Source organism: Phenylobacterium sp., assembly GCF_030646615.1.
Taxonomy (GTDB): domain Bacteria; phylum Pseudomonadota; class Alphaproteobacteria; order Caulobacterales; family Caulobacteraceae; genus Phenylobacterium.
This window is the reverse complement of sequence record NZ_JAUSLG010000096.1, coordinates 1-55,991: the sequence shown is the minus strand read 5'-3', so window position 1 is coordinate 55,991 and position 55,991 is coordinate 1. Positions and strand designations below refer to the sequence as shown.

51 protein-coding genes and 1 tRNA gene (1 of these 52 running past the window's edge) are annotated in these 55,991 nt (G+C 68.4%); 21 read left to right on the top strand and 31 right to left on the bottom strand.

Annotation, left to right across the window (positions count from 1 at the left end; genetic code table 11):
• Positions 1 to 1,368 carry the 5' portion of a tetratricopeptide repeat protein gene (locus tag Q7S93_RS17440; protein ID WP_304715846.1) on the bottom strand. Its footprint begins 177 nt before the window's first position, so only the first 1,368 of its 1,545 coding nucleotides appear in the window; it begins with the start codon at positions 1,366 to 1,368; its stop codon lies beyond the left edge, outside the window.
• Between the two features lie 143 nt (positions 1,369 to 1,511).
• Between Q7S93_RS17440 and Q7S93_RS17435 the strand changes: the two genes are divergently transcribed.
• On the top strand, positions 1,512 to 3,590 hold the full coding sequence (locus tag Q7S93_RS17435) for an ATP-binding protein (RefSeq protein ID WP_304715841.1): 2,079 nt from the start codon (positions 1,512 to 1,514) through the stop codon (positions 3,588 to 3,590).
• Positions 3,591 to 3,610: 20 nt separating this feature from the next.
• Here Q7S93_RS17435 and Q7S93_RS17430 read toward each other — a convergent pair whose 3' ends face one another.
• From Q7S93_RS17430 to Q7S93_RS17420, 3 genes are all read right to left on the bottom strand, one after another.
• Positions 3,611 to 4,321: a superoxide dismutase gene (locus Q7S93_RS17430; protein ID WP_304715838.1), complete on the bottom strand. Its 711-nt coding sequence runs from the start codon at positions 4,319 to 4,321 to the stop codon at positions 3,611 to 3,613.
• A gap of 211 nt (positions 4,322 to 4,532) precedes the next feature.
• Positions 4,533 to 6,116, bottom strand: coding sequence for an MBL fold metallo-hydrolase RNA specificity domain-containing protein (locus Q7S93_RS17425; protein WP_304715835.1), 1,584 nt, complete (start codon positions 6,114 to 6,116; stop codon positions 4,533 to 4,535).
• A 108-nt stretch (positions 6,117 to 6,224) separates the two neighbouring features.
• Positions 6,225 to 6,824 carry an NAD(P)H-dependent oxidoreductase gene (locus Q7S93_RS17420; protein ID WP_304715831.1) on the bottom strand — a complete coding sequence of 200 codons (600 nt, stop codon included), beginning with the start codon at positions 6,822 to 6,824 and terminating at the stop codon, positions 6,225 to 6,227.
• Positions 6,825 to 6,993: 169 nt separating this feature from the next.
• Between Q7S93_RS17420 and Q7S93_RS17415 the strand changes: the two genes are divergently transcribed.
• Positions 6,994 to 7,827: a universal stress protein gene (locus tag Q7S93_RS17415; protein ID WP_304715829.1), complete on the top strand. Its 834-nt coding sequence runs from the start codon at positions 6,994 to 6,996 to the stop codon at positions 7,825 to 7,827.
• 127 nt (positions 7,828 to 7,954) lie between these two features.
• Here Q7S93_RS17415 and Q7S93_RS17410 read toward each other — a convergent pair whose 3' ends face one another.
• Positions 7,955 to 8,722 (bottom strand): SDR family NAD(P)-dependent oxidoreductase, encoded by a 768-nt coding sequence (locus Q7S93_RS17410; RefSeq protein WP_304715828.1) that lies wholly within the window; start codon positions 8,720 to 8,722, stop codon positions 7,955 to 7,957.
• A gap of 190 nt (positions 8,723 to 8,912) precedes the next feature.
• Positions 8,913 to 8,988, bottom strand: a tRNA-Lys gene (locus Q7S93_RS17405).
• Positions 8,989 to 9,075: 87 nt separating this feature from the next.
• Between Q7S93_RS17405 and Q7S93_RS17400 the strand changes: the two genes are divergently transcribed.
• Positions 9,076 to 9,432: an Hpt domain-containing protein gene (locus tag Q7S93_RS17400; RefSeq protein ID WP_304715826.1), complete on the top strand. Its 357-nt coding sequence runs from the start codon at positions 9,076 to 9,078 to the stop codon at positions 9,430 to 9,432.
• 3 nt (positions 9,433 to 9,435) lie between these two features.
• Here the strand turns inward: Q7S93_RS17400 and Q7S93_RS17395 are convergent, their stop codons facing one another.
• A complete protein-coding gene (locus Q7S93_RS17395) occupies positions 9,436 to 9,777 on the bottom strand; it encodes a chorismate mutase (RefSeq protein ID WP_304715823.1) in 342 nt (113 codons plus the stop codon).
• 51 nt (positions 9,778 to 9,828) lie between these two features.
• Positions 9,829 to 10,797 (bottom strand): transcriptional regulator GcvA, encoded by a 969-nt coding sequence (gcvA, locus tag Q7S93_RS17390; RefSeq protein ID WP_304715820.1) that lies wholly within the window; start codon positions 10,795 to 10,797, stop codon positions 9,829 to 9,831.
• 173 nt (positions 10,798 to 10,970) lie between these two features.
• Between gcvA and cobA the strand changes: the two genes are divergently transcribed.
• The 6 genes from cobA (at position 10,971) to Q7S93_RS17360 (ending at position 15,979) form a co-directional block, all read left to right on the top strand.
• On the top strand, positions 10,971 to 11,831 hold the full coding sequence (cobA, locus tag Q7S93_RS17385) for a uroporphyrinogen-III C-methyltransferase (RefSeq protein ID WP_304715817.1): 861 nt from the start codon (positions 10,971 to 10,973) through the stop codon (positions 11,829 to 11,831).
• 1 nt (position 11,832) lies between these two features.
• Positions 11,833 to 12,192 (top strand): DUF2849 domain-containing protein, encoded by a 360-nt coding sequence (locus Q7S93_RS17380; RefSeq protein ID WP_304715814.1) that lies wholly within the window; start codon positions 11,833 to 11,835, stop codon positions 12,190 to 12,192.
• Between the two features lie 11 nt (positions 12,193 to 12,203).
• Entirely contained in the window at positions 12,204 to 13,859 is a 1,656-nt protein-coding gene (locus Q7S93_RS17375; RefSeq protein ID WP_304715806.1) for a nitrite/sulfite reductase, read from the top strand.
• Positions 13,843 to 14,346, top strand: a complete 504-nt coding sequence (locus tag Q7S93_RS17370; protein ID WP_304715788.1) for a DUF934 domain-containing protein — start codon at positions 13,843 to 13,845, stop codon at positions 14,344 to 14,346. Before Q7S93_RS17375 ends, Q7S93_RS17370 begins: the two co-directional genes overlap by 17 nt.
• Before the next feature lie 2 nt (positions 14,347 to 14,348).
• On the top strand, positions 14,349 to 15,104 hold the full coding sequence (locus Q7S93_RS17365; protein WP_304715772.1) for a phosphoadenylyl-sulfate reductase: 756 nt from the start codon (positions 14,349 to 14,351) through the stop codon (positions 15,102 to 15,104).
• Positions 15,105 to 15,166: 62 nt separating this feature from the next.
• Entirely contained in the window at positions 15,167 to 15,979 is an 813-nt protein-coding gene (locus Q7S93_RS17360; protein WP_304715766.1) for a ferredoxin--NADP reductase, read from the top strand.
• Positions 15,980 to 15,998: 19 nt separating this feature from the next.
• Here Q7S93_RS17360 and Q7S93_RS17355 read toward each other — a convergent pair whose 3' ends face one another.
• A complete protein-coding gene (locus Q7S93_RS17355) occupies positions 15,999 to 16,481 on the bottom strand; it encodes a 3D domain-containing protein (protein WP_304715761.1) in 483 nt (160 codons plus the stop codon).
• Positions 16,482 to 16,649: 168 nt separating this feature from the next.
• Between Q7S93_RS17355 and Q7S93_RS17350 the strand changes: the two genes are divergently transcribed.
• The 4 genes from Q7S93_RS17350 to folD all read left to right on the top strand — a co-directional run bounded on the left by Q7S93_RS17350 (position 16,650) and on the right by folD (position 19,693).
• Positions 16,650 to 17,240 (top strand): glutathione S-transferase family protein, encoded by a 591-nt coding sequence (locus Q7S93_RS17350; protein ID WP_304715755.1) that lies wholly within the window; start codon positions 16,650 to 16,652, stop codon positions 17,238 to 17,240.
• Between the two features lie 12 nt (positions 17,241 to 17,252).
• Entirely contained in the window at positions 17,253 to 18,266 is a 1,014-nt protein-coding gene (locus Q7S93_RS17345; protein ID WP_304715753.1) for a S1/P1 Nuclease, read from the top strand.
• Positions 18,266 to 18,718, top strand: coding sequence for an NUDIX domain-containing protein (locus tag Q7S93_RS17340; protein WP_304715750.1), 453 nt, complete (start codon positions 18,266 to 18,268; stop codon positions 18,716 to 18,718). Before Q7S93_RS17345 ends, Q7S93_RS17340 begins: the two co-directional genes overlap by 1 nt.
• 78 nt (positions 18,719 to 18,796) lie before the next feature.
• Positions 18,797 to 19,693 carry a bifunctional methylenetetrahydrofolate dehydrogenase/methenyltetrahydrofolate cyclohydrolase FolD gene (folD, locus tag Q7S93_RS17335; RefSeq protein WP_304715749.1) on the top strand — a complete coding sequence of 299 codons (897 nt, stop codon included), beginning with the start codon at positions 18,797 to 18,799 and terminating at the stop codon, positions 19,691 to 19,693.
• A 32-nt stretch (positions 19,694 to 19,725) separates the two neighbouring features.
• Here the strand turns inward: folD and Q7S93_RS17330 are convergent, their stop codons facing one another.
• The 8 genes from Q7S93_RS17330 to Q7S93_RS17295 form a co-directional block, all read right to left on the bottom strand.
• Complete coding sequence (locus Q7S93_RS17330; protein WP_304715746.1) at positions 19,726 to 20,802, bottom strand: acetamidase/formamidase family protein; 1,077 nt, start codon at positions 20,800 to 20,802, stop codon at positions 19,726 to 19,728.
• 36 nt (positions 20,803 to 20,838) lie between these two features.
• The gene (locus tag Q7S93_RS17325; RefSeq protein WP_304715743.1) at positions 20,839 to 23,985 is read right to left on the bottom strand and encodes a TonB-dependent receptor; all 3,147 of its coding nucleotides are present in this window, start codon (positions 23,983 to 23,985) and stop codon (positions 20,839 to 20,841) included.
• A gap of 145 nt (positions 23,986 to 24,130) precedes the next feature.
• The gene (locus tag Q7S93_RS17320; protein ID WP_304715741.1) at positions 24,131 to 24,952 is read right to left on the bottom strand and encodes a FecR family protein; all 822 of its coding nucleotides are present in this window, start codon (positions 24,950 to 24,952) and stop codon (positions 24,131 to 24,133) included.
• A 100-nt stretch (positions 24,953 to 25,052) separates the two neighbouring features.
• Positions 25,053 to 25,637, bottom strand: a complete 585-nt coding sequence (locus Q7S93_RS17315; protein ID WP_304715740.1) for an RNA polymerase sigma factor — start codon at positions 25,635 to 25,637, stop codon at positions 25,053 to 25,055.
• 249 nt (positions 25,638 to 25,886) lie between these two features.
• On the bottom strand, positions 25,887 to 26,513 hold the full coding sequence (locus tag Q7S93_RS17310; protein WP_304715738.1) for an ABC-type transport auxiliary lipoprotein family protein: 627 nt from the start codon (positions 26,511 to 26,513) through the stop codon (positions 25,887 to 25,889).
• A complete protein-coding gene (locus Q7S93_RS17305; protein WP_304715737.1) occupies positions 26,510 to 27,448 on the bottom strand; it encodes an MlaD family protein in 939 nt (312 codons plus the stop codon). The genes Q7S93_RS17310 and Q7S93_RS17305 overlap by 4 nt, the downstream gene beginning before the upstream one ends.
• A gap of 2 nt (positions 27,449 to 27,450) precedes the next feature.
• Positions 27,451 to 28,278, bottom strand: a complete 828-nt coding sequence (locus Q7S93_RS17300; RefSeq protein WP_370652202.1) for an ABC transporter ATP-binding protein — start codon at positions 28,276 to 28,278, stop codon at positions 27,451 to 27,453.
• A 5-nt stretch (positions 28,279 to 28,283) separates the two neighbouring features.
• Positions 28,284 to 29,420 (bottom strand): ABC transporter permease, encoded by a 1,137-nt coding sequence (locus tag Q7S93_RS17295; protein WP_370652201.1) that lies wholly within the window; start codon positions 29,418 to 29,420, stop codon positions 28,284 to 28,286.
• Between the two features lie 239 nt (positions 29,421 to 29,659).
• Here Q7S93_RS17295 and Q7S93_RS17290 point away from each other — a divergent pair, with 239 nt between their 5' ends.
• Positions 29,660 to 30,025, top strand: coding sequence for a hypothetical protein (locus Q7S93_RS17290; RefSeq protein WP_304715733.1), 366 nt, complete (start codon positions 29,660 to 29,662; stop codon positions 30,023 to 30,025).
• Positions 30,026 to 30,065: 40 nt separating this feature from the next.
• Positions 30,066 to 30,605 carry a YdcF family protein gene (locus Q7S93_RS17285; RefSeq protein ID WP_304715732.1) on the top strand — a complete coding sequence of 180 codons (540 nt, stop codon included), beginning with the start codon at positions 30,066 to 30,068 and terminating at the stop codon, positions 30,603 to 30,605.
• Here Q7S93_RS17285 and Q7S93_RS17280 read toward each other — a convergent pair.
• Together Q7S93_RS17280 and Q7S93_RS17275 are read right to left on the bottom strand one after the other, a co-directional pair.
• Entirely contained in the window at positions 30,579 to 30,785 is a 207-nt protein-coding gene (locus tag Q7S93_RS17280) for a hypothetical protein (RefSeq protein ID WP_304715729.1), read from the bottom strand. The two genes, Q7S93_RS17285 and Q7S93_RS17280, sit on opposite strands and share 27 nt — an antisense overlap.
• A gap of 57 nt (positions 30,786 to 30,842) precedes the next feature.
• Positions 30,843 to 31,820 (bottom strand): alpha/beta hydrolase fold domain-containing protein, encoded by a 978-nt coding sequence (locus tag Q7S93_RS17275; protein WP_304715724.1) that lies wholly within the window; start codon positions 31,818 to 31,820, stop codon positions 30,843 to 30,845.
• 140 nt (positions 31,821 to 31,960) lie between these two features.
• Here Q7S93_RS17275 and Q7S93_RS17270 point away from each other — a divergent pair, with 140 nt between their 5' ends.
• The gene (locus tag Q7S93_RS17270) at positions 31,961 to 32,767 is read left to right on the top strand and encodes a helix-turn-helix domain-containing protein (RefSeq protein WP_304715719.1); all 807 of its coding nucleotides are present in this window, start codon (positions 31,961 to 31,963) and stop codon (positions 32,765 to 32,767) included.
• On the opposite strand, the gene Q7S93_RS17265 is transcribed toward Q7S93_RS17270, so the two are convergent.
• From Q7S93_RS17265 to Q7S93_RS17250, 4 genes are all read right to left on the bottom strand, one after another.
• Entirely contained in the window at positions 32,746 to 33,369 is a 624-nt protein-coding gene (locus Q7S93_RS17265) for an FMN-binding negative transcriptional regulator (RefSeq protein ID WP_304715708.1), read from the bottom strand. The two genes, Q7S93_RS17270 and Q7S93_RS17265, sit on opposite strands and share 22 nt — an antisense overlap.
• On the bottom strand, positions 33,353 to 34,777 hold the full coding sequence (locus Q7S93_RS17260; protein WP_304715704.1) for an amidase: 1,425 nt from the start codon (positions 34,775 to 34,777) through the stop codon (positions 33,353 to 33,355). Before Q7S93_RS17260 ends, Q7S93_RS17265 begins: the two co-directional genes overlap by 17 nt.
• Positions 34,765 to 36,924 (bottom strand): S9 family peptidase, encoded by a 2,160-nt coding sequence (locus Q7S93_RS17255; RefSeq protein WP_304715701.1) that lies wholly within the window; start codon positions 36,922 to 36,924, stop codon positions 34,765 to 34,767. The genes Q7S93_RS17260 and Q7S93_RS17255 overlap by 13 nt, the downstream gene beginning before the upstream one ends.
• Positions 36,925 to 37,052: 128 nt before the next feature.
• On the bottom strand, positions 37,053 to 39,269 hold the full coding sequence (locus Q7S93_RS17250; protein ID WP_304715696.1) for a TonB-dependent receptor: 2,217 nt from the start codon (positions 39,267 to 39,269) through the stop codon (positions 37,053 to 37,055).
• Between the two features lie 338 nt (positions 39,270 to 39,607).
• Between Q7S93_RS17250 and Q7S93_RS17245 the strand changes: the two genes are divergently transcribed.
• Complete coding sequence (locus Q7S93_RS17245) at positions 39,608 to 40,183, top strand: hypothetical protein (RefSeq protein ID WP_304715690.1); 576 nt, start codon at positions 39,608 to 39,610, stop codon at positions 40,181 to 40,183.
• Here the strand turns inward: Q7S93_RS17245 and Q7S93_RS17240 are convergent.
• The 4 genes from Q7S93_RS17240 to Q7S93_RS17225 all read right to left on the bottom strand — a co-directional run bounded on the left by Q7S93_RS17240 (position 40,180) and on the right by Q7S93_RS17225 (position 45,541).
• Positions 40,180 to 40,998, bottom strand: a complete 819-nt coding sequence (locus tag Q7S93_RS17240) for an acyl-CoA thioesterase (protein ID WP_304715689.1) — start codon at positions 40,996 to 40,998, stop codon at positions 40,180 to 40,182. The genes Q7S93_RS17245 and Q7S93_RS17240 overlap by 4 nt on opposite strands.
• A 243-nt stretch (positions 40,999 to 41,241) precedes the next feature.
• The gene (locus Q7S93_RS17235) at positions 41,242 to 42,741 is read right to left on the bottom strand and encodes a PepSY-associated TM helix domain-containing protein (RefSeq protein WP_304715686.1); all 1,500 of its coding nucleotides are present in this window, start codon (positions 42,739 to 42,741) and stop codon (positions 41,242 to 41,244) included.
• The gene (locus Q7S93_RS17230; protein WP_304715682.1) at positions 42,738 to 43,313 is read right to left on the bottom strand and encodes a hypothetical protein; all 576 of its coding nucleotides are present in this window, start codon (positions 43,311 to 43,313) and stop codon (positions 42,738 to 42,740) included. The genes Q7S93_RS17235 and Q7S93_RS17230 overlap by 4 nt, the downstream gene beginning before the upstream one ends.
• Positions 43,310 to 45,541, bottom strand: coding sequence for a TonB-dependent receptor (locus Q7S93_RS17225; RefSeq protein ID WP_304715674.1), 2,232 nt, complete (start codon positions 45,539 to 45,541; stop codon positions 43,310 to 43,312). Before Q7S93_RS17225 ends, Q7S93_RS17230 begins: the two co-directional genes overlap by 4 nt.
• 154 nt (positions 45,542 to 45,695) lie before the next feature.
• Between Q7S93_RS17225 and Q7S93_RS17220 the strand changes: the two genes are divergently transcribed.
• A complete protein-coding gene (locus Q7S93_RS17220; protein WP_304715664.1) occupies positions 45,696 to 46,235 on the top strand; it encodes an NTP transferase domain-containing protein in 540 nt (179 codons plus the stop codon).
• 40 nt (positions 46,236 to 46,275) lie between these two features.
• On the opposite strand, the gene Q7S93_RS17215 is transcribed toward Q7S93_RS17220, so the two are convergent.
• A complete protein-coding gene (locus tag Q7S93_RS17215; protein WP_304715658.1) occupies positions 46,276 to 46,758 on the bottom strand; it encodes an Lrp/AsnC family transcriptional regulator in 483 nt (160 codons plus the stop codon).
• 213 nt (positions 46,759 to 46,971) lie between these two features.
• Here Q7S93_RS17215 and Q7S93_RS17210 point away from each other — a divergent pair, with 213 nt between their 5' ends.
• Positions 46,972 to 47,799 carry a TIGR02587 family membrane protein gene (locus Q7S93_RS17210; RefSeq protein WP_304715655.1) on the top strand — a complete coding sequence of 276 codons (828 nt, stop codon included), beginning with the start codon at positions 46,972 to 46,974 and terminating at the stop codon, positions 47,797 to 47,799.
• Positions 47,796 to 48,215, top strand: coding sequence for a hypothetical protein (locus tag Q7S93_RS17205; RefSeq protein ID WP_304715651.1), 420 nt, complete (start codon positions 47,796 to 47,798; stop codon positions 48,213 to 48,215). Before Q7S93_RS17210 ends, Q7S93_RS17205 begins: the two co-directional genes overlap by 4 nt.
• Here Q7S93_RS17205 and Q7S93_RS17200 read toward each other — a convergent pair.
• Together Q7S93_RS17200 and Q7S93_RS17195 are read right to left on the bottom strand one after the other, a co-directional pair.
• Positions 48,200 to 53,056, bottom strand: coding sequence for a DUF3320 domain-containing protein (locus Q7S93_RS17200; protein WP_304715646.1), 4,857 nt, complete (start codon positions 53,054 to 53,056; stop codon positions 48,200 to 48,202). The two genes, Q7S93_RS17205 and Q7S93_RS17200, sit on opposite strands and share 16 nt — an antisense overlap.
• 80 nt (positions 53,057 to 53,136) lie before the next feature.
• A complete protein-coding gene (locus Q7S93_RS17195; RefSeq protein ID WP_304715644.1) occupies positions 53,137 to 53,373 on the bottom strand; it encodes a DUF5961 family protein in 237 nt (78 codons plus the stop codon).
• Between the two features lie 148 nt (positions 53,374 to 53,521).
• Between Q7S93_RS17195 and Q7S93_RS17190 the strand changes: the two genes are divergently transcribed.
• Complete coding sequence (locus tag Q7S93_RS17190) at positions 53,522 to 54,118, top strand: DUF4142 domain-containing protein (RefSeq protein WP_304715641.1); 597 nt, start codon at positions 53,522 to 53,524, stop codon at positions 54,116 to 54,118.
• Positions 54,119 to 54,709: 591 nt separating this feature from the next.
• Here the strand turns inward: Q7S93_RS17190 and Q7S93_RS17185 are convergent.
• Positions 54,710 to 55,300: a recombinase family protein gene (locus tag Q7S93_RS17185; RefSeq protein ID WP_304715640.1), complete on the bottom strand. Its 591-nt coding sequence runs from the start codon at positions 55,298 to 55,300 to the stop codon at positions 54,710 to 54,712.
• Positions 55,301 to 55,991: the final 691 nt, after the last annotated feature.

Below are 55,991 nucleotides of genomic sequence, written 5' to 3'. Positions count from 1 at the left end.
GCCGGCCAGCTGTCCGGTGGCGTTGGAGACGCTGACCACCAGGTCGAGGGCTGTGCAGAGGGCGGCCAGGTCGTCGATGTGGTTCTTCAGGTCCAGGCCCGGAGGCTTGAGCAGGGCGCGCCCGCCCAGAGCCCCCAGAGCGTCCAGCTCATCGGCCTGGACATCATACTGCAGGTTCACCAGCCGGGTTTCGCTCGCCTCGAGCACCGGCTTCCATGAGGCCATCGGCGGATACTGCCGCCGCCGGTCGCCGAGCAGATTGCCGCTGCGCCAGGTCAGCCCCACGCTCGGCGGACCCTCGCCCAGCCAGCGGCGCCAATGGGCCACGCGCTGCGGATCGGGGACGAGAAAGCCCGGGCGCGCCGGAAAGTCGGTGATGGCGCGCCGGAACCGGCGGGGCAGGGAGGCCAGGGGCGCCCAGAGGTCGATGGCCCTGGGGTCGGCCAGACCGCCGGCGCTGCGGCGGACCCGGCCGCCGACCGGCTCGGTCTCGTGGGGCAGGACCTCCGCCTGGGGAAAGCTGCGCGCCACGAGGGCCACCAGGCGCGGCTCCACCGCCAGGGTCAGATGGCCCTCAGGGCCCAGGGCCTCGATCACCTCCGGCAGCAGGCTGGCGAAGAGGATCTCGTCGCCCAGCCCCTGCTCGGCGAAGACCAGCAGGCGCTGGCCGGCCAGGGGCAGGTTCAGCGTCCAGCGCCGGCCCGGCGCCGCGAACGCCACCGGTCTTGGCCGGTGCGGCGATAGCCTGGCCTCATAGCCCTCCCAGCCGGCCTCAAGGTCGCCCCGCGCCAGGGCCAGGGTGGCGGCGGCGAAGGTGATCATGGCGGCGTCCGCCGGTTTGCGGGCCAGCTTGCTGGCCATGGCGAAGTCGGCTTGCGCGGCGTCCAGGGCGCCGAGATCGAACCGGGCGCAGGCGCGGTTATAGGCCGCCGTGGCCAGCCGCGGGTCCAGCCGCAGGGCCTCGTCATAGAAGGTCAGCGCGGTCTCCGTCTGACCCTGCTGGCTGAGCGTCACGCCGACGCTGTTCCAAAGCCGGGCCTCGGTGGGATCGGCCTCGATCGCGGCCTGCAGCACGGCGATGGCCTCGTCATACCGTCCAAGCTCGCGCAGGGACCGGGCGCGGCCATCCTGGGCCTGCAGATTGTCAGGGGCCAGGGCGCAGGCCTGGCGCCACAACCCCTCGGCCAGGGCCATCAGGCCCAGGCGCTCGGCGATGAGGGCCAGGGCCGCCAGCAGATCCACATCGTGGGGGGCGGCCGCCAGGGCGGCTTCATAGGTGGCCAAGGCGCCGGCCAGGTCGCCCTCGCGCTCCAGGCGCGCAGCCCGCGCGCGGAGGGCTGATGGGGGAGGGCGCGGCGGCGAAGGCATGGCCCATCCTGCCGCGATTCTGAGCCGCGGCCCCCGCCCTGGTCGACGCATTCGACGGGGCGCGCACCCGTTAGGCTTAAGCTTTGATTGACAGCCTGAGGCATAGGGTCGCGCCCTACCGACCATTCAGAAGGGGGGCGGCCTTGTCAGGCATCTCGCGACAAAAGCGCCTGCTCGTCATCGCCGCGACGCTTTGCGTCCTCTACGTCGGCAATCTGTGGCTGACCAATGTGTTGCGCGAGCTGGCCGGCGTCGGGACGATCTGGACGGCCAACGCCTTTGTGATCGCCGCCCTGTTGCTGCTGCCGGCGCGCTGGACCTGGGCCTGTCTCGGGACAGGCTTTGCGCTCCAGGTCGCGGTCATTCTTGGCTTTGGCCATCCCCTCTACGCCGCCGTCGGATATGGTTTGCTGAACGTGGTCGAGGCCGCCGCCGTCGCCCATCTGGCCCGCCGGTTCAACGCGGTGCGGCTGACCACGCCTGGCCGCTTCGCCCGCCTGATCTTCATGGCGCTGGCCCCTGTCCTGCTGATGGCGACCGTTCTGCTGGGCGTCGGCGCCCAGTTGATCGAGGGCCAGGTGTCCCACGGCATGCTGGTCAACCGGTTCGCCGCCAAGCTCCTGGGCATGGCCATGGTGCTGCCGGCCATCCTCCTCGTCTGTCAGAAGCGCCGCGGGTCAAACCCGCCCGATCTGGAGGGGTTGGTCGGGGCTATGGTCGCCGGCGGCCTGATGACCCTGGTGTTCACGCCCCTGGCCCCGATCGCCCTGCTGGTCATGTTTCCCATCGTCACGGTGATCGGCCTGCGGGCCGGGCCGCAGGCGGTGAGCTTCGCCGTCATGATGGCGGCCGCCATCCTGATGACCGGCGGCCTGATCGGCGGCCGCGCGGCGGTCCTGGCCGAGGTCCGCAGCCTTGAGGAGCAGGTGTCCCTGTTCCAGGTCTATTTCGGCCTGGTGTTCACCACCGGCATCCTCACCGCCCTCATGGCCAATCACCAGCAGCGCCTGCGCGAGCTGATCCTGCGCCGCTCGGTCAGCCACCAGCGCGCCCGCGAGCGGGCGGAAGCCGCCTCCCACGCCAAGACCGACTTCCTGGCGACCATGAGCCACGAGATCCGCACGCCGCTGAATTCGATCATCGGTTTCGCCGAGATTCTCGAACGGGACGAGGGCGTGACCGACCGGTCGCGGCACCACGTCAACCTGATCCGCCGGTCGGGCATCGCCCTGCTGACCGTGGTCAACGACATTCTGGACTTCTCCAAGGTCGAGGCCGGACGCATCGCGCTGGATCCCAAGCCGGCCGACCTGCGGGTGGTGTGCGAGGACGCCCTGGCGATCGTCGCCGACGCGGCGCGAAGCAAGGGGCTCGCCCTTGCCATGCGGGTGGAGGGCGACCTGTCAGGCGCCCATGTCTGCGATGATCACCGCCTGTGCCAGGTGCTGCTCAACTATCTGAACAATGCGGTGAAGTTCACCGACGCCGGGGCGGTCACCCTCACCCTGTCGGTCGCGCCGCAGGGCGGCCATGACCAGGTTCGCATCAGCGTCCAGGACACCGGCGTAGGGATCGCAGCCGATGCGGCGACCGCCCTCTTCCAGCGCTTCAGCCAGGTGGATTCCTCGGTGAGCCGGAACCATGGAGGCTCGGGCCTCGGCCTGGCGATCTGCAAGGGCCTTATCGAAACCATGGGGGGCCAGGTCGGCGCCTCATCGGAGCTGGGCGCAGGCTCGACCTTCTGGCTGGAGCTGACGCTTGAGCGCGCCCGGGCGGTCCAGGCGCCGGCTGAGCGGGAAGAGGCTGATGTCCCAATGTCGGCACGCATCCTGCTGGTGGACGACCATCCGATGAACCGCGAGCTGGGCGTGCTGATGCTCAATCTGCTCGGCTGCAGCGTCGAACTCGCCTCTGACGGCCGCGAAGCGATCGAGGCGGCCCGCCGAGAAACCTATGACGCCATCCTGATGGACGTGCATATGCCCGGCGTCGATGGCCTGGCCGCCACCCGCGCCATCCGCGCCCTGGACGGACCATCGAGCCGCACCCCCATCATCGCCATGAGCGCCGACGTCCTGCCCGAGCAGGTCGCCCGCACCCGCGAGGCGGGCATGGTCGATAGCGTCGGCAAGCCCATCGACCTGGAATCCCTGCGAACCTGTCTCGCCCGCTGGGTTGGCGGGGCGACGATAGCCCAGGCGACCGCCGAAGAGGCCGCCTGAGATCGTCATCGGATCAGGCTCTACCGGGTCGCCTCGGCGAACAGTCGGTTGGCCTCGTTCCAATTGAGCACGCTCCACCAGCCCGACAGATAGGCGCCGCGGTTGTTCTGGTGCTTCAGATAGTAGGCGTGTTCCCAGACATCATTGGCGATGATCGGGGCGCCCTTCTGGGCGGCGTCGTCCATCAGGGGATTGTCCTGATTGGGCGTGCTGGCCACCGCCAGCTTGTCGCCGGTCCAGACCAGCCAGGCCCAGCCTGAGCCGAAACGCTGGGCGCCGGCGGCCTGGAAGGCCTCCTTGAAGGCGTCGAGGGACCCAAAGTCCTTTTCGATCTGGGCCGACAGGGCGTCGGACGGCTCGCCGCCGGCGCCCTGGGGCGCCATCAGCCGCCAGAACAGGGTGTGATTATAGTGCCCGCCGGCGTTATTGCGAACCGCCGCCGGGTGGGCCGACACCTCGCCCAGGATAGCCTCCAGCGACTTGCCCTGCAGCGCCGGGGTCTCGCTGACGGCCTTGTTCAGATTGGTCACATAGCCCTGATGGTGCCGGCCGTAATGGATGTTCATCGTCTCGGCGTCGATGACCGGCTCCAGGGCGTCGGCGGCGTAGGGCAGGGGGGCGAGTTCGAACGCCGCCGCGGACTGGGCGCTGGCGGTGGGCGCGGCGGCCAGCACGAAGGCGGGGCCGCCAAGGGCGAGGGCGCTCGCGAAGGCGATCGTCAGGCTTCTCATCTGGGGAGCTCCTATTCTGCGGACATGGGGCGGGCCTATGGCGAGGTGGCCCATCGACAAAGCTGCGAGAGCTTCGCAAGTCTCTTCAATCATGGACCGGCCAAGCCGATCCACCCCCAAACGCGCCAAAGCGCCGCCCGGCGCCGGGGACCGGGTCTTTTTCGGTCTTTCCCCATGCGGGCCTCATGCGGGCGCGCCGTGGCCCCCGGCCTCAGATCGTAAGCCGGCCTTGCAGGTCTTCGAGCAGCTTCTCCCGCGCCTCGTCGGAGGCGGCGGCCTGGAGGGTCTCGTTGAGCTGCACGAGGAAGGCGGCGCGGGCATTGTGCCAGTCCTCTCGGGCGGCGCGCCCGGGGGCGATCCGCGCCGACCCCGCGTTCTGCTCAAGGACGGTGTCCCGCGTCAGAGCGAACCCCTGGTCCACGACGGGAATTCGGATGTGGTCGCGCGCGAAGCCCGCCGCCGCCAGGCGTTCCTGCAGGGCCGACAGGGCTTCCGGCTCCCCATGGTTGAGGAAGACCTGACCCGCGACCGGCCGCCGCTCCGCCGCCCAGGCCGCAAGTCCTTCTGCGTCCGCATGGCCCGAATACACATCGAGGGTGCGGATGCGCGCATTCACCCGCACGGCGGCCCCCTGGATGCGCACCTCGCTTGCGCCATCCTGCAGCAGCCGGCCCAGCGTCCCCTTCGCCTGGTAGCCAGCAAGCAGCACCGTCGTCTGGCGCCGCCAGAGAAGACGCTTCAGGTGACGACGGATCCGACCTGCGTCGCACATGCCGCTGCCGGCCAGAATGATGTGCCAGTCGCCGAGCTTTTCAAGGCGATCGCTTTCGTCAGGCCGAAGCAGAAACCTGAGGTGGTCGGCATGGCGAAGGGGCAGGTAGGGATTCTCGCCCGTATCGCTGTTCCAGCCCCGTTGCAGGAAAACGTCGGTCGCCTCGATGGCGAGGGGCGAGTCGAGAAAGATCTCGCCGGCCGGAGCCGACCCTTCGGCCATGACCGCCAGGAGGTCGAGCAGCACCTCCTGGGCGCGGCCCACCGCGAAGACCGGCACGAGCAGCGGCCCGCCGGCGGCGTGGGCGGCCTCCAACTCCTCGGCCAGGCGCCGCCGGCGCTCTGAGGTCGTCGGGGTGGGGCGCACGCGGTCGCCATAGGTCGATTCCAGGATCAGATGGTCCACGCCCGCGGGCCCCTTCGGCGCGGCGAGATAGTCCTCGTCGGCGGGACCGAGATCGCCGGAGAACAACAGCCGCACCGGGTCGCCGTCGCCCGCCGCCAGCACCTCGATCGAGGCCGCGCCCAGCATGTGGCCGGCGCTCCACCAGCGCGCCTGCAGGCCTGGGGCGATCTCGACGAGCTCCTCCAGCTTGATCCGCTGAAACAGCTCCATGGTCTGTGCCGCGTCGCCGGTCGTGTAGATGGGCTCGACCAGGTCCAGCCCCCGCTGGGCGTTGCGACGATTGAGCTGGCGCACCTCATGCTCCTGGATGTCGCCGGCGTCGGCCAGCATCACCCGGCAGAGGTCGCGGGCCGGGGCGGTGGCGAAGATCCGCCCGCGAAAGCCGGCCTTCCACAGCTTGGGCAGCAGGCCCGAGTGGTCGATATGGGCGTGGGTGAGCAGGACGGCGTCGATGCCGGCGGCGTCGAAGGGGAAGGGATCGTAGTTCAGCGCCTTCAGGGTCTTGGGACCCTGGAACATGCCGCAGTCGATCAGCACATCGAAGCCCGCCCCGCGCAGGCGCATGCAGGAGCCGGTCACGCATTCGGCGGCGCCGTGAAAGCTGAGGTGAAGGGGCATCGGCGATATCCGGTCGGCTTCGGGGACCCCTTCTCGCCCGGCGGGTCCGCGGACGGCCATGCGCTGGATCAAGGGGTGCGGCCGGTGGCGTCCGTCCCACGCGGGGGCCTAGATCGAGACTCCCGCGAACCGCCGCGTCACGGTTTGTCTGACCCTGGCCAGCACCTCCTCGCCCGCCTCGCGGGTGATGCCCGGCGTGATCCCGCCGGCATGGACATGATCCACGACCTCAAGGCCGCAGACGGCGGCCAGATGGCTGTCGAACAGGCTCATCAGGGCAGGGAGCACGCCGGTCTCGCTGATCCAATGATCGGGCGCGCCGGACAGGGTGAAGCTGATCAGCTTGGCGCCGGTCAGGGCCGGCTTGGCGCCGCCGAAGACCGGCGTGTAGCCGAACCCCATGCTGAAGACCCGGTCCACATAGCCCTTCAATATGGCCGGCGGACCGTTGAACCAGAGCGGATAGTGAAAGGCGAACACGTCCACGTCCGCAAGCTGCGCCCGCTCGGCGAGCACGTCGGCGCCGAAGACCAGCCCCTCGGCCGTGGGCGTCTCCGAGGCCTTCAGGCAGGGATCGAAGCCCATGCGGTAGAGGTCGCGGAGGATGACCTCGTGGCCGAGTTCGCGGGCCGCCTGCAGGTAGGCCGCGCCGCACGCCGCGGTCAGGCTGTCGGGGCTGGGGTGGGCGATGATGACGGCGTGCTTCATGACGGGCTTCCTCTGGCCCGGCGACTGAGCGCAGGCCTGGCCGAAATCTGCGTCCCGCCCGCCGCGGCGTCCTTGTGCTCGATCAAACCGCGGGGTGGCGGTTGACCAGGATCAAGGCCCCGTTCCGATCGGCCAGCCAAGGTGGCGTCATGTTTGGCGGAGGCCGGAAATGACCTATCGTGACGTACTGGCGCACATCGATGAGAAGCCCGGAGGCCGTTCCCGGGCCACGTTTGCGGCCGAGCTCGCCCGTCGCTTCAGCGCTGATCTTACGGGCGTGTTCCTGGAGTCCAGCCTGCTCGACAACTATGCCAGCGTCGAGAGCTTCGCCTACATGCCGCCGGAGCAGATCGACCGGCTGGTCAAGGAGCATGCCGACGCGGTCTTGCAGGCGTCTGAAGAGGCCCGCCTCGCCTTCGAGGCGACGGCCGCCGCCGCAGCCCTGAACTCTGAATGGCTGACCCTCCCAGGCGAGCGCTCAGAGCCGATGATCAAACTGGCGCGCCATTTTGATCTGACCATCTTTCCGGCCAGCGCGACGCCGGCCTATGGGATCCACCGCCTCAGCGCGGCGGCCCTGGCGCTGGCCAGCTGCGGTCCCGTGCTGGTTCCGCGGGAAGACGTGAAAGCCACCGTCGGCCGGCGAGTCCTGGTGGCGTGGAAGGGCACGCGGGAGTCGGCGCGCGCCCTCAGGGACGCTTGGCCGTTGATCGCCGCGGCCGAGGATGTTCGCGTGCTGAAGGTCTCCCCGCACGGGGACGACGGGCCCGAGCACCTCCTTCAGCGGCACTTCGAACGGCACGGCCGCCCAGTCGAAGTGATCGTCGATCGCAGCGACGACCTGGCGGCGTCCGACGTCATCCGGCGGCACGTGGCGGCCCTCGACGCCGACCTCCTGGTGATGGGGATCTATGGGCGGCCTCGATTGCAGGAATTCATCCTGGGCGGCGTGAGCGAGGAGATCCTGAGCGATCCCCCGACCTCCCTGCTTCTCGCCCACTAGATCAGGCCCGGCGCCCCGCGGGATGCCGGATCGCCTCAGCCCGGCCGGGCTGAGGCGTCATGTTCTAGATCCGGGAGTTCGAGCGCGTTCGACGGCAAGGTCGGGGTTTCACGTCTAGGGGAGCGCCTTAGCGCGCCGTATAGCCGCCATCGACCACCAGTTCGGAGCCGGTGACGAACTTCGCCTCGTCCGACGCCAGGTAGACGCAGGCCCAGGCGATGTCGTCGGGCTCGCCCACATGGCCCAGGGGATGCAGGGCGTCGAGCGCCTTGCGGGCTTCGATCTGATCCGGCGCGTCCTGAAGATAGCCCTCGACCATCGGCGTCCAGATGAATCCCGGATGCACCGAATTCACCCGGATATTCTCCGCCGCATAGAGGAGGGCGTCGGTCTTGGACATCAGCCGGACGGCGCCCTTGGAGGCGTGGTAGGCCGGAACATCAGCGCCGCCCACCAGCCCATAGATCGAACTCAGATTGATGATGCTGCCGCCCTGCGCCCGTCGCAGGTGGGGGATGGCGTGCTTGGTGGCGAAAAACACGCCCTTGACGTTGACCGCCTGAACGAAGTCCCACTCGGCTTCGGTGAGCTGGTCGGTGGGCTTGCTCGCCCCGGCCACGCCGGCGTTATTGACCAGGATGTCGAGCCTGCCGAAGCGCTCGACGACCTCGGCCAGGACGCGCTGCACCTCGGCTTCGCGGGTGACGTCCAGCGGCCATGCGCCAGCGATGAGCCCCCGCTCGGTCAGCTCGTTCGCGAACCGGGCGGCTTCGGCGGCGCGCACGTCGGTTACGGCCACCGACGCGCCTTCTTCGGCCATGCGGAGCGCAATGGCGTGGCCCAGACCCACCGCCGCCCCCGTGACGACCGCCACCTTTCCCTTCAACCGCTGCATGACCACCTCCTCAAACGTCCTGAGAAAAGGCTAGGCTTCCGGCGCAAACGCGCCTTGCGCCCGATCAAGTTCGTCGTTCAGGGACGGCCCAAGGCCAGGCGGATCGCGCCGGTCGCCGTTTCACCGGCGGGGCTACGAGGGGGCGCTTGCGAAGCGCCGCCCCTGGATCACCAAAACTCAAAGAAAGATATGGTGGGTGCAGTAGGATTCGAACCTACGACCCGCTGATTAAGAGTCAGCTGCTCTACCAACTGAGCTATGCACCCGTCGCGACGGCCCGTATCTGGGGTCTCGGCGAGGGCGCGGAACATAGCCAGATTTTGGGCCTTGGCAAGCGGGCGACGGAGAGAAAGATGGCGCGGCGTGATCTGACCGGGGCGGTGGACTTCGCCTATCTGGAATCCTACGCCGCCGGCGACCTTGTCGTGGTCCACGAGGTGCTGGAGTTGTTCCGTCAGCAGGCGGGGCTCTGGGCGCCTCTGTTGACCCCCGGGGCCGACGGCTGGCGCGACGCCGTCCACACCATCAAGGGGACCGCCCGGGGCATTGGCGCGCAGGATCTGGCCCAGGCCTGCGAGGCGGCCGAAGCCGCGGGGGAGGGGCGTCTGCCGGCCGTGCGCGACGCCCTGGACGCCGCCCTGGCCGATGTGGCGGCCTATGTCCACGAACTGATGCTGCAGTCCCTGAAGACGCCGACCGCCCGGCGTTGAGCCTCAGGCCAGCGGGTCGCCGTCGGGTGTGCGGTTCCTGTCCCAGGAGCCGAACTCATAGGCGATGCAGCGGTCCACCAGGGTGCGCCAGACGGGCTCGGCGATGGCTTCGGAAAGGCCGGCCTCTCGGGCGGCGGCGCGCACCTTGGCCACCACGTCCTCGATTCGGGCCTCGTCGCGCACCACCCCGCGGTGGGGCTTGATGCGGGCCGCGGCGTCCATGAAGCCCTGACGCTCGGCCAGCAGCTTGACCAGGGCGCGGTCCAGGGCGTCGACCCCCTGACGGACCTCGGTCATGGTGGTGCAGTCGGCGGGCGCCTTGTGGTCGTCGATCTCAACTAGCATTCAAAACTCGGCAGCATTCGGGACTGTAGTCGCAGGGCGCCGGCGCCATCGCTAGATGCCGGCCCCGTTGTCTATGGCGCGCAGGGCGGCCTCGTGGGCCTCGGCCTCGGCGGTGATCCAGGCGACGAACGCCTTGACCTGCGGTAGCCGGCCCTTGGCCTTGGGATGGACGAGGTAATAGGCGAAGTCCACCGCCGTGGCGATCTGTAATGGCGCCACCAAGCGGCCCGCCTCCAGGTCGGCCTGGGCCAGGGTGCGCTTGGCGAGCGCCACGCCGCGGCCGTTGACGGCGGCCTCGATCACCAGGCTCGACTGGTTGAACCGCGGGCCGCGGGAGCCGTCCACGGTCTTCAGGCCCCGGGCCGCCAGCCACATGGCCCAGTCGGGGCAGGAGGCGTCCAGCTCGGCCGAGCCGTCATGCAGCAGAATGTGGTTGAGCAGGTCCGACGGATCGTTCAGCGGCGTGCGGGCCAGAAGGTCCGGGCTGGCCACGGCCAATACCGTCTCGCTCATCAATGAGGTGACCTCCAGGCCCGGATAGCGGCCCGAGCCATAGCGGATCGCCAGGTCCACCTCGCCGGCGCTGAGATCCACCAGCTCCATGCCGGCCGACAGCCAGACATCGACCTGGGGATGGGCCTCCTCGAACTTGCCCAGCCGGGGCACCAGCCACTTGGCGGCGAAGGAGGGGGCGGCGGTGATGGTCAGGCGACGGCCATCGACCGGGGCGGTCAGCAGGGAGGCGGCCTCGGCCAGGCGGTCGAAGGCCTCGCGCAGGGCGGGCAGGGCGGTCTGGGCCGCATCGGTCAGCAGCAGGCCCTTGTGGGTCCGCTTGAAGAGCGCGGCGCCCACATAGTCCTCAAGGTTCTGAATCTGCTGGCTCACGGCGCCCGGCGTCACCGAAAGTTCTTCGGCGGCGCGGCTGAAGTTCAGATGGCGCGCCGCGGCCTCGAAGGCGCGCAGGGCGTTCAGCGGCGGCAGGCGGCGGCGATCACCGGCGCGGTCGGCCTGTCGTTCCATGAGTTTTCCTGAACCCCCGGGCAGAACTCCTTGGGTTGCGAAGTGGGGCGTATTTCCCCAGTTTGCAAGCATCCGGCGATGTATCGGCCCTTTCGTCGGCGGATGGAAGCGGGGCGGGCCAAGGTCCGCCCCGCCGCCATTCCAGGGCAATGCGTATTAGAGAAGCTAAACCCATGGCTCCTGGCGAGCGACAATCGAAGCGGAACGGCCGCCTGGTGGTGCTGGATGGCGCGGCCACGCGCCCGGCCGGCCAGGTCTGGCTGGTGGGCGCCGGCCCCGGCGACCCCGAGCTCTTGACCCTCAAGGCGCTGAAGGCGCTGCAGGGCGCCGATGTGGTGGTCCATGACGGCCTGGTCTCCGACGAGATCCTCGACCTGGCGCCGGCCGCCGCCCAGAAGATCAGCGTGGCCAAGCGCAAGTCGCGCCACTCCTACGCCCAGGACGAGATCAACAGGATGCTGGTGGCCTTCGCCCTGCAGGGGCTGAAGGTGGTGCGGCTGAAGGGCGGCGATCCCTTTATCTTCGGCCGTGGGGGCGAAGAGCTCGAGGCCTGCCGCGAGGCGGGCGTGGAATGCCTGGTCGTGCCCGGTGTCACGGCGGCCCTGGCGGCGGGCGCCGGCGCGGGCGCGCCCTTGACCCATCGGGGCCTGGCCCAGGCCGTGACCTTCGTCACCGGCCACGCGGCCAAGGGCGAGGAGCCGGATCTGGACTGGGAGAGCCTGGCCAAGCCGAACCAGACGGTGGTCATCTATATGGGCGTGTCCACCGCCGCAGGCATCGCCCGCAGGTTGACACAGGCCGGCCGTAACCCGGCCACGCCGGCGCTTATAGTCGAGAACGCCAGCCGGGCCGATGAGCGCCGAATCGTCACCAGCCTCTCCGGCCTGGCCGACGCCGCGGCGGATCTGAAAGGCCCGGCGCTTCTGATCGTCGGCGAATCGATGGCTCTGGCCATGGCAGGTGAGGCTGGGGCCGGCGAACCCGGCCAGATGACTCAGATTGAGGCTCGCGCCGTCGAGCTGGGAGGCAAGTGAGATGAAGGCCCTGACCGCCAACCGCCTGATCGACGGCGATGTCGTCTTCTGGAAGGCCGGCAAGTGGGTCGAGCGTTTCGCCGACGCCGACCTGTTTGACGACGCCGCCGCCGCCGAGCTCGCCGAGGGCCAGGCCAAGTCGCAACCCACTGTCGTGATCGACCCCTATCTGATCGACCTGATGGAATCGGACGGCCTCTGGGCGCCGCTCAGCTATCGCGAGCGCATCCGGGCACTGGGTCCCACCAACCATCCGACCCATGGCAAGCAGGCCGAGGGCGGCGAGATGATCGAGGCGCTGATGCACGCCGACGGCGCCGCCCGCTCCAGCGGTCGCGTCAACCTGATCAAGCGTAAGTAAGGAGGCGCGGGATGTACCAGTACGACACCCTCGACAAAGAGATCGTCGCCGACCGCTCGCGCGAATTCCGCGAACAGGTGGGCCGCCGCCTGGCCGGCGAGCTGAGCGAGGATCAGTTCAAGCCCCTGCGCCTGATGAACGGCCTCTATCTGCAGCTGCACGCCTACATGCTGCGGATCGCCGTGCCCTATGGCTCGCTGAATTCCCGCCAGATGCGCAAGCTGGCCTATATCGGCCGCACCTATGACCGCGGCTATGGCCACTTCACCACCCGCCAGAACCTGCAGTTCCACTGGATCAAGCTGCGGGACACCCCCGACATCCTCGACCACCTGGCCGAGGTGGACATGCACGCCATCCAGACCAGCGGCAACTGCATCCGCAATGTGACCTCCGACCCCTATGCCGGCGCCACGGTCGAGGAGCTGGACGATCCCCGGGTCTGGTCCGAGGCGATCCGTCAGTGGTCGAGCCTGCACCCGGAATTCTCGTTCCTGCCGCGCAAGTTCAAGATCGCCATCACCGCGGCGCCCAAGGACCGGACGGCGGCCAAGGTCCACGATATCGGCCTGATGATCCGCCGCGGCCGCGACGGCCAGCTGGGCTTCGAGGTGATCGTCGGCGGCGGCCTGGGCCGCACCCCCTATGTGGGCCCGACCATTACCGAGTTCCTGCCGGCCAACCGGCTGTTCTCGTACCTGGAGGCGATCCTGCGGGTCTATAACCGCCACGGCCGCCGGGACAATCTCTACAAGGCCCGGATCAAGATCCTGGTGGCCGCCCTCGGCGCCGAGGAGTTCGCCCGCCAGGTGGCCGAGGAATGGGCCAAGATCGGTCCCGAGGGCGACCTGCCCGACACCGAGCTGGCCCGTATCCGCGGCGCCTTCGCCAAGACCGCGTTCGAAGCCCTGCCGGCGGTGTCGGAGACCTTCGAGGCGGCCAAGGCCGCCGATCCGGCCCTGGCCCGCTTCGCCCGCAACAATCTGCGGACCCACAAGAAGGCGGGTTACGCCATTGTCGAGATCTCGCTGAAGACCGTGGGCGAGACCCCGGGCGATGCGACCTCCGACCAGATGGACGTGGTCGCCGACCTGGCCGAGCGTTTCGGCCAGGACGACATCCGTGTGACCCACGAGCAGAACCTCGTCCTGCCGCACATCCGGCTGGACGACATGCCCGAGGTGTTCGCCCGGCTGCAGGCCGTGGGTCTGGCCAGCGCCAATGTGAACCTGATCTCCGACATCATCGCCTGCCCGGGGCTGGACTATTGCGCGCTCGCCAACGCCCGGGCCATTCCGGTCGCCCAGCAGATCGCCCAGACCTTCGCCGACCAGGAGAAGGCCGAGGCCATCGGTGAGCTGAAGATCAAGATCAGCGGCTGCATCAACGCCTGCGGCCACCACCATGTGGGCCACATCGGCATCCTGGGCGTCGATAAGAAGGGCGAGGAGTTCTACCAGCTCACCCTGGGGGGCTCCGGCGCCGAGGACGCCTCGGTGGGCAAGATGCTCGGCCCGGCCCTGCCTTACGACAAGGTGGCCGCGGCCATCGACACCCTGGTCGAGGTCTATCTGCGCGAACGCCGGGACGGCGAACGCTTCCTGGACACCTATCGCCGCACCGGCGTCGAACCCTTCAAGGAGGCCGTCTATGCCGACGCTCATTAAGCTCGACGCCGGCCGGTTCGTCCTGGCCAACGACCCCTTCACCGCCGTCGCCGACGACGAAGGGCTGCCGCTCGGCGACGTGATCATCTCGTTCACCCGCTTCCAGGCCGAGGGCGAACGCCTGCTGGCCGAGGGCCGCGCCGTAGGCGTGCGCCTGGAGCCGGACGAGGAGGTCGAGGCCCTCGCCTATGACCTGCCGCGGATCTCCGTGGTGGCCGTCGCCTTCCCCAAGTTCCGCGACGGCCGGGGCTTCACCTCGGCGCGGCTGTTGCGCGAACGGCTGGACTATGCCGGCGAGGTCCGCGCCGTGGGCGATGTCTTCCGGGAGCAGGCGGGCTTCATGGTCCGCTGCGGCTTCAACGCCTTCGAGCCGTCGGACGGCTCGACCCCGGACATCTGGGCCCAGGCCGTGAGCCGGCATCGCCACGTTTATCAGCGCGCCGCCGACGCCCGTGCGCCGGCCTTTCTGGAGCGCGAAGGAGGGTGACCATGGCCTATGATCAGACTGATCGGCCATCGATCGCAGACCGGCTCGACGCCGAACTGCGCCACGCCGAGCCGACCGAAATCATCGCCGCGGCGCATCGCGAGTTTGGCGACAAGCTGGCCATGGTCTCGTCGTTCGGGGCGGAGTCGGCTGTGCTGCTGCACCTGGCCGCCCAGGTCAGCAAGGACATCCCGATCCTGTTCCTGGACACCGGCATGCTCTTTGGCCAGACCCTGGACTATCGCCGCAACCTGGCCGCTCAGCTAGGCCTGACCGACGTGCGCGACCTGCGTCCGCACTATCAGGACCTGGCTGTGGCCGACCCTGACGCCAAGCTGTGGAAGACCGACGTGGACGGCTGCTGCCATATCCGCAAGGTCCTGCCGCTGGACCGGGCGCTCGGCGAATTCGACGCCTGGATCACTGGCCGCAAGCGCTTCCACGGGGGCGACCGCCTGTCCCTGCGGGTGGTCGAGGAGGCCGATCCGCATGTGAAGTTCAATCCCTTGGCCAACTGGGGCAAGGAAGACCTGGACGCCTACGTCCTGGCCCACGACCTGCCGGCCCATCCCCTGGTGGCGCAAGGGTTTCCCTCGATCGGCTGCTGGCCGTGCACCTCGCCGGTCGAAGACGGACAGGATGTCCGCGCCGGCCGCTGGCAGGGTTCGCAAAAGAGCGAATGCGGCATACATGTCGCCCGCGCGCCGGGGATCACCACGACCGCCGGCGGGTCGACCAATGTCGGCGGCGACATCTGACTTTCGCCAGAGCCCTTTCCGACCTGGCTGGCTCAGCCGGATCGAAACAGAGAGACGACCTGATGACTGACGTGACCGTGGCCGCGCCGGCCCCGAAGAAGGCCGGGGCCTTCAACCTGGAAACCGTGACCTGGGTCCAGCACTGGACCGACAGCCTGTTCTCGTTCCGCACCACCCGCGACCCCTCCCTGCGGTTCTCCAGCGGCCAGTTCGTGATGGTCGGCCTGGAAGTGGACGGCAAGCCGCTGCTGCGCGCCTATTCCATCGCCAGCCCCGCCTGGCACGAGGAGCTGGAATTCTATTCCATCAAGGTGCCCGACGGCCCGCTGACCTCGCGCCTGCAGAAGATCAAGGTGGGCGACCAGGTGCTGATCGGCCGCAAACCCACCGGCACCCTGGTGCTGGACGGCCTGAAGCCCGGCAAGCGCCTCTATATGCTCGGCACCGGCACCGGCCTGGCCCCGTGGCTGTCGCTGGCCCGCGACCCCGAGGTCTATGAGCGGTTCGAGGAGGCGATCGTCACCCACACGGTGCGCAATGTGGCCGACCTGAACTATCGCGAGCTGTTCGAGGAAGACCTGGCCAAGGACGAGATCCTGTCCGAGGTTATCGGCGACAAGCTGCGCTACTACCCCACCGTCACGCGGGAGCCGTTCAAGACCCAGGGGCGGATCACCGATCTGATCGCCTCGGGCAAGCTGTTCGAAGACCTGGGCGTCCCGCCGCTGGATCCGGCCGTGGACCGCCTGATGCTCTGCGGGGGGCCGGGCGTGCTCGCCGACCTAAAGACCATGCTCATCGAGCGCGGCTTCGAGGAGGGCTCCATCGCCAAACCCGGCGACTTCGTCCTGGAAAAGGCCTTCGTCGAGACCTGAGGTCCGAGCGCCCCTTGGCCTATTTGGCCGGGGGGCAGCCCTTGAACTCGCCAACCTTGGTGACGGTCAGCTCCGACAGGTTCAGGGGCATCATCGGCTTCATGGAGGACCGTCCATGGCCGGTAAAGAGGTCGATCTTTTCGCCCTTGATCGAGCCGCCGACGTCAGAGGCGTACCAGTAGCCGTCGTGGACGCCGCCATCGGGCATCGGCAGGCCGACGGTCTCCTTGATGAACAGCACGGTGCGGCGGGGGATGAGGCTCTTGTCGATGGCGGCGGTGCGCATGGCGACCACCTTGCAGCCCAGGGAGTCCAGGGCGCCGACGCCCGCGGCGCCGGCATGGTAAAGCGAGGCGCGCATTCGGTAGGCTGGCGTGCCGGGGAGTCCCCCGGTCATCGCGCCCACGATCAGATCGCCGATCGGGTCGCTGGTCGCGGCCTGGGTGCTGGAGGCCAGGGCCAGGAAGGGTAGAGCCGCCAGGGCGGCGAGGCGGCGTCGCATGGCGGCGTCATCCTGCGTCGTGAAGCTGGTGGCCAGTGGGTAGCTGGCAAAGCCCGGGCTCGCAACCCGTTCAATTGAGATCTTCCCGTGGCGCAGGGAGTCAAACAGGCTTGGCGCCTGCAACAGGTCAGATATCACCAGTCTTGCGAGCAGTCAGGGAGACGGGCCGTGGGCCTTAGAATCTATGGGGATTCCATCTCGGACAATTGCCTGAAGGTGAAGTGGACCTCGGAGCGGCTGGGTCTCGACTATGAGTGGGTCGAGATCGACCTGCTGAAGGGCGAGACCCGCACCCCGCAGTTCCTGGCGATCAATCCGGCCGGCCAGGTTCCGGTGGTGATTCTGCCGGACGGCCGGCCCCTGGCCCAGTCCAACGCCATCCTCCTGCACCTGGCCGAAGGCTCGGACCTGATCCCGGCCGACGCCTATGCCCGCGCCCGGATGCTGGAGTGGATGTTCTGGGAGCAGTACAGCCACGAGCCCTATGTGGCGGTCGCCCGTTTCCGGGTCCGCTATGAGGGCAGGTCTGTCGAGAGCCTCGAGCCGCGGCTGGTGGAGCGGGGCGCTGCGGCCCTGCAGCGGCTGGAAGACGCCCTGGCGGCGGGGACTTTTCTGGTTGGCGAACAGCTCAGTCTCGCCGATGTCGCCCTGGTCGCCTATACCCGGCTGGCCGGCGAGGGCGGTTTCGACCTTTCGCGCTATCCCAGGGTGCAGGCCTGGATCGCGCGGGTGGAGGCGGCCCTGCCGATCAAAGACTAGGAGTTTTTCCAGATGCGGATCGCGACGCTTCCTCTGGTGCTGGCGGCCCTGGCCGTCATGGCCCCCGCCCACGCCCTGGCCTGGGGCGGCCATGGGCACCGCATCATCGGCGTGGCGGCCATGGAGGCTCTGCCGGACGAGGTTCCCGCCTTCCTGCGCGATCCCACGGGGATCAGCGAGATTGGCGAGCTCAGCCGCGAGCCCGACCGCTCCAAGGGCGCGGGCAAGATCCACGACTCCAACCGCGACCCGGCCCACTTCGTCGATATCGATGACGCCGGCCTGGTGATGGGCGGGCCGAAATTCGAAACGCCGCTGCCGCCGACCCGCGCCGACTACGAGAAACAGCTCCAGGCCGCCGGAACCGACAGCTGGAAGGCCGGCTATCTGCAATATTCCATCGTCGACCAGTACCAGCAACTGACCCTCGACTTCGCCTATTGGCGGGTGCTGGTCGCCGCCGAGGCGCGGGAGACCGATCCGGGGCGCCGCGCCTGGTACGCCGCCGACCGCGCCCTGCGGGAGGGCCTGCTGAAGACCACCATCGGCGCGCTGTCGCACTATGTGGCCGACGGCGCCCAGCCCCTGCACACCACCGTCCACTACAATGGCTGGGGGGACTATCCGAACCCCAAGGGCTACACCACCGAGCGGATCCACGGCGTGTTTGAAGGCGAGTTCACCCGCGCCCATGTCAGCCTGGCCGACCTCAAGGGCGCCATGGCGCCGCTTCGCCTTTGCGATTGTGCGGTCGAGGATCGGACCGTCGACTACATCCTGGCGGGCTTCGCCGAGGTGGAGCCATTCTACGCGCTGGAAAAGGCCGGCGGATTTGCGCCCGCCGATCCCCGGGGGGTGGCCTTCGTGCTGACCCAGACCGCCGCCGGGGCTTCGGAACTGCGGGATCTCGTCGTCGAGGCGTGGCGCGACAGCGTCGACTCGCAGGTGGGCTGGCGTCCGGTGAAGGTGGCCGATGTGGTGGCCGGCCGCGTCGATCCCTTCGACGCGCTCTACTCGATCGATTGATGGCCAAGGTTCCACAGTTTGGCGTTCCCGAACCCGGCCGCGCCTATCCCGACCGGCCCGTGGCCTTCGGGGTGGGCGTGCGGGACGGGCTGGTGGCCCTGGTCCGGGTCGAGCCGGCCGACGGCCCCGTACGCATCGACCTGCCCGGTGGCGGGATCGATCCGGGGGAGGCCGCCGAGGTCGCCGTGGCGCGGGAGTTCGTCGAGGAGACGGGGCTGGAGGTCGCGGCCAAGGGGCGCCTGACCCTGGCCGACCACTTCTTCGTCAATGGCGCGTCCGAGGCCTACAACACCCGCGGCGTCTTCTTCGCCGTCGACATCCTCGCCGCGCGCCCGGAGCGGAAGATCGAGGCCGACCATACGCTGTTCTGGCGTGCCCCGGCCGAGGCCCTGACTATGCTCAGCCGCGACAGCCACGCCTGGGCGCTGGCCTGCTGGCTGCGCCGCGGCTGAAGGGCGCAAGCCCACTGCGTTGCGCCGCGCGCCGCCAGGGTCTAGGTGGCGGGCCACAGCCTCACCTCAGGAGTCGTCATGCCCCAGGCCCAAATCATCGACGGCAAGATCTATTCCGAACGCGTCCGCGCCGAGGTGGCCGAGGAGGTCGCGCGCCTGCGCCGGGACCATGAGATTCAGCCGGGCCTGGCGGTGATCGTGGTGGGCGACGACCCGGCCAGCCAGGTCTATGTGAAGTCCAAGGGCGAGCAGTCCCTGGCGGCAGGCATGCATTCGATCACCCACCGCCTGCCGGCCGATACCCATATCGACGAACTGCTGCTGCTGATCGCCGGGCTCAATGAAGATTCCCGCATCCACGGCATCCTGCTGCAACTCCCCCTGCCGGGACATCTGGACCAGCGCGCGGCCCTGGCGGCCATCAGCCCGGACAAGGATGTGGACGGCCTGCACGTGGTCAATGCCGGCCGCCTGGCCAATGGGGAGCCGGCGCTCACCCCCTGCACGCCGCTCGGCTGCATGATCATGCTGCGCGAGACCCTGGGCGATCTGACGGGGAAGTCGGCGGTCGTCGTCGGCCGCTCTGTCCTGGTCGGCCGGCCAGTGGCGCAGCTGCTGCTGCAGGCCGACTGCACGGTGACCATCGCCCATTCCCGCACCAGGGACCTGGCCGCGGTCTGCCGTCAGGCCGACATCATCGTGGCCGCCGTCGGCCGGCCGCAGATGATCCGCGGCGACTGGATCAAGCCGGGCGCGGCCGTCATCGATGTGGGTATCAACCGCGTGCCCTTCGACAATCCGGAAAAGGCCGCCGCCGGCAAGACCAAGCTGGTGGGCGATGTGGCCTTCAAGGAGGCCCGCGAGGTGGCCGGCTGGATCACGCCTGTGCCCGGCGGCGTCGGCCTGATGACCGTCGCCTGCCTGCTGCAGAACACCGTCACCGCCGCCAAGCGGCAGAGCGGCTTGGAAGGGTAGGGACGACGCTGGGGAGCGCCGCCCCTGTCATTCTAATCGGCCCAGTAGGGCACGGTTTTCAGGAACAGCTTCTTCGGCACCGTCCCATAGATGATCTCTACGCCGTCCACCGCCTCGGCGACGGCAAAGTCGACGGCGATGCTGGAGATAGAATAGGCGTCGGCCTTGGGGATGCCGGCGTGTGATTGCAGGAAGGCTACGGTGTTCTCCACCGACTTCCGCATGGCGTTGTCGAGGTCTTCGTCCAGACCCATGACATAGTAGTTTTCCGCATCCTCCGCGAAGGGCGCCGGCATTTCAGCGCCCTTGCCTTTGTGGACGATGAACTGGAGCGTGCCGGTCAGCGAGGCTTCAATGGCGTTGCCGGAGACCTCCCCGTCGCCCTGGGCGGCGTGAGCGTCGCCAGTGTAGAACAGGGCTCCGGGATTCAGGACTGGCAGATAGAGGGTGGAGCCGACGGTCAGCCGCTTGAGGTCCATGTTTCCGCCGAAAATCCCCGGCGCTCGGGAGCCCACAGTGCCGATGGCGGGGTCGGGCGCCACAGCCATGATCCCTAGAAACGGGCCGAGCGGCACTTCGATTTCAGGAGAGAAGAGGGCGACTTTCCGCTCGAGATCGAATTTCAGGATCTTCTGGACCTGTTCGGTCAAGAGGCCGGGCGCTACGCCGCCGGTTCCGGGGCTGTTGACCCCGTAAGGCACGCGGTGCTCCAGATCGATGATCCGGATCTCAAGCATGTCTCCAGGCTCGGCGCCCTCGACATAGATCGGTCCGGTCAGGACGTGGCCCCGCCAACCTTCGCCGCTGCTCACCGCAGCAATGTCCTTCACGTCTTGGAGAACCTCATCGGCCGAAATGCCGGCCTGGGCGAAGTAGGCGACCGGATCATCCGTCAGACCGCCATGGGAGACGGTGTCAATGCGGACAGTCTGGCCTGACGTGATCCTCAGGACTGGCGGCCGGGTCGCGGAGATCGAGCCCCTGAGCACGGTTTCCGGCGTCGAACGGAGGTGAACATCGGGGGTAGCCCGCAGGGGCGTGGGCCCCTGGGCCAGGGCAGGCCCTGCCAGGGCAGCGACGGCGGCCGCGAGGATGGCGTGTCTGATCACGATGCAGAGTCCTTGGTTGGGGAAGGGGGGCGACATCTAGAAGCTCATCCGCACACCGGCCTTGAAGGCGCGGCCGACCAGGTCATAGGGAGAGCCGCCAAGGCTGATCGCCACGATCGGCGGGTCCTTGTCGAACAGGTTGTCGATGTTGAGAAAGGCCTGGATCTGCCGGCCCGGCCGATCGACGACCTGGTAGCGCAGGCTGGTGTTCCAATAGACCGCCTCGGGCCAGACGTTCTTGTTGACGCTGTTGGACGCGGCGGGGTTGTAGTTCGGGTCTTCTGGACCCACCAGATTGACGTTGTACTTGATCGTGCTGGTGTAGCGGACCATCAGGTTGGCGGTCAGGCGGTCCAGGGTGTAGGTCGCCTGGCCGTTCCAAGACCAGGTGGGGATCGTCGCCCCGGCATTGTCGGTGTCCTGGGTCCCTGCGATCGTCCTCAGGTCATCCACCCAGGTGCCCAGCGCCCGGAATGTCAGGTTTCCCGGCAGGTCGAAGTTATCGAGCGGAGCCCGATAGACCATCTCGATATCCACCCCGTTGGTCTTCAGGGCGTTGAGATTGAGCTGAGGCACGTTGACCCGCGCGACGCCGATAGGGCTGCTGGGGTCGAGTTCAACGAAGCGGGCATAGGACTGGTCACCGCCCACCAGCAGGCGGTCGAGGATCTCTTGAACGCCGAGGGTGGCGATCACGTCCCGGATCTCAATGTCGTAGTAGTCGATGGAGGCGCGGAAGCCGGACGCCCACTCCCATGTCGGCTGGATCACCAGGCCGATCGTCGTGGTGTCGGCGGTTTCCGGGACGAGCTGGTCGTTGCCCACCGTATTGCTCTTGGTGAAGCCTGACCGGCCCGTGACCCTGTTGACCACGTTCGGGTTGCCTTCCGACCCGGGGTTGAACAGCTCGTTGATATTGGGCGCGCGAATGTCCCGTGACTTGGTGAAGCGGAGGCGTAGTGCTTCAACAGGCTCCCAGGTTGCGCCCCCTTTCCAGGTCGTCACCGAACCGGAGGTGGAATAGTTGGTCCGCCGAACCGCGCCGTTCAGGTCCAGAGACTGGGCGAAGGGCAGGTCCCGCAGGATCGGAACGCCGCCCTCAAGATAGACCTCCTTCACCTCAATCTCGCCGGTGTAGGTGGGGTAGTTCTGGTTCATGAGCGCACCCCGCTTGCAGTCGGGGCAGCCGTTCACGTCGGCCGTGTCCTTGCGCCATTCGAAACCGGTGGCGATGGCCACGGGCCCGGCCGGAAGATCGAACGCCTCCCCGGCGAGGTTGGCCTGGACTGTGTACTGGCGCAGGTCATTCTTCTGCTGCGAGGCGGAGTTGAAGTAGGCCAGCGCAGCCTGGTTCTCCTCCACATTGGCGCCGAAGATATTGTAGGGCACGCAGCCGGGGGACAGGTTGGCGATCCACTTGGCGCGTTCTTCCGGCCGTTGAGCGTTGAAGTGGGGATTGGTTTCAACGGGTCCGCAGGCCGGTTGGCCGTCGGGGCCGGTCACCACATAGGCGGCCTGGAAAAAGTCCGCTGTGCGGGGCGTGCCGCTGAGGTTTGGATTGAACGTCGCCCGCCCGAGCCCCACGCCCACATCCCAGTTCCAATCGCTGAACACCTTTCCGTCCAGGCCGAAGTCGGCCTGCAGACTCTCTGTCCGGTTCCGCGACCGGATCGATCCCACATCGTCGCGCCGTGTGGCGCTGTAGGGAATACGATCGACCCCGGCGGCCTGCATGGACGCAACCACGGAAGCCGGCAGGAAAGGGTTGGTGATCAAGACCGGGTAGTTGTTGTAGTTGGGAATGCGCGCGCCGAACGACTGTCCGTAGGTCAGAAGGTTGCCGTAGTGGAGCTGAGCGAAGGCGTTGATCTCCGGGGTCAGTTCGTACTCGGCCCGCGCCAGGGCGGCGCTCCGATCATAGGCGGGGCGCAGACGTTGGTCCGGATTCTCCCAGCTATCGATCGTGCCGCCGATCATCTCGGTGTTCCCGATGATCGATCCATACTGGTACTGATAGATTCCGCCGTCGGCGTTCCAGGCTGTGCCACGCAGCGGCCCTGACGGGACCAGGCCGTTGGAATTGTAGGCCGAGGTGAAGACGTTGTTGGAGATGATGGTGGCGGGCAGCCCGGCGGGACGGTTGGCCGGCAAGGACATCACGCCGGGGTAGCTTTCGCCCCAGTCCCGGGAATCCATCAGGCCGGAGCCATTGTTGAGTGTAAAGTCGCCGCCGATGATGAAGTGGCCGCGTCCGTCGGCGAACGAGGTCCCCCAGGCGGTGGATCCGTTGACCTCTACATTGTCGCCCTCCTGCGAGACGCCGTACTGGAGGTTGACGTCGAAGCCCTCCATCCGGTTGCGCAGGATGAAGTTGACCACCCCAGCCACCGCGTCGGAGCCATAGGCCGCAGAGGCGCCGCCTGTAACGATCTCCACCCGCTCGATCAGGCTGGTTGGAATCAGGTTCGTGTCGAAAAGCCCTGTCTGGCCGTCCGGCACGTGGCGGCGTCCGTTGAGCATGACCAAGGTCCGCTGGCCGCCCAGGCCGCGCAGATCGAGGTTGGCCTTGGAGGCGTTCTGAGCGCCCGTCGAGTTCACGCTGGGTCCGCTTGAGCCCCGAAAGCTCGGAATGTCCCGGACAATTTCGAAGACACTGGCGGCTGCGCGTTGCTCGATCTCGGCGGCGCCCACGGTGGTCACCGGGGTTGGGGCCTGGAAGCCGGTGACCTGCAGGCGCGAGCCCGTCACAAGCACCTCGCCGATCTCCACCTCCATTGGCGCAGCCGGAAACGGGGCGGCTTGCGCCGTCTGGATGGGCGGGGCTGCGGACTGCCATGCCGTGCGGATGAGGGGGGTCGGCGCAGGGCCCAGGGTGATCGTGCGGCCGTCATCGGCGAGGACCACAAGGTTGGTGCCGGCCAGAAGGCCCTCGAGGGCCTTGCGCACCGGCAGTTCGCCCTGGACGCTTCGGGTCTGCTTGTGGCGAACCTCGTCGGCCGCCACGAGGATCTGAACACCGGCCTGGCGGGCGAATTCGGCGATACCGGAGGCCGCCGGCTGAGCGGCCACTTGGAATGGCTGCGCCTGCGCCCAGGCGGGGGCGCAGGTCAGCATCGCGCCAACCGCGCAGGCGCAGAAAAGCCGCCTGCGCCAGGCCGTCATCGTCTTCGATTTTGTGTTCATATTGTCCCCCTTGGCTTGAGCCGGCTTCATCCGGCGTCAGGGGGAGGACGTTGCTAGAACCCCGTTCCGGGGCTTGTGGGGGCGTCCCGGCCGCATTCGGCCGTTTCGCTCGAAAATTAATCAGACCTCGGAAGCTGAAGCATGATCATGGGCGCCGCAGACGCAGAGCGCCGTCTTCATGCCGCGCCTCCGCCCCGAGCAGGGTGACGACGGAGGCGACAAAAGCCTCAGGATCATTGGTGCTGAACAGGCCAACGAGTTGCTCCTGGCCAAGTTCGGGAGTCTCCACCACGATCTTGAGGGCGTTGTAGCGGTTGAACTCCGTAGCGGCCTCGGCGAGCGTTTCTCCGTCCAGGACGACCTCGCCCTGCCGCCAGGCCAGGCTCCGGCGGATCGCGCCAGGGTCTGAACGGACGAGAAGCGCCTCAGCGTCGTCCGTCACCGAAACACGGTGACCTGCGGGGACCTTGGCGCGACCTTCGTCATTGATCCGCCACGCCTCAACCGTTCCATCGGTGACCTGAAGATCGGTTCGACCTTTCTGCTGGCGGACACTGAAGGCGGTGCCCAGGACCTGGAAACGTGCGGCGCCGGACCGAACGACGAACGGACGCGTGGGATCGTGAGCGACATCGAACCAGGCCTCGCCGCGCAGGATTTCGATGTGTCGTCGGCGAGAGGTGAACCGGACTTTGAGAGCGCTATCGGTGTTCAAAACGATCTGGGTGCCGTCGATCAGAGGCGCCCGTCGAACTTCGCCAAGGCCGGTGCTGTACTGTTCCTGGCCCAGGTTCAGAAAGACGGTCGTTCCACCGATGGCTGCGGCGAGCGCTCCGCCGCCCCAAGCCAACAAGGCCCGTCTTGGGAGGCTACGCGCGCTCTTTTCCGGCTGCAGGTCGGTCAGCGGCAGCGCCCGCGCCCGATCTACGAGGCTGAGGGCGGCCTGGGCGCGGAGGTATGCGCCCACTCGGCGGGAATCGCCCGCCAGCCAAGCTCTAAGCTCAGGGTCCGTCGAAGATCCAAGGTCTCGCGCATCGGTCCGCACGGCCCAGAGGGCCGCTTCATCATCAATCTCTCTTGCGGCTTGTGCGTCTGACATCAGGTTCTGTGCGGTTGGCCGCCTCTTCTGCTCCGTCATCCCGGGTGAGGGCGGTCAGGATCAAACGCAATCCCCGCGCCGCCTGAGCCTCCACCACATTTTCGGTCACGCCGAGCCGTCTGGCGATCTCACGCTGGGATAGTCCATCGACCCGGCGCATCATGAATATCGTGCTGCACCGCTCTGGCAAAGACTGGATAACAGCCTGGACCCTGCGAAGCTCAAGTCGGCCAGCCACGACCCTTTCTGCGGAGGGTGCATGATCTAAGACGTCCAACGTCGCCAATTCCGTCGTGCGCGCGATCGACACGACCCGTGCCTGCCTCAGTCGATCCGTTACGACGCTCCGGATTGTCTGAAACAGATAGGCCCTGCCATTCTGGATATGATCGATCGACGCGAGGGCGGCGATGCGACAGTAGGCATCCTGGACGATGTCGTCGATTTCGTCCCGGCTCCAACCCCCATGGCTCAGCCAGCGGCGCACATCGGCCTCGTGAGGCAGGATTTGCGCGCCGACCCAGGCGACAAATTTTGCGCGGGGATCGATCATTTGGCATCCACAGGCTGCGCCAAGCGCGCAAACCATCAGTCACCACGGTCGAGGCCGCATGATGGGCAATCAAGGTGCGCGGGGCTCCTGGCGTTCTGCGTAAGGCCGAGCTGACTGGATCGCGTTCAGAAACGGCGTCGCTCGCGCAGGCTTCTGCCCAGTCCGCAGGCTTGGCCTGAACCCGGCCGCGCCGCCGCGCACCCGTGGACGGTGCGTCCGGCAAGATTAACACTTCAAGATGTGCGGGCTCTAGCCCCGTGGCGCGCCGGTGCGGTTGGACCAATCGACCAGCTGGGTCAGAACCTGGCCGGTTCCGGAATTGAAGGCCGCGACGATGGCGCTGACACGGTTGTCTGTGGCGCGGACCTCGGCCTCGAACACGTCCTCGTCGATCAGGGCGCGGTCGCCGCGATTGACCAGGGTGGCGCGCAGGCGGACCACCACCAGCGGGGCGGCGTTCTGGCCGCGGTCATAGACCACTTCGAACCGCCGCACATCGAGCCGCAGGACGCTCTCGGCTGTCCGCATCTCGCCACGGGTGACCAGGCGGGCAGGGCCGGTATTGGCGTCGAAGGCGCGCTCGACCGCCTCTCCGAACAGGTCGGTGGCCGGCGCGACCCAGCGGGCGCCGGCGATATAGGCCACCTCGTCGCCGGTGACGGTGAGGATGCGGTCGCCGCTGGCGGCCCGCACGAACCCCGTGGTGGGCAGGACCAGGCCGAAGGTCGGCGCCGGCGGCGCGACCGTGGCGCCCGGGTCGATCGCCGCCTCCAGGCGATAGAGTTGCGACGGCTCGGCGTCCGGCAGCAGCGAGACGCAGGCCGACAGGGCGAGCGCCGCGGCGGTCAGGCCGAGGGCGCGAAGGGCGGCGATCATGGCTTCACCTCGATTTCCATGGCTGGCCCCTTGCCGACCACGCCGCGGGGATTGGAGCTGACCTCGTTGGTCAGGCGCGACAGGGACTCGGCGGCCTCCTGTAGGGTCTCGGCGGCCCGGGTGACCTGGGGCAGGCCATAGGTCGCGAAGTCTGCGGTCGGCCCTTCGAGGCCGGCCAGGATCTTGCGCAGGTCGCCCGCAGCGGCCTCCGTTTCCGCGGCCGCCTCGCTCAGGCTGGCCATGGCCGCCCGGCCGTCGGTGTCGACGATGTCACGGGTCGAAGCGGCCAGGGCGCGAGCCTCCTCGGCGGCCTCGCCGATGTTCTGCAGCGCCACCTGCGCGTCGGCGATGATGGCCTTGCGCTCGCGCAGCTCCGCGGTCACCGCCTGGGCGTCGGAGATGGCCGCGCCAAGCGTCAGGATGTTCTCGTCAGACAGCACCCGATTGACCCGATCCAGGGCCTCGACCGTGCGTGACAGCACGGTGCCGCCGCCCTCGAGCAGGTCCGCCAATGTGCTGCGCTGGCTCTGGATGATCGGCACCCGGCCTTCAGGCGAGGCATCCTTGAGCAGGGGGCGGGTCGAGGTGCCGGCTGTGATCTGCACATAGTTGAGGCCGGTGATCCCCTGGGGCTCCAGGGTGGCGAAGGAGTCGACGCGGATCGGCACGTCGGAGTTCACCCGGATGCGGGAGATGACGCGACTCGGATTGGTGCGGTCCAGCGAGATGTCGGTCACCTCGCCGACCTTGATGCCGTTGAAGTGGACCTCACCCCCCTGGGTCAGGCCGCGGACCGGACCCTGGAACAGGATGTCATAGACATCGTAGTCCCGGGCGAAGGCGACGCGGGCCAGCCAGATGCTGAAGATCACCAGGCCGATGAACAGGATCAGGGTCGAGAGGCCCACCAGGGCGTAGTTGGCGTTCTTCTCCATGATCAGGCCTCGCTCGCCAGGGTGCGGGCCTTGGCGGCGGCGCGCCCGCGGGGACCCAGGAAGTATTCCTGAATCCAGGGGTGGTCGGAGGTCTCCAGCTCGGTCACCGGCGCCTGGGCGACCACCTTCTTGTCGGCGACCACGGCGACGCGGTCGGTGATCGCATAGAGGCTGTCGAGGTCGTGGGTGATCATGAAGACCGTAAGATGAAGGCTGTCGGAAAGGTCGCGGATCAGTTCGTCAAAGGCGCCGGCGCCGATGGGGTCGAGGCCTGCCGTGGGTTCGTCCAGAAACAGCAGGTCGGGGTCGAGCGCCAGGGCTCGCGCCAGCGCCGCGCGCTTGCGCATGCCGCCGGAGAGCTCGGCCGGCTTCAGTGCGCCCGCATCGGGCCGCAGGCCGACCAGGGCGATCTTGAGATCGGCCAGTTCTTCCATTTCTCGGGCGGACAGGCGGGTGTGTTCGCGCATGGGCGCCTCGACATTCTCGCGCACGGTCAGGTTGGAGAAGAGGGCGCCGTGCTGGAAGAGAACGCCCCACCGGCGTTCCAGTCCCGCGCTTTCCCGCGCCTTGTCCACATCCTGGCCGAACACCTTGACCGTGCCGCCATCGGGCGACTTGAGCCCGATGATGGTGTTGAGCAACACCGACTTGCCCGATCCAGACCCGCCGACCACGGCGACGATCTCGCCCCGGCGCACATTCAGGTCGAGGCCGTCATGCACCACATGGTCGCCGAACTGTGAGCGCAGGCCCGAAACCTCGATGACATAGTCGTTCGCCGGGGCCTCGTCGGGGCTGGTCGTGGGCTCAGGGGCGGTGGGTTGATCCAGGTCGGTCAAATGTCCAGCTCCATATAGAGCAGGGCGAAGGCGGCATCGATCATGATGATCGCGAAGATGGCGTGCACCACCGCGGCGGTCACCCGGCGGCCCAGGGACTCCACATCGCCGCCGACCTCCATGCCCTGGCGGCAGCCGATGCCGGCGATGACGATGGCCATGATCGGCGCCTTCGACAGGCCGACCCAGAAATGGGTGGGACCGACATATTCCAGGATGCGCTGGAAGAAGAAGTTGGGGCCGATGTCCAGCACGCTCCAGGTGACGGCCAGCCCGCCGCACAGGCCGGCCAGGGTGGCTACGAAGGTGAGCAGGGGGATGGTCACGAGCAAGGCCATGAAACGGGGGAAGACCAGGGCCTCGAAGGGATCGACGCCCATGACCTTCATGGCGTCCACCTCCTGGTTCATCTTCATCGAGCCGATCTCGGCGGCGAAGGAGGAGGCCGAGCGGCCCGCCAGCAGGATGGCGGTGATCAGGATGTTGAATTCCCGCAGCACGGCCACGCCGATCAGTTCGACGGCGAAGACCTGGGCCCCGAACTCGCGGAGCATGTTGGCGCCCAGCAGGCCCACGACGGCGCCGATGAAGAAGGAGGTCACCGCCACGATGGGAATGGCGTCCAGGCCGGCGCGCTCGGCCAGGGAGAAGACCGAGGCCCAGCGGATGCGGCGTGGGTTCACCACGCTCTTGCCGAGCACAATCAGCAGATGGCCGGCGAACACCAGGGTGTCGAAGGCGTCATAGGCGGTGCCCACCACCCCCTTGCCGATCCGCACCGTCATCTCGTGCCAGCCGCGGGGCTCGCGCTTGGGCTCGGCGCGCTTGGCGGCGGCCTCGGCCACCAGTTCGATCAGGCGCTGGTTTTCGGGGCGCGCCTCCACCTTGGCGGGGTCCAGCTCGCCGCCGGCCGCGCGGATCAGGGCGAAGGCGCCGGCGGTGTCGAGCTTGCCGACCTCGGTCAGGTCGAAATGGGCGGCGGGATCACGCTTCAGGGCTTCGCTCAGGCGTCGGCCCTCGCGCCCCAGGGCGTTCAGCGTCCAGTCGCCCGTGAGACGGACGGCGCGGTCGGCGCCGTCGCCCGTCAGCTCGAAGGCGGCTGGGGCTTCGTCCGAGGTCGAGACACTACTGATGGCGCTGCTCCGAAGACGAGGCCGGCTGAATCGCCGCAAGCCAGAACCCTAGCAGAGCCAGGTCCTGGTTCGAACGTCTTATGGCCGAGGTTGTTCCGTCCACAGGGAGCCCCACAAATTTGAATAGCTTGACCGTGGATCTCGTCTCGCTTTCGCCCGATTTGACCGTGTAGAGAGGGCCTGTCTGCGGGTCGTCCGCAGGCAGGATTGAAATACGTATCAAGGCTGGGAGCGTTGTGTTGGCCCGCCAACTCGATTTCGTCGGCAAGTCCGGCACGACCTATCGCTACACCGCGCTGGAGGATGACCGCATCCCTCCGACCGCGGGCGCAAACTATGTGATCGCCGAACTGAACCAGGGCGCCGAAGCCCGAGTGCTCTATGCGGGCGAAACCGAGAACGTCATGGGATCGGATCTGGCCGCGCGGCTGGAAGAGGTCCGCGAGCGTTGGCGCGACGCCGAACTGCTGCTCCGGCTCAATGTCCGCCGGGCTGTGCGACAGGCCGAGCAGGAGGATCTGATCGCAGGCCTGCTGCCGCCCCTCAATGATGCGCCGGCAGCCCCGCCCGAGCCTCATCAGGACGATCGGTTCCCCGAGGCCTGATCTCTTGGCGGCGGCCCCCGCCCTGGGGCAGGCTTCGCCCATGAACAAGGCCGGCATCGTCATATTCGGCGCCGCCGTTTGGCCAGGAGGCCGGGCCAGTCCCGCCCTGGCGCGGCGCGTGGGCTATGGCTTGGCCGCAGCACGGGCCAGGCCTGACAGTCCCATCTTCTGTTCGGGCGGCCTGGGCCGGCACGGTCCGTCCGAAGCTCGGGTGATGGCCGACCTGCTGCAGGCCGCCGGGGTCGATCCGGCGCGCCTGGTCCTGGACGAGCACAGCCGCGACACCCTTGAGAACGTCATAGCTGCGCTGGGTTTCCTGCGCGCCCGGGGCTTGAGCCGGGCCATCATCTGCACCGACGCCTACCATGTCCCCCGGGTGGCGATGATGTTCGCCCTGCTGGGGGTGACGAGCGAGCCTGGTCCTATCGGGGCCGGCCGGGGCCGCGCCCGGCGCCGGGAATGGTGGCGGATGAGCGCGCGGGAGGTTCTGGCCTATCCCTATGACCTCGTTCTTGTCCTGGCCCGCCGGCGGGAAATTCTGGCTCGCGCGGACTCAGTGGGCGAGCCCGCCGGAACTTGAATCGGCGTCCGTCCCGTCGGCGCCCTCCTCGGGCTCCGGCTCGGGCGGACCCTCGGCGGCGTACTGGGCCAGCACCCCGTGAAGGCCGAGCAGGGCGTCCTGCGGCACCACCGCATGGAGCCACACCTCATAGCGCCCGTCGGCCAGGGGGCGGTACTTCAGTTCTGGGGGCTTGCTCATGGGACCGGTCCGAATCGCCTGGAAAGAGTCGACCTGACCCTAGACCACGCAGAGCCTTCAGGGCGCCGGGGCCAGGGTTGCGGCCAGCCAGTCTGAGCCGTCCTGCAGGGCGCGGTCGGCCAGGGCGCTGATGGAGACCGCCTCCAGGAAGCTGTGCGAGGCGCCGGCATAGAGTTCAGCCCGGACCTGCACCCCCGCCGCGGCGAGGCGATCGGCCAGGGCCAGGCTCTGCCCGGTCAGGACGTCGCAGGCCGGAATGGTCAGGAACACAGGGGGCAGGCCCGCCAGATCGGCCCGGGCGGGGACGGCCAGCGGGTTGGTCCGCTCCTCAGGGGTGGTGAGGTAGGCCGCCCAATAGACGTCCATCTCCTCCGGGGTCAGCATGTAGCCCTGGCCGCCGAAGCGCACGCGATGCTGGGGGTCGATCTCGGTGTCAAAGGCGCCATAGTGGAGCATCAGGGCCTTGAGCAGGTCGCCTTCGCCGGCGTCCCGCAGGGCCACGGCGCTGGCCAGGGACATGTTGCCGCCCACGGAATCGCCGCCCATGGCCAGTCGCGACGCATCGCCGGCCTCGCCCACGCCGCCGCCGGCGGCCCAGCGGACGGCGGCCAGGCATTGCTCCAGGGCCAGCGGGAACTTGGCTTCCGGCGAGAGGGCGTAGTCGACCCCCACCACCACGGCCTGCGACCTGGCGGCGTATTCGCGCATGAGCCGGTCATGGGTCTCCAGGCTGAACAGCATCCAGCCGCCCCCATGGACATAGATCAGGATCGGCTTGCCGGACTCTGGCGAGGGATCGTGAATCCTCAGGCGCACGGGGCCGTGAGCCGAAGGGGCGTGGGCCTCGGTGGTGCGATGCATGACAGGCCCGCCTGTCCGCCAGGGCGCCCGCACCTTTTCGGCCACCTCCCGGGCTTCGACGGGAGTCAGGGCGCGGCCCTGCGCCTGGCGGGCATACTCCTGCCCGGTGCGGGCGATGAAATCCCGCACGGCGTCGTCCAGATCGCCGCCGCCCAGCCCTTGGATGCCGCTCATGCTCGTCCTGACACCTTATGGCGGGCGGTGGCGCCCGATTGTTGACCTTGCCGCCTAGGGGGCAGGCGTTCGGGGCCGATACCAGCCCGGGGTTTGGCTCGCCGTCGACCATCGGCCTGTGATCGTCTAATGTGGGCCATATGGAGCGAAGCACACGCGGCGACGACTATCAGCACGTCCCCCGACCGGTGGCTGTGCTGGTGGACGAGTACCCGCCGCACTTCATGGACCCGCCGCACAGCCATGAGCGGGCGCAGCTGCTCTATGCCAGCGCAGGCGTGATGTCGGTGATGACCGACGACACCAGCTTCACGATCCCCCCGCAGCGGGCGGTCTGGATGCCGGCCGGCGTGCGGCATCAGGCGCTCTGCCGGGGTCATGTCTCCCTGCGCACGCTGTATGTGGAGCCCGGCGCCGATGCGCGCCTGCCGGATCGCTGCCAGGTGCTGAAGGTCAGCAACCTGTTGCGAGAGCTGATCCTGGAGGCCTCGGACCTGCCGGTGGAGTACGCCCTCGATGGTCGCGAAGCGCGGATCATGCAGTTGATCCTGGACGAGATCGCCGTGGCGGTGGAGCATCCGGTCCAGGCCCTCCAGGTGCCGATGCCCAAGGACGGACGGTTGCTCCGGGCCTGCAGCCTGGTCATGGACAGCCCCGGCGACGAGGCCGACCTCGACCATTTCGCCGACCTGTCGGGCATGGGTCGGCGGACCTTCACCCGCGCCTTCCGCCGCGAAACGGGCATCAGCTTCAGCGAATGGCGCCAGCAGGTGCGGCTGGCCCACGCCCTGTCGCTGCTCTCCCTGGGCGGGGCGGTGACGACGGTGGCGTTCGATGTGGGCTACAACAGCCCCAGCGCCTTCACCGCCATGTTCCAACGGGCCTTCGGGGTGGCGCCCAGCCACTATTTCGAAGCCGCCATCGATCATGCGCGGGCGGCGGCGTAGACGTCCATCAGGCGCGCCAGATCCTGCGGACCCTCCTGCTGCAGGGCGGCCATGATGTCGGCGAAGACGTCGTCCCGCTCGTCCTGGCCGAGCTTGAACACCACTCGCCGGGCGCGAATTTCGGCGCGAAATCCCACCACGCCCCGGGACAGACCCTCATAGCGCGGCCCCATGTCGTCGGCGCCCCACGCCTTGGGGCGCCCAGCCTCCATGGCCTCGATCAACTCGTCCAGGACGGCCCGGGTCGCCTCCGGGCTTTCCTCGAAAACGATGTCGCAGTCAAAGGCGGCGCAGGCATAGTTCCAGGTCGGCGCCTGGGTGCGGTCTTCCATCCAGGAGGGGGACACATAGCCGTGCGGCCCCATGAACAGCGCCAGCGCCCGGGGGGCGGCCCTCAACCGCTGGACCTGGGGATTGGACCGGGCGAAGTGCCCGGCGAGCGCCGTGAGCTGGCCCGCTCCGTCCAGTCGCGGGCGAAGGGGCAGGGGCGTGGCGGAAAAGCCTTCCCCCGCGCTGACCACCCAGGCGAGGGGATGGGCGGTGACCAGCGCCAGAACGTCGGCCTCGGATCGCGCGGCGTACTTGTCAGGCGGCGCGTCCATCGCGGCCCCCGTTCACGGAGATCTGCGGCCAGTGAGACGCCCACGGGGCGGCGGCCTCCAGTTCGAAGGCCAGGGCGAGCAGCAGATCTTCCTGCCCCCGGTCAGCGGCGAACATCAGGCCCAAGGGCAGACCGTCCCCGTCCCAGGCCAGCGGCAGGGTCATGGCGGGCGTGCCGGCCATGTTCTGCAAAGGCGTATAGCCGCACCAGCCGAACATCCTGGCCATCAGCGTCTCGGGCGCGGTGTCGGGCGCCATCTCGCCGATCCGCGGCGGGGGCGCTGACAGGGTCGGGGTCAGCAGGACGTCGAAGTCCCCGAAGAAGGCGGCCAGTTGGCGGGGCAGGGCGGCGATCTGACCATAGGCGGCTTCCAGATCGGCATGGCTGAGTCCCGCAGCGATCTCGCCCAGGGCTCGGGTCCAGGGCTCCAGCGCCACGGCCGGGTCCTGGCCCGCGGCGGCGACAGCGTCGACGCAATCCGCGCCGATGTGGCTCCACAAGACCTGCTCGGCGCGCTCGGCGGCGGGGCCGTCGATGGCGGGCCAGGCCGGGCGCACCTCGTGGCCCAGGCGGGCGCAGAGATTGACGGTCTCCTCCAGGGCCCTGGTCAGGCTCTCGTGCGGCTCGGCGCCTGCCAGGGTGCGGCTGGCATAGGCGATCTTCAGCCGGCGAAGGCTGGGTCCGGTGATCGTCGGGGCGGCCTCGGGCCGGGCCAGGGCGAAGCCGGCGGCCACGTCGCGGACGCTGCGGGCCATCAGGCTGTCGCCCACCAGCAGATCCTCGATCACATGGCGGCTGCGCACCCGCACCGTGGTCCCACGGCCGGGCTTCAGCCCTGGCAGGCCACAGGCCGAGGCGGGGATGCGGATCGAGCCTGCGCCGTCGCTGCCATGGGCCAGGGGGACTAGCCCCGCCGCCACCGCCGCGCCAGCCCCGCCGCTGGAGCCGCCGGGCGAATGGGCCGGCGACCAGGGATTTCGCGTCACAGGACCGATAAGAGGCTCGGTGACCGGAAGCAGTCCGAACTCCGGCATGGCCGACTTGCCGACGGGAACCAGGCCCGCGGCGTCCAGTCGCCGGACATAGGGATGGGCAAAGGCGCGAACCGCATCGCTACGGCTCGCCGATCCCGCCCGGCTGGGCAGGCCCGGATAGTCCAGGGAGTCCTTCAACAGATAGGGAACGCCGGCCAGCGGCCCCTCAGGCAGGGGAGCGGCGGCGCGCCTGCGGGCCAGGTCGAAGGCCGGCCAACTCACCGACAGCAGCTGAGGATCCAGGGCCTCGATCCGGACGATCGCCGCTTCGGTCAGCTCGGTGGCGGTGACCTCACCGCGCGCCACCAGGGCGGCCTGGTCGTGGGCGTCGAGGCGCCCGATGGTGAAGGCGTCGTCCCGTCTTATGCTGACCATATGAGGCTCTGCTCGGCGAAGGCCCAGAAACGGCCCATCTGTTTGAACTGCGACGACAGGCCGCCGGCCGCCTGGTGGCCGGCCTCCATGTCCGTCAGGAAGAGGATCGGGCCGCCGCCGGTCGCCTGCTCGCGGATCTCGGCGACCCACTTGGCCGGCTCCCAGTAGCTGACCCGCGGATCCCGTACGCCGGCCGTCGCCAGGATCGGCGGATAGGCCTGGGGCCGCACGTTCTCATAGGGCGAGATCGAGGCGATGTAGTCATAGGCTTCCGGGTCGGCCAGGGGGTCGCCCCAGTCGGGACGGAAGGCCGGCACCAGCGGATGGTCGGCGTCGCTCATGGTGTTGAGCATGTCCACGAACGGCACCTGGGCGATCACACCGCCCCACAGGTCCGGCCGCATATTGGCCACCGCGCCCATCAGCAGGCCGCCGGCCGACAGGCCATAGGCGACCACGCGCTTGGGCTGCGTATAGCCCTGGTCGATCAGGTGTTCGGCGCAGGCGATGAAGTCGGTGAAGGTGTTGGCCTTCTGGAAGCGCCGGCCATCCAGGAACCATTGGCGGCCCTTTTCCGAGCCCCCCCGCACATGGGCGATGGCGTAGATGAAGCCCTGCTCCACCAGCGCCAGCACGGGGACCGAGAACTTCGCCTCGGTCGAGGCGCCATAGGAGCCGTAGGCGAAGAGCAACAGCGGCGACCGGCCGTCCAGAACCGCGCCCCTGCGCATCAGGACCGTGACCGGGATCTGTTGTCCGTCGCTGGCGGGGGCGAACAGGCTCCGCACCTCATAGGCGTCAGCGGAATAGCCCGCGCCGATCTGCCGGGCCTTGACCAGGGTCTGCTGGCCGCCCGCCAGATCGCAGTCGATCCAGCGCGGCGGGGTCCGTGGGGACTGCCAGTTCAGGCGCAGGACCGCGGTGTCATAGGCCTGATGCGGCTCCAGGGTGACGAGGTAGGCGGCCTCATCGAAGGCCACCTGCACCTCATCGCCGCCGTCCCGGGGCAGGGCGATCACCTCCAGGCGGCCGTTGCGGCGCTGGAGGCGGACCAGGTGGTCGCGGAGCGGCCGAATCTCCAGGATGTGCCGGCCCGGCGCGTGGGCGATCCATTCCTGCCAGTGGGCGCGGCCGGGACGGTCGAGGGGCGCGGTCATCAGCTTGCCGTCGATGGCGTCGTCGGCGTCGGTGAGGATGACCAGCTGGCCGTTCCACTCCTGAACCTGGTAGTGCAGTCCAGGCTGACGGGGCTCCACGAGGATGGGTTCTGCGGTGGGGTTATCCGCCGGGATCAGCCGGGCCTCATCCACGTCCGGGCCCAGGATCTGGATGGTGACGAAGGCGCCGGACGCCATCCGCGACAGGGCCATGAACAGGGCCGGATCGCGCTCCTCATAGACCAGCTCATCGCTGTCCCCGCGGACCGGGCGGCGGAAGATTTTGGCGGGGCGGCCCAGGGGATCACGCCAGATCCAGAACACCCATTGCGAGCAGGGGGAGACCACCAGGCCCTCCCAGCCGAAACCCTCGGCCTGGGGGGTGGTGCGGACCTCGCCGGTGGCGAGGTCGCGGATGCAGATGCGGTGGCGATCGCCGCCCTCCACGTCCTCGGCCCAGACAAACAGGCTGTGATCGGGGCTATGGGCCGCCGCCGTGGTGCGGAAATAGGCATGACCCCGGGCGCGGTCCTGCTCGTCCAGCAGGATCTGTTCCTCGCCGCCGCCGATGGGCCGCCGGGCATGGACGGGATGATCCTCGCCGGGACGCACATAGGCATAGTAGGCGAAGGGGCCATCGGGGACCGGCGGCTGGGATTCGTCGCCCTCGGCCAGGGCCTTCATGCGCTGGGCATAGGCGTCCTGCCGCGCTTGCGTCGGGGCCAGCAGGGCCTGGGCGTAACGGTTCTCGGCCTCCAGATGGGCGCGGATCTCCGGCGACATCAGGCTGCTGTCGCGGGAGACCTCGGCCCAGTTGGGATCGCGTAGCCAGGCATAGGGATCATTGCGGACACGGCCCAGTTGCTCGATCCGCAGGGGCCGCCGGGGCGGACGGGGCGGGGCGATGGCGCCCAGCCCGTCTTCCGCCCAGGAAAAGCAGGGCGCCAGGGCCAGGCCCGCCGTCGAAAGCAACAGGGTCCGTCGGTTCATATGCTTTGCTCCGTCTTCGGCCACAGCCTCAGAGCACGATCCAGAATTGTCTGCCGGATCGTGCGCGCGACCCCGTGAATTAGCCTATCGCCGCCGCTGAATCCGCGGGGATTCAGCGGCGGGAATCTCTAGAGCGACCAGTTCAGAGTCACCCCGAAGGTGCGCGGCCGAATCAGGCCCTGGCTGAGGCCATTGGCCTCGGGAACGGTGCGCGTCACGCCCCGCTCATCGCCCAGGTTCGACCCGAACAAGGTGACCGAGGTCGGCCCCATGGTCGCCCGCAGGCGAAGGTCGATCACGTTGAAGTCGCCCTGGGTGTTCGGGGTGACCCCCGGCACGGCGGAGTTCAGGTCGCTGATGCCCGACGAGACATAGCGATGCGAGAGCGTCAGGGTCGGGTCGTAGGCCGCCTCGAACCGATAGGAGGCGGTGTTGGAGATCGACCAGTCCGACGAGCCCGGCAGTTGCGAGCCCTCAGGCGCGGTCCCGTACCACAGGATGAACAGCGGCTCGTCGAGCCGGGCCTCCATATAGGTCACGGTCGACTGGAGATCGAACTGTGGGGTCGGGCTGAAGGTGACCGAAGTCTCGAGCCCCTTGATCGTCGCCGCCCCCCCATTGGCCGCATAGTTGAAGTTGTCAGGCGTCTGCAGGCGAAGCTGGATGTCGGACCAGTCCACATAGAAGGCGGTGGCGTCCAGCAGAAGGGCGCCGCCGACGAGGTTGGACCGAACCCCGACCTCATAGTTCTTCAGGCTGTCGCTCTTGGAGCCCGACGGGACCGGGAAGGCGCTGAGGCCCTGGGTGTTGGGCGTGCCGAACCGGAAGCCTTCCGAGTACAGGCCATAGACCATCAGGTCTTCGCTGGGGGTGTAGGTCAGCGACACCTTGGGCGAGAAGCCGTCCTGCTCATCCGTCTGGGTGGTCCCGGTGGAAAGCCCGCCGGGATAGGTGGAGAAGCCCACCTGGCTGTCGATGGACTCGATCTCGGTCTTGAAGAGGCGGCCGCCAGCGGTGAGCTTCAGCTGCGGCGTGAAGTCGAAGCTGGCCTCGCCGAACAGCGCGGTTTCCGTGGCGCTGAGATCGCCGAAGAAGGCGTTGAAAATCCGGTCGTCGGGGGCGATGACGGCGCCAGACCCGGGACCAAAGAGCGGCGAGGCGTTGAACGCCGCGGCCACGCCGGAGACGGCGCCGAGTTGCTCGTAGAGGTCCTTGTCGCTCTTGAAGTACATCGCGCCGACGAGCCATTCGAAACGGCCCTCGCCGTTGGAGGCCAGGCGGACTTCCAGGCTCTCGCCGGTGGACTCGCCGCCGCTCTCGATAAACAGCGGCGTTGAGAGGTTCAGGCCCAGATCGGCGTTGTAGGCGTCCCGATAGGCGGTGAAATCGAAGACATAGCCCTGGGTCTTTTCCTGATAGGCGCCGATGGCGGTCAGGGTGGCGAAGCCGAGGTCGTGATCGACCCGCAGGCTGTGCAGGGTGACCTCGGTCTCATTGGTCTCGGCCAGGGCGCTGGAGCGTCCAAGGTCGCCGAAGAGCGGGTTGCGGTAGGGCGCGTCATCGACCTCGGTCTTCTGGTAGAGGCTCAGCCAGGACACTTCGGTAGCGTCGGTGGGCGTCCAGACCAGCGACAGGCGACCGCCGCCAATGGTGATGTCGCTGGAGCCGTTCTCACCGATGCCGACATTGTCGAGATAGCCGGGATCGTTGCGATAGGTGGCCACGGCGCGCAGGGCGAGCTTGTCCTCGACCAGCGGGATGTTGACCATCCCCTTGATCCCCCCGCCGACATCGGCGTTCCGGGTCTTGCTGAGTGTGGTCTCGATGGCCGCGTCATAGGCGCTGGCGTCGGCCTTGCGGGCCACATAGTTCACCGCCCCGCCCATGGAGGCCGAGCCGAACAGGGAGCCCTGGGGACCGCGCAGGATCTCCACATGGTCCACGTCGAAGGCGTCGATGTCCGGGATGACGATGGTCCAGCCCGGCTCGGTCAGCGGCACCTCGTTGATGTAGTAGCCGGTGGTGCCCTGACCCTGGACGTTGCCGGAGTTGGTGGCCACCCCGCGAATGACCACGTGGGAGGTGCCCGGCTGGAACTGGTTGAAGGTCACGCCCGGGGTGCGGGCGATATAGTCGGCGTAGCTCTGGGCGCCGATGGCCTCGAGCTGGGCGCCGCTGACGGCGCTGACCGAGCCGGAAATCTCCCGGACGCTGACTTCGCGCTTGGTGGCGGTGACGATGATTTCTTCGAGCAGCGTGCCGCTGGCCTGGGCCGCGGCGGGTCCAGCGATCAGGCTCGCGGCGCCGACCAGCAGCAGGCCGCGGAACGACTTGAGACGCGTCATGACAATCCCCCTTGTTTGGTTGTCCCAACTCGCGCCGGACCTAGAGCCTGATGCGGTCAGACGGGATCGTCTGACCGTTGAATCAGGCTCTAAACTCTGAGTCTTGAGCGCGTTTCGTCCGATAACCGTTTCCCACTTATCGGAACGCGCTCTAGATCCGGTCACAGGCAGGGAGGCTATGACGCTGCTGTGACGCTGGCCCTCCGCCCGGGGTCATTTACTAGCGCGCGCGGGCCAGGGGTCGGCAGCGTCCATATGGGCTAGGTCGCCCTGGCGATCTGTCTATGGTGGAGCGCGGCGCAGAACCCGGCGCCGGTGCGGTATTGGGAAGGTCATCCATGAGATTGCAGGCTCAGATCACCGGCGTCGCGCTCACCCTGGCCCTCGCGCCCGGGGCGGCACTGGCGGCCAGCCCCGCGGCAGAGTTCTTCGAACGGCTGGGCGTCCTCTGTGGTCAGACCTTCGGTGGCCAGGTCGTCGAAGGCGATGACACCGATGCGGCCTTCCGCGAGGCCGAGCTGGTGATGCAGGTGGCCAGCTGTTCGGACGAGGAGATTCGCATCCCCTTCCGGGTCGGCGAGGATCGATCGCGCACCTGGGTGATCACCCGCCTGGGGGAGGATCGGCTGCGGCTCAAGCACGATCACCGCCACGCCGACGGGACCGAGGATGAGCTGTCGCAATATGGCGGGGACACCGTCGCGGCAGGGTCTGCTGAGCTGCAGGCCTTTCCGGCGGACGCCTATTCCATCGCCCTGTTCACCCGCACCGGCCGCAGCGTCTCCAACACCAATGTCTGGTCCCTGGGCCTGACGGAGACCACCTTCACCTATGAGCTGGCCCGGCCGAACCGCTTGTTCCGGGTCGCCTTCGACCTGACGAAACCCCTGGCCGACGACGCGACCAAACCCTAGTCGCGGGCGCCCTCGAAGACCCGCAGGATCATCGACTGACTGGCCGTGGCCATCAGTTCTCCGTCCTGGGCGAACAGGTACATGGCGCCATGGGCGAACCCGCCGTGGACCCCGTGGACGCGGATGTCGGCCAGCACCCAGTCGGTGGGCACGATCCGGCGATAGCGGATGGTGTTGTCCAGGCTGTTGCCGCCGGCGTTGAGGCCCAGCGCATTGCCCAGGGCGCCGGGGATGAAGTCGGCGATGATGGCCAGGAAGCTGGAATCGATCGGCAGGCCCTCCCGCGACCGGATCCACAGCAGCAGCCGGCCGTCCTTGTCCGGCGTCCCGGCGGTGGCCCCGCCATAGCGGCCCTGGGCCACGCGGACCTCGATCCGGCTGTGCAGGTCATCGCCGCCGCCGCGCCAGTGGTCGGCGGGAACGCAATCCTCCGGCGGCGGCGCCTTGGGGGCTTCCAGCCACTGGGCCGAATGCTCGCTCTCCCGGGCGCCGAGGGCGGCGTTGACCGTGAAGATCTCCTTGTCGCCCACATGGCCGATGATCCGGGCCTGGCTGTTGTACTTGCCCGAGGCCGGCACCCGCACATCCAGATCGACGATGCTGGGGGGCCTGGCATAGGACAGGTACTGGGCCGTCGCCCAGACCGCGGGCCGCTCACAGGTGCGCTCCAGGGCCGCGATCGCCGCCCCCATGCCGACGCCGCCGAACATGAAGAGGTTGCCCGGCGGGCCGACGCACACCGCCGGGCTCAGCGGCAGGTACCAGCGGTTGGCGTTATGGGTGGCCTGCAGGTTGAAGAAGAGGGGCTGGCTCATGGGGTCAGTTCGCGGCCTTTCGCATGAGTTCGCGCCGTGCCTCAAAGCCCCTGGGTGGAACCCGACGAGAACCTTGACGGGCTTGCTCGTTCTGCTGGATGGCCCGCCAATAGGCCGAGACCGAGGGTGCATCAAGCATCGGGTCGGGCGCGTCGAAGATCGGCGTCACGTTCTCCGCCGAAACAGGGCCGGAGCTAAGGCGCCGTCGGCCAGGCTACGGTTGGCCGGTCAGCCGTCCGCGGGTTACTCGGCCGGCGCCGGGGAGGGGGCGCCGAGCGGGCGGGCCGCGCGAGGCCAGACCGAAAGGACGAGGCCAGCGGCCAGCAGGATCGCCACCGCGTTGGTGATCCAGGCCACCGGATCTGCCGCCTCGCCTCGCCAGACGGCCATATGGGTGATCACGGCGACGCCCAGGCTGAGCGCCGAAGCGAGCCGCAAGCGGCGCGAGATGGCGGCGGGCGCAGTCCAGACAAAGGCTGTTCCCAGGGCCAGCAACGTGACGACGGCCCAGCTCGCCAGGGGTGGGATCGCCGGGACGAAGCTCAACGCCGCCGAGACGCCGAAGGCCAGGGGCTGGCTCCAGACCGTGGCGATCCAGATCCGCTCCCACATGGGCGCCGGCCGGCCCTTGTCGCGCCGGCGGGCGAGCCAGATGGCGACGCCGCTGCTGGTGACCACAGTCAGTCCAGCGCCCAGCACGGCGTAGACGAGCTTGATCGGCCATCCGCCGAACCAGCCGAAATGCAGCTGGCCGATCGCCTGGATGATCTGGGCGCCCAGGGTCTCGCCCCCCATCGGCGCCTCGGTCAGGGGGCGGCCAGCCCCGTCGAACACATAGGTCTCGCCCGCGGAGAGACGGCCGGGCGCGCCGGCCAGCACCTGCACGCTCTGGCCCCGCTCGCCGGGGTGCTCCATGACCACATAGGTGGGGACGGCCTGGGGGCTCATGCGGGCCACCTGGGCCAGGGCGGCGTCGACCCGGGCGATCGGGGCGGCGCGCGGATCATCCTGGGGCGCGGGCGGCAGGAAAAGGTCATAGGCCCGGCCGACATCCCCCTGGAACAGGGCGAGCGCCAGGACACCCGCGATGATGGTGGTCAGGCCGAGCAGGGCGCCGGTCAGGGCGATGGTCACGTGAAAGGGCAGGGCCCAGACGCTGATCCGGTTGTGCAGATCGGCTTCCTGCAGCCGCTTGGAGCCGCCCCAGCGCAGGTGGAAGGCGTCGCGGAACACCCGCGGATGGGAAAAGACGCCAGAGATCAGCGAAGACAGCAGCGCCACGCCGGTCAGGCCGACCACGAATATCCCCCAGCTCCGCGGCAGATGCAGATAGATGTGCAGGGTAGTCATGAAGTCGGTCCAGGGCGTCGGCGCCGGACCGGTCAGGCGTCCCTGCCCATCGGCGAACAGCTCCAGGTCGCCGTCCTCCCGGTCCACATAGAGCGAGAGCCGGGGCGCGCCGTCGGTGGGCAGGCTGATGAAGATGTGCTCGGCCTTGCCGTACTGGGCGATGGCGCCTTCGACGGCCGTCTGCAGGGCGGCGGGGGCGATGGCGGTCATCTGCGGGGCGGCCGGTTGCTCCCAGCGGTGGAATTCCTCGGCGAAGACCGCCACCGTGCCGGAAAAGCAGACCAGATAGATCAGGGCGGCGAAGGCCAGGCCCAGGGCCGAATGGCCCGCCAGCACCGCGCGGACGAAGCCCGACGGGATCTTCGGCCAGATCGGTTTGCCGCCCTTGCTCATGAGAAGCCTTTCAGTACAGCCGCGGTGAAGGTCACCAGGGTGACCCCCGACAGCACCGCAGTGGCCCGCAGGATCTTGTCGTCGGCCAGGGTCCAGGCCATGCCCGCGGCCCAGAGGATGGGAACCAGAAGGCCGCCCAGGACGATGCGGGTCTGGGGCGGGCCGGGGACCCAGACGGCCCAGGCCAGGCCCACGCCCATGGCGGCGATACCGCCCAGAGGGCCGGCCAGCAGCACCCGCAGCCAGCCGCGCCAGGCCTTGGACGGTCGCTCGGAGGGCTCCAGCGCCACGTCACGCGGGGGGCGGCTGCGGCTGGTGCGTTTCTGGAGGCTGGCGGCCACCACGGCCAGGGCGCCGAAGGACACCAGGGCCGAGGCCATGAACGGACCCCGGGCTGGCCCAAGAAAGGGTGCGGCGCCGAGGACGGCGGCGGCCAGGGCGCCCCATCCGGCCAGCATCAGCCAGGGCCGGGCGGCGTCGCGCCGCCGCCAAGCCCGGCGCAGGATCAGGGCGGCGGCTGCGCCCAGAGCCGTGAGCGCCGCAGCGGCGAAGACCTCGGCGGCGGAGGTCACCACTCGATCTCGAGGGCCGCCCCGATCACCCGGGGATCGCCGAAGATGGCGCGGTTCAGGCTGGCCTGCTCGTATTGGACATATGGCTCGTCCAGCAGGTTGCGGCCATAGACCGAAATCCGCCAGTCGCCGGCGTCATAGCCAAAGCGCCCATTGACCAGGGTGCGGGCGTCGATGGCGAAGTCGCTCTGGGTGACGCCGGTATTGCTGAAGGCGTCGCTGCGATAGCTGGCGTTCAGGTTCAGGAAGAGGCCGCTATCCCAGCGGTAATTGCCGCCGACCGCCCAGGTCCAGTGGGGCGCAAAGGCGAATTCCGAACCGGCGAGATCCACATGGGTCGAGCCGACGGCGACCTCAAAGTCCTCGAATTCGGTCTGGGTATGGCCCACCGAGGCATAGAGGTCGTAGGGGGCGGCGGGGCGCCAGGCGCCCTCGATCTCAAAGCCGTAGAGGTGGGAGGCGCCGGCGTTCTCGGTCTGGGTGTCGTAGATATTCGCGCCCAGATTGACCATCACCTGCTGGTCGCTCCAGTCGACATAGTAGGCGTTGGCGTTGAGGGTCAGGGTCTCGTTCAGCCAGCTGGTCCGCAGGGCCAACTCGTAGTTCCAAGTGTACTCCGGATCGTAGGGGACCACGGTGGAGCGGGCCACGTTCACGGTCGAGCCGCCGGACCGGTAGCCCCGCTGCACGACGAAAGACACCGAGGCGTCGTCGGTCAGGTCGTACTTGGCGCCGAGCTTGGGCAGGAAGGCTTCGAAATCTCGGCTGGTGGTGGGGGCCGAGCCGCCGGCCTGGGCCACGAACAGCCCCACCACCTGGTTCAGACCGCCGATCACCGGGGCCAGGGATCCGAAGGCCGCAGGATCGGGATAGGCGCCGCCGAATGTGGCGATCTGCTCGGAGGACTGGATGTTCTGCTCCCGGTCGTAGCGGAAACCGGCCAGGATCGAGAGCTGCGACGTGACCTGGAAACGGCCATCGCCAAAGAGGGCCATCGTGCGGATGTCCTCGGGCGAGGCGCCGAAATAGTCCACCGGGATCGCCGGCAGCTGAGAGACATAGAGGTTGGCGATCATGCCGGCCGTGGCGGCGTCCAGGCCGAAGGGCGCGCCCATCAGGACCCCCTGCAGGGTGGGGGCCGGCGTCGGCACATTGGTTCGGGCCTCGCTCACATAGTCCCGGATGCGCCGCGCATGATAGGCGCCGACCAGGCCGCTGAGGCGCTGGCCGGAATAGGCCAGGCGCACCTCCTGCGAGAGCACCTCATCTTCCTCGGAAATGATCCCGAAGGCGTCGGCCACGGGGCCGTAGTCCCCGTCATAACGGCTGAGATCTTCGACGCGGCTCCAGGCCGTCACGCTGGTGAGGTCGAAGCGATCCGAGAGCCGATAGTCGGCCTCCAGGGTGATGAGGTCGGCGGTGCTGTCGCTGTCATTGGGGAAGTCGCCGCCGGTGATCCGGTTCTCGAAGGGATCGGGAACGTCGGTGCGGGCATAGCTGTAGACATAGCCGCCGACCCGCTCGTCATGGGTCCAGACCAGCCGTGCGGTCAGGTCGGGCAGGGCGCTCGGCGTGAGCAGCAGCTTGCCCCGGATCGTCGTGGCGTCGGTGGGATCCTCGTCCTGCTCGCGCGTGGTGTTGTAGACGAAGCCGTCAGCCTCGCGATCTTCGATGGCCAGGCGGAAGGCCAGCTGGTCTTCGATGATCGGTCCGCCGCCGGCGAAGGCCAGGCTGCGTTCTCCGGCGTCCGAAACCATGGCCCGCGCCCGGCCGCTCCAGCTCCAGGTGGGCTCGGCGGTGCGGATCACCACCGCGCCGGCCAGGGCGTTCCGGCCCTGGAGGGTCGATTGTGGCCCGCGCAGGATCTCGACCTGGGCGACGTCCCACATGTCCAGCGGGCCGTTATTGAGGGCGCGTTCGGGGATGGCCGCGCCATCCACATAGACCGTGGCCAGGCCGCCGCTGCCGCCGCCGGAGACGCCGGTGTTGCTGACGCCGCGAATGGTGAAGCCGGAGCCCCCATAGGTGGAGGAGACGTTGGCCGTTCGGGCGACGATGTCGAAGAAGGTCTGGATGGCCTCCTCTTCGATCTTGCGCGCATCGACGACGGCGACGCTGGTGACCGTGTCCTGCAGGCTGCGTTCGGTCTTTTCGCCGGTGACGACCACCTCGCGAATCTCGGTCGCCTCATCGGCCCAGGCGACCCCGCCTCCGAGGCCAAGAGCCAAAGCGCCGATTGTCCATGCCCTGCGAGACATACTACCCACCCAAATAAGAACGACTCGCAACTGCATTTTATAATTATGAGAGTCAATCTCAAAACGCCGTCGTGGAGGGGGCTGCGCCCTTGTGTGGCGACGGGTTCAACGCATGATGGGAGTCATGACTCTCATCGCCCTCATCCTCACCGGCGGCCGATCGGCGCGCATGGGTCGTGACAAGGCTCTGATCGACTGGGCGGGCCGCAGCGCCATCGAACGTGTGGTCGAGCTTGGCCGAGCGGCGGGCGCGGGCTCGGTGCTGAGCGTGGGACGCGACTATGGCTTTGGGTTCGCACCCGACCCGACGCCGGAGGCGGGACCCGTCGGCGGGTTGCTGGCAGGACTGGCGGAGGCCCGGGCGCGAGGCGCTGCGCGCGCGCTCGTTCTGGCCGTGGACGCCCCCACCCTGAAGGTCGAAGATCTCGCGCCGCTGCTGGCCGCGCCGGCCCCGGGGGCGACCTTCGAGGGCCTGCCTGTCCCCATGGTCCTCGCCCTTGACGCCGCCCCGCCCGAGGCGGCCGACGGCTGGCCGCTGCGCCGGTTCGTGGAGCGGGCGGGTCTCGCGCTCCTGCCGACGCCGCCGGCCGCCCTGATGCGCCTTCGGGGCGCCAACACGCCCCAGGAAATGGCCGATCTGCTCGCGGCGCCGGGATCCGCCTGAGACCTCGGCCGGTCGGGGAGGCGATCCAGGCGGTCGAAGCTCAGCGCAGGGCGCGGACGTGCAGGGGCACGGCGGTGGTGTGCTTGGAATCGGCCAGGGTGATGATGGAGCGGATGTCCACCACGCCGGGCAGCTTCAGGAGCGTCGAGACGACGAAGTCCTGGTACCAGGTCAGGTCCGGGGCCAGGACCTTCAGCATGGCGTCCATCTCGCCGAACACGGCGTAGCACTCGGTGATTTCAGGAATGTCCTCGACGGCGAAGCGGAAGCTGGCCCGGTCCTCGTCGCTCAAGGCGGCCATCTTGAGTTGGGCGAAGATCTGGATGGCGAAGCCGAGCTTCTGTCGATCCACCAGAACCACCGTGCCCTTGATATAGCCGTCTTCCCGCAGTCGCTGGATACGCCGCCAGCAGGGGGACTGCGACAGGCCGACCTGCTCGGCCAGGTCGGCGGTGGAGAGAGAGGCGTCCTGCTGCAGGATTTCCAGAATCCGGGTGTCGATGGCGTCGAGGGTGCTGGGCATAACCATGCTCGCAAATTGGGTCCCGTGCATCGCGGATGCAGGCGAGGCCAGAGTCAAGCTTGGCGCTGCCTGGGCTGGCCGCATCTTGACGATCTGTCCCCGGGCGGCCTGCTATCGGTCATGAGCGGCGGCCGCGGGAACCCGGCGGGTCCGTCAGACACTTGGGACAGCACGGTGGCGGAGGCCGCAGGGCGCAACGGGCGGAGGATGCGGGTGCTGAGCGCCTTTCGGGCGGACGCCGAGTTCTTGAAGGGGCTGGGGCGGGCCTTCGCCGGCGCGCTGATCTTCTCCCTTCCCATGATGATGACCATGGAGATGTGGTGGCTGGGCTTCTACATGGACCCGCTGCGTCTCGCCCTGCTGTTGGTGCTGACCTTCCCGGTCCTCGTGGGTTTGTCGCGCTTTGGCGGCATGCGGCCGACGGCGCATCTGCGCGACGACGTGGCCGACGCCCTGGTCGTCATGCTGGTGGCCGCGATCGCCGCGTGCGTCATCTTGTGGGTATTCGGAATCCTGACCCCGGAGATGTCGGCCCGCGAGATCATCGGCAAGATCGCGCTCCAGACCGCGCCCGGCAGCTTCGGCGCCATGCTGGCCCGCAGCCAGCTGGGCGCTGAGCCCGAGGGTGAAGGCCCCGAGCGAAGGGATCCGACCTATTGGGGGGAGCTGTTCCTGATGGCGGCGGGCGCGCTTTTCCTGTCCTTCAATGTCGCCCCGACCGAAGAGATGGTGGCCATCGCCTACAAGATGTCGGTGTGGCAGGGCGTGGTCCTGGCGTTGCTGTCGCTTGGCCTCATGCACGCCTTTGTCTACGCCCTGAACTTCAGGGGCGGATCCCAGCATCCCGACGATACGCCCGCCTGGGTGGTTTTCCTGCGGTTCAGCGTGGTGGGCTACGCCATCGTCCTGTTGGTCAGCCTGTTCGCCCTCTGGATTTTTGGCCGCACCGACGAGAGCGGCCTCCAGGAGGTCATCAGCGCAGCCATTGTCCTGGGCTTTCCTGGCGCGATCGGCGCCGCCGCTGCGAGGCTTCTCCTATGAGCGCGTCAAACAGGGATGACGGGGGCGCCCGAAAGGCGCCCGAAACCACCTCGGCCTTGGAATGGCTCGTGGCGGCGCTTGGCGGCCTGCTTGTGCTCTTCGCCGTGGGCTACATGGTCCAGTTCGCCGTGACCCACCCCGAAGGTCCGCCGGAGGTCCGACTGGAGGTCACCAGCATCGCGCCCAGCGGCGAGGGCTATCTGGTGAGCTTCAAGGCCACCAATACCGGGCGCAGCACCGGGGCGGGGTTGATCATCGAGGGCGCGCTCACCCTCGGCGGCGAGACGATGGAGACGAGCGAGGCGACCATCGACTTTCTGCCCCAGGAGTCCGAGCGCCTGGGCGGACTGTTCTTCACGGAGAATCCGGCCGACCACGAGATGGAACTGCGCGCCCTTGGTTACGCCGAGCCCTGAAAACTCTGGGAGACGCGCAGCCTCAGGCGCCCCAGATAGTCGGTCTCCAGATCCTCGTTCAGATGACTGCGCGTCGCGCCCTCGATCGCGGCGGCCAGATCCACCCCGGTGCGGGCGAATCCGAGAGCGCGCGCCGTCTCGGTGACCAGCTCCGAGAGTTCAAGGGCCTGGTTCTCGGCGAGCACCAGGCGGGCCATGGCCGCCAGCTCGGCCGGGGCGATCGTGGCGGCCTTGCGCACCTGATCGGAGGCGGCCAGGGCCGAGCGATCCCGCGGCGCTGGCCTCTCGCCTTCGGCCATCGACCAGAAGCCGCCGTCAACGCTCAGACGGCCTTGGGCCTGGGCCAGCAGGAGGCCGCGCTTCACCGCCTGCCGGGCGCGGCCGCCGGCCCGCTGCAGGCCGCAGGCTGAGGCGAGCCGGCGGGCCACCTCATCCTCGTGGATCGGCTGTTCCACCTGGACGATCTGGGCGACCAGGGCGGCCAGGCGCGGCTCGGCGATGGTGTGGGGTTCGTCGCCAGGCTCGACCTCAGGGGCGGCGAAGGCGTAGGGCGCAGGCCCGCGGGACCTGGCCGGCGAGGGGACCTCCACCGGCTCAGGCTCAGGACTGGAGCCCACCGCCGTCGTCTCCGGCCCAGCCAGCGGTTCTTCGTCAAGCGGCTCATAAATCTGGTCGGCGTTCGGCAATGGCCGCCCGGCGAGCGCAGCTTCGATGGCGGCCCGCAGCTTCTCCACCTCGCGGTCCCGGCGATAGAACCAGTCGGTGGACCAGATGCGATGGATCTTCCAGCCGCGGCTCTCCAGGATCTGCTGGCGCAGCCGGTCCCGGTCCCGGGCGTAGCGCGAGCTGTGATAGGCCGCGCCGTCGCACTCCACCCCCAGGATGTAGCGGTCGGGATTGGCCGGATCGATGACGCCCAGGTCGATGAAGAAGCCCGCCATGCCGACCTGGGGGTGACAGGTGAAACCCAGGGCCTGGACGGCCTGGCCGACCGCCTCTTCGAAATCACTGTCGAAGGACCGGCCAGACGGGGTGTTGATGTCGGAATAGCCGTCCTTGGCGAGCTTCAGGAATTCCCGCAGGGCGCTGACTCCGGGCTTGCCGCCGGCCTCCAGGCGGATGTCCTCGGCCATCAGGGACGAGAAGACCTCGCAGCGTTTGCGCGCCCGGGTGATCAGCACGTTCAGCCGCCGCTCGCCGCCTTCGCGCCCGACGGGGCCGAAGTTCTGCGTGAGCTTGCCGTCTCGGTCGCGGCCATAGCCGACGGAGATGAAGATGACGTCCCGCTCGTCCCCCTGGATGTTCTCCAGGTTCTTGACGAACAGGGGCTCGCGCCCCTCGCCGCCCTTCATCAGGGCGTCGAGCTCCGGATGCTGGCGGGCCAGGGCGTCGATCCGATCACGGACGGCGTCCCGCTGGGCGACGGAGAAGGTCCCCACGCCGAGGGACAGTTCAGGACGCTCGCGGGCGTGGCGCAGGGCGGCCTGGGCGACGGCTTCGGCCTCGATCTCGTTGCGCGCCGTCCGGCCCCGTTCATAGCCGCCGGGGGCCACGGCATGAAACATCAGGCCGGTTTCGCCGTCATGGGCGCGGGCCACCACCGAGGGCGGCAGCATCAGCTGGTTCTTGTAGAAGTTCCGGTTCGAGGTGGCGATCAGGGCCGGGTGTTCGCTGCGATAGTGCCAGCGCAGCATCCGTTCGGGAAAGCGTGAGCAGAGGTTGAGGATGCTCTCCACATCCTTCACCGCCGCCTGCCGGATGCGGGCGTCCGCCGGGGAATCGTCCCCCTCTTCGTCGTCATCCGCGCCGTCGTCATTGACCATGCGGTTGAAGAAGTTGGTCGGTGGCAACTGACGATCATCGCCCACCACCACCACCTGGCGGCAGCGGGCGATGGCGCCCAGAGCGTCCTCGGGCCGCACCTGGCTGGCCTCGTCGATCACCAGCAGGTCGAACTGCAGGGCGCCGGGCCGCAGGTACTGGGCGATGGACAGGGGGCTCATCAGGAAGACCGGCGTGAACCGCTGGATCGCCTCGCCGGCGTGCGCCATCAGCTTGCGGACCGGCATCAGCCGCCGGGACTTGTTCATCTCGTCCTTCAGAACCCCCACGGCCCCGGCAGAGCCGGTCGGCTGGCGGTCGAGATGGACCAGGGCGACCTCGTCGGCGGCGCAGGCGATGCGGTCCAGGTCGGCCCGGCGAAATCGCCGAACCAGCTGATCGAGTTCGTCCCCCGGGATCTGGCCAAGCTCCGGGTCCCGGACGCGCAGGGCGGTCCACATGGCCTCGAAGGCCGCCAGCATCAGGACGGGCTCGACCTCGGCCGGGGCGATCTCGCCCTGGAAGATCTGGCGGGCGAAGGCGCCGGCCCCGATCCCGTCCAGCCAGGCCAAGTCATCACGGACGGGCGGCCACTGGACGATGTCGGCCAGCCGCTGGGCCCAGATGGCGACAGCCTGGGCCAGCCCTGCCGCCGTCAGCTCGTCCTGGCCTCGCCCGTCGAAGGCGGTGGTCTCCGTCAACTGCAGCCGCGTCTTCAAGGCCTCGGCGCTCGTGCTCGCCGACTCCCACGCCGCCTGAAGTATGTCGGCCCTCCCTGCGGCCTCGGGGGCGAAGATCAGGGCGTGCGCCGACACCAGGTCGATCTGCGGCCCGTAGGTCGAGGCCGTCTGCAGCCATGAGGCCAGTTCGGCGGCCGACCGCCAGTCGGTGGTTTCGCCCTTCCAAAGCGGGCCGAGCCAGGGGGCGAGCCTGGCGCCGGCCTCGGCCGTCGACGTCGCCAAGACCTGGCCTTCCATAAGCGCGTCGAGGGCGGCCAGCCTCGCCGGATGCTTCGGCAGCTTGCCCACCCAGACGCCGCGCAGATCGGCCACCGCCGCCCGATAGCGGCCCGAGAACAGACGCAGCAGGGACGTCCCCTGGCCGGCCAGGATTCGCCGCTGGGTCGTCCAGTCGTCCTTCCAGGCCTCAGGCCGGATCAGCGGTTCAAGCTGCGCCCGGATGGCCAGCAGGCGCGCGCCGGCCACGGCGGTCCTGGCCAGGTCATCGGCCAGATCCAGGGCCAGGGGGTGAGCCAGAATCTCGTCGGCCTGGCCCGGTCGCGCCGCCAGGTGGCGGAGGGCTGCGATCCAGGTGGGGGTCTCGCCCAGGGTTGGCCCCGCTGGGGCGACAAGACGCCGCGCGGCGTCAGCCGTGGTCTCCGTCAGGGCCTCCAGGCGCGCCAGAGCCTCTCTCAGCAAGGGCGCTAGCCGTTCCTGCTCCAGCATGTCCGGCGCGGCGATCCCCACGCCCCGCCAGGGATGGAGGCAGGGGGGACCTGCGCTGGCCAGGCGTTCCCCCAGCCGCTCGGCGCGAAGGCGCGCGCCTTCGATCGCCGCCTCATCCCAGTTCACCGCCTGGGAAAGCTCAAAGCTGGGCGCAGGCGCCTGGCGGTCTTTCAGCAGGCTCATCCGACCGATCAGGTCGAAGGCCGACAGTCCATTGTCGCCCGGCCGGTGCAGGCGGTCGGAATGGCCGCGCAGTCGCGTCTGGGTCTCCGCCAGCCGCCGCAGGATCGCCGGGGGCCAGGACGGGGGCGCGGCGGCGTCGCGGGCCTGGCGAAGCTGCTCCAGCACCTGGGTCTTGGCCGCCTTGCGGCTGTGCAGCTCCAGGCAGATCGTGGCCAGCTTGCGATCCACCAGCCGCTGGTGGACCACATCCAGGGCGGCCATCTTCTCGGCCACGAACAGTACGCTGCGGCCCCGCTGCACCGCGCCCGCGATGATGTTGGTGATGGTCTGCGACTTGCCGGTGCCGGGCGGGCCCTGGATCACCAGGTTCTTGCCCGCCATCACCTCCTGGATGGCGATGGCCTGGGAGCTGTCGGCGTCGGTGATGTGGATCAGTTCAGCCAGCGGGAAGGCCTCGTCGATGCGTCCGTCCTCGCCGATCACCGGCGTATCCTCCAGCGGCTCATCATCCCGCAGCAGGATGTGGCTGAGCAGGGGATGGCCCGTCAGCATTTCCGGCCTTGGCCAGTTGGCCGGGTCCAGGTCTCGCCACAGCAGGAACTTGGCGAACGAGAAGAAACCCAGCAGGATTTCGTCGGTTCGGACCCGCCAGCCCTCCCGCTCGCCGATGGCCGCGGCCACCTGGGCGCAATAGTCCGACGGCGACCAGTCCTCGCCCTCGGGCAGGTCGGGGAGGGCGATGCCGAAATTCTCCTTCAGCCAGGCCTGCAGGCTGACATTGGCGATCAGGTCGTCCTGGCGGATTTCCAGCTTGAAGCGGTCCTTCGCCCCGTCCCGCGCCAGGTCCACCGGCAGCAGGACCAGGGGCGCGTAGCGCGGCGTGTCCCCCGCACGCCCCTCGCGCCATTCCAGGAAGCCCAGGGCCAGGAACAGCACATTGACCCCCTGTTCCTCCTCCAGGGTCTGGCCTTCGTAAAAGAGGCTGAGCAGGCGCTTCTGCAGGCCCTCAGGCGTGAGCTGGGTCGGCAGGCGGGCGTCGCGCCCCCGGGTTTCGCTGAGGTCAACCTCATTGGCCTCTGGCGGTGGGGCCCAGACGGCGGGCTCGGCGGCCGCCTCGTCCTCGGCTTCTGCTGAGCCGGTGGCCGTGAAGCTCATCAGCCTGCCGGCAAACAGGGTGCGGAACACGTCGTCTGCGCGGCGGCCGAAGACGCGCACCTGTCGCGCCTTGGCCGACGCCAGAGGCGTATTGATCAGCTTGTTGCGCAGGGACCGGTCCAGCAGCCTGTCCCGCGCCGTCTCCAGGGCCGAGGTGAGGGCCTCGAGATGCGCTGGTCCGGGGTGCGCCTGATCCGCCGCGTCGTCCACATTCGCCGTCGCAGCTTCGTCGGCCACAGCGTCCTCGCCCCATTACCCCTGGTCCCGCGACTATGGCGTGCGGGTCGGCCGGGGGGCAACCGTCAGAACAGGGCAGATCAGCCGCAGGCCGAGGTTTCGCCGCTGTCGAGGTCTACCCGGAAGCAGTGCTCGTGGCCGCTTTCCATATCCTGCACGACGAGGCTGATCTCGGCGCCGCCATCAGCCAGGTGCAGATCTTCGACATAGGCCAGGGCGGCGGCCTCGAAGCTGCGCTCGGTCAGGCGACGAACAGCCTGATGATCGCCCTCGGCCAGATGGACGCAGTATTCACGCTCGAGCTTTGTGTTGGACATAGGACCTCCGACGAGGACAACGCGTGGTCGTCAAATTGGATTCAAGGTCCAGCAAACCCTGAGTCGGCCTGGTTGCAGGCGCCGCCGTGTTCGGAACCCATCGCTCCGCTTGGTGTTGGCTTGACAGGATTTAATGAGGGAGCTCCCTATGAAACGCTATCTGATCGTATCGGCCTGCGCCGCCGCCCTGGTTGGCCTCGCCGCCTGCGGCAACGGCGATGGAACCACCGAGGTCGGCCAGTCTGAACCTGTCAACGCCGCCCAGGACGCCACCTCTGCCGCTGTCGGCCAGACCTCGGCGGCCACGCTTGGGGCCCACACGCTCGGCGGCTACGTGATGAACGCCGCCGTGGGCGACATGTACGAGATCGAAGCCGGCCGCATGGCCCAGGAGAAGGGCCAGAGCGCCGAGACCAGGCAGCTGGGTGAAATGCTGGTCAATGACCACACCACCAGCTCCGGCCGCCTGGCCGAACTGGCCCGGGCCGCCGGCGAAACCCCGCCCACCGAGATGGACGAGCGCCGCAAGGGTCTGATCGACAACCTGCGCGCCGCGAATGGGGCCCAGTTCGACAAGGTCTTCGCCGAACAGCAGGTCGCCGCCCACCAGGAGGCGATCACCCTGCATGAAGGCTATGCCGAGAACGGCGACAACGCTGGCCTCACCGCCTTCGCCCGCGAGCTCGTGCCCAAGCTGCGCACCCACCTGGAACGCGCCCAGGCTCTGGAAGCCGCGGCTCAGTAAAGCCCGGCTGGCCAGTAAGGTCCGGTTGGTATGGGAAGAGGCCCGCGCAGGATGGCTGCGCGGGCCTTTTCTATTGTCCTGCCGCTCGGCCTAGACGAACAGGAAGTCGCTGGCCCACAGGGCGCCCAGGTGAACATCGGCCAGGACGATGACCTGGTTGGGCAGGGTGATGACCACGTCATCCTCGCTCAGGGTCGCGCGGCCCAGCAGGGTGCCCTGGCGCCGCCCTACCGGCTCGGTCGCAAAGGGTGTCGCGAAAGGCGGCGTCTATGTGGCTCGGAACGCCGCCAAGAAGGCGCCATATTCTGCCAAGCCCGCTTGGCTCGAACTGCCGGTTTCGGTGAGCCGTGCGGGGGGTCGCGCAGCCGCCTAACCGGCGAACTTTGGCGAGGTATTCGTGAGGCGGGAATTCACGCCGGTTCAGCGGCGGAAGGAATGGTGGATGCGACAGGGCCATGGCTGAGCCCTCGTCGATGACCGGCTGGTAGAGGCTGCTATCGGGCGCGTTGAGGGGCTGGTCGTCGGCCATATCGGCGATCCTTCGGGAGGTAGCGGGGGGCGATCACCTACACCGTGGATCGGATCGTGGCCTCAAGCGGCGATGGCTTTGACGCTCTCGCGGGCGATCTTGGTGACGGTAGTGGTGGAGGCTTTGTGCAGGCGTGCAGTGGCGCGGATGCCCACACCGTCGCGCAACGATCTCCTGATCGCCTCCACACGGTCGTCGGCCATCGGCTTGCGGCCGGACTTCTTCGTCGAGCGACGCAGGCCGGACAGGATGCGCTCGCGGATCATGGCCCGCTCGTAGGAGCTAAAGACCGAGAGCATCTGGAACATCATCGCGCCGCTCGGCGTGCTGGTGTCGAGCCCTTGGGTGTGGACGTAGAGATCGACACCCTTGGACTGGATGTCGCCGAGGAAGCCCACGAGGTCGGGCAGACTGCGGCCGAGCCGACAGATCGACCACGCCGCTATGAGATCGAAGTCCTTGCGGGCGACCCCTTTGAGCAGGCTGTCGTAGCCGGGGCGCCGATCACGGCCCTTGGCGCCGGAGATGCCCTCGTCCGTGAAGGTGGCGACGATGATCCAGTCCATGCGGCTGGCCACGGCCTGAAGGTCGCGCAGTTGGTTCTCGACCGTCTGGTTCCTGTCGGCCGTGCTCACCCTCGCGTAGATCGCCACTCGCTTCATGAGCCCGACGATCTCATGGAAGCTCGATCCGTCTAGCAAAACCCGTCGTTCGATTCAGATGATGTCGGGCACGCCGGGGACCGATGTGGCGGCCCTTGTTATGGCTGGTATTTTCGAGCCTCCCAGAAGCCGATTTCCGAGGGGGTTTGGGAGAACGGGTCCGGCGGCGCCATTGGCGCCAATAGCGACCTTAGAACCCGTCCGCAGCGTGCTTGTCTGGGCCTTCGGCCGCCGCCCATGATTTTCTGGTTCCGACCCCACAGGTCGTGATCCCGATCTCGCCGCCGGGAGGCCCTGAGCGAAGTCGAAGGCGCCGAACGGCAGGGCGACCGAGCCGCGAGCGGCTCGCGGGGATGTCTCCGATCAGGCTTCAGCCTTCACATGTCGGCATCTGGCCAAAGCCATCAACCTACCGATTGAGAGGTGGGCTCAACCGCCCACCTTGCCGGATCGAGATCGCCATCTGCGGTCGTCACCGCATGCGCGGCTCCGACCCCAGCCGGACAATCTCGCACCGGCGATTTCTATCAGCCGACTCCTCGTCAGACCGATCTCGTCGGAGAGCCCACGCTAAAACCCGTCCGCACTCTCTTTCTAATAAGCACGCTGCGGACGGGTTTTAGCGGCCCCGGTGACGGTCTGTTCAACGGTCAGAGCAGAGGGTGAAGGAGAGGATCGGCGG

Bases quoted from the DNA above. Each gene is read 5' to 3' on its own strand.
- Q7S93_RS17425 (WP_304715835.1), bottom strand. From the start codon at position 6,116: ATGCCCCTTCACCTCAGCTTTCACGGCGCCGCCGAATGCGTGACCGGC.
- Q7S93_RS17400 (WP_304715826.1), top strand. From the start codon at position 9,076: ATGGCGCGGCGTGATCTGACCGGGGCGGTGGACTTCGCCTATCTGGAA.
- folD (WP_304715749.1), top strand. From the start codon at position 18,797: ATGCCCCAGGCCCAAATCATCGACGGCAAGATCTATTCCGAACGCGTC.
- Q7S93_RS17360 (WP_304715766.1), top strand. From the start codon at position 15,167: ATGACTGACGTGACCGTGGCCGCGCCGGCCCCGAAGAAGGCCGGGGCC.
- Q7S93_RS17345 (WP_304715753.1), top strand. From the start codon at position 17,253: ATGCGGATCGCGACGCTTCCTCTGGTGCTGGCGGCCCTGGCCGTCATG.
- Q7S93_RS17365 (WP_304715772.1), top strand. From the start codon at position 14,349: ATGGCCTATGATCAGACTGATCGGCCATCGATCGCAGACCGGCTCGAC.
- Q7S93_RS17325 (WP_304715743.1), bottom strand. From the start codon at position 23,985: ATGAACACAAAATCGAAGACGATGACGGCCTGGCGCAGGCGGCTTTTC.
- Q7S93_RS17255 (WP_304715701.1), bottom strand. From the start codon at position 36,924: ATGAACCGACGGACCCTGTTGCTTTCGACGGCGGGCCTGGCCCTGGCG.
- Q7S93_RS17240 (WP_304715689.1), bottom strand. From the start codon at position 40,998: ATGAGCCAGCCCCTCTTCTTCAACCTGCAGGCCACCCATAACGCCAAC.
- Q7S93_RS17415 (WP_304715829.1), top strand. From the start codon at position 6,994: ATGACCTATCGTGACGTACTGGCGCACATCGATGAGAAGCCCGGAGGC.
- Q7S93_RS17370 (WP_304715788.1), top strand. From the start codon at position 13,843: ATGCCGACGCTCATTAAGCTCGACGCCGGCCGGTTCGTCCTGGCCAAC.
- Q7S93_RS17235 (WP_304715686.1), bottom strand. From the start codon at position 42,741: ATGAGCAAGGGCGGCAAACCGATCTGGCCGAAGATCCCGTCGGGCTTC.
- Q7S93_RS17310 (WP_304715738.1), bottom strand. From the start codon at position 26,513: ATGATCGCCGCCCTTCGCGCCCTCGGCCTGACCGCCGCGGCGCTCGCC.
- cobA (WP_304715817.1), top strand. From the start codon at position 10,971: ATGGCTCCTGGCGAGCGACAATCGAAGCGGAACGGCCGCCTGGTGGTG.
- gcvA (WP_304715820.1), bottom strand. From the start codon at position 10,797: ATGGAACGACAGGCCGACCGCGCCGGTGATCGCCGCCGCCTGCCGCCG.
- Q7S93_RS17380 (WP_304715814.1), top strand. From the start codon at position 11,833: ATGAAGGCCCTGACCGCCAACCGCCTGATCGACGGCGATGTCGTCTTC.
- Q7S93_RS17250 (WP_304715696.1), bottom strand. From the start codon at position 39,269: ATGACGCGTCTCAAGTCGTTCCGCGGCCTGCTGCTGGTCGGCGCCGCG.
- Q7S93_RS17275 (WP_304715724.1), bottom strand. From the start codon at position 31,820: ATGAGCGGCATCCAAGGGCTGGGCGGCGGCGATCTGGACGACGCCGTG.
- Q7S93_RS17410 (WP_304715828.1), bottom strand. From the start codon at position 8,722: ATGCAGCGGTTGAAGGGAAAGGTGGCGGTCGTCACGGGGGCGGCGGTG.
- Q7S93_RS17395 (WP_304715823.1), bottom strand. From the start codon at position 9,777: ATGCTAGTTGAGATCGACGACCACAAGGCGCCCGCCGACTGCACCACC.
- Q7S93_RS17375 (WP_304715806.1), top strand. From the start codon at position 12,204: ATGTACCAGTACGACACCCTCGACAAAGAGATCGTCGCCGACCGCTCG.
- Q7S93_RS17270 (WP_304715719.1), top strand. From the start codon at position 31,961: ATGGAGCGAAGCACACGCGGCGACGACTATCAGCACGTCCCCCGACCG.
- Q7S93_RS17285 (WP_304715732.1), top strand. From the start codon at position 30,066: ATGAACAAGGCCGGCATCGTCATATTCGGCGCCGCCGTTTGGCCAGGA.
- Q7S93_RS17305 (WP_304715737.1), bottom strand. From the start codon at position 27,448: ATGGAGAAGAACGCCAACTACGCCCTGGTGGGCCTCTCGACCCTGATC.
- Q7S93_RS17205 (WP_304715651.1), top strand. From the start codon at position 47,796: ATGAGCGCGTCAAACAGGGATGACGGGGGCGCCCGAAAGGCGCCCGAA.
- Q7S93_RS17245 (WP_304715690.1), top strand. From the start codon at position 39,608: ATGAGATTGCAGGCTCAGATCACCGGCGTCGCGCTCACCCTGGCCCTC.
- Q7S93_RS17420 (WP_304715831.1), bottom strand. From the start codon at position 6,824: ATGAAGCACGCCGTCATCATCGCCCACCCCAGCCCCGACAGCCTGACC.
- Q7S93_RS17355 (WP_304715761.1), bottom strand. From the start codon at position 16,481: ATGCGACGCCGCCTCGCCGCCCTGGCGGCTCTACCCTTCCTGGCCCTG.
- Q7S93_RS17195 (WP_304715644.1), bottom strand. From the start codon at position 53,373: ATGTCCAACACAAAGCTCGAGCGTGAATACTGCGTCCATCTGGCCGAG.
- Q7S93_RS17340 (WP_304715750.1), top strand. From the start codon at position 18,266: ATGGCCAAGGTTCCACAGTTTGGCGTTCCCGAACCCGGCCGCGCCTAT.
- Q7S93_RS17190 (WP_304715641.1), top strand. From the start codon at position 53,522: ATGAAACGCTATCTGATCGTATCGGCCTGCGCCGCCGCCCTGGTTGGC.
- Q7S93_RS17315 (WP_304715740.1), bottom strand. From the start codon at position 25,637: ATGATCGATCCCCGCGCAAAATTTGTCGCCTGGGTCGGCGCGCAAATC.
- Q7S93_RS17280 (WP_304715729.1), bottom strand. From the start codon at position 30,785: ATGAGCAAGCCCCCAGAACTGAAGTACCGCCCCCTGGCCGACGGGCGC.
- Q7S93_RS17265 (WP_304715708.1), bottom strand. From the start codon at position 33,369: ATGGACGCGCCGCCTGACAAGTACGCCGCGCGATCCGAGGCCGACGTT.
- Q7S93_RS17430 (WP_304715838.1), bottom strand. From the start codon at position 4,321: ATGAGAAGCCTGACGATCGCCTTCGCGAGCGCCCTCGCCCTTGGCGGC.
- Q7S93_RS17220 (WP_304715664.1), top strand. From the start codon at position 45,696: ATGACTCTCATCGCCCTCATCCTCACCGGCGGCCGATCGGCGCGCATG.
- Q7S93_RS17260 (WP_304715704.1), bottom strand. From the start codon at position 34,777: ATGGTCAGCATAAGACGGGACGACGCCTTCACCATCGGGCGCCTCGAC.
- Q7S93_RS17215 (WP_304715658.1), bottom strand. From the start codon at position 46,758: ATGCCCAGCACCCTCGACGCCATCGACACCCGGATTCTGGAAATCCTG.